This window comes from Acidovorax sp. 56, from assembly GCF_002749705.1.
Taxonomy (GTDB): Bacteria; Pseudomonadota; Gammaproteobacteria; order Burkholderiales; family Burkholderiaceae_C; genus Acidovorax.
In genome coordinates this window covers 1,083,945-1,139,367 of record NZ_PEEV01000001.1, presented here as the reverse complement: position 1 = coordinate 1,139,367, position 55,423 = coordinate 1,083,945, and the positions used below count along the sequence as shown (strand labels likewise).

General features: G+C 64.1%; 55 protein-coding genes (1 of these 55 running past the window's edge). 17 read left to right on the top strand and 38 right to left on the bottom strand.

Annotated elements, in window-relative coordinates:
* On the top strand, positions 1-68 hold the 3' end of the coding sequence (rng, locus tag CLU88_RS04945) for a ribonuclease G (protein ID WP_099658662.1). 1,423 nt of this gene lie to the left of the window's left edge; the window shows 68 of its 1,491 coding nt (coding positions 1,424-1,491); its start codon lies off the left edge, out of view; its stop codon occupies positions 66-68.
* A 25-nt stretch (positions 69-93) separates the two neighbouring features.
* Here rng and CLU88_RS04940 read toward each other — a convergent pair whose 3' ends face one another.
* Complete coding sequence (locus tag CLU88_RS04940) at positions 94-702, bottom strand: glutathione S-transferase family protein (protein WP_099655635.1); 609 nt, start codon at positions 700-702, stop codon at positions 94-96.
* A 92-nt stretch (positions 703-794) separates the two neighbouring features.
* Between CLU88_RS04940 and CLU88_RS04935 the strand changes: the two genes are divergently transcribed.
* Positions 795-1,748, top strand: coding sequence for a YafY family protein (locus tag CLU88_RS04935; RefSeq protein WP_099655634.1), 954 nt, complete (start codon positions 795-797; stop codon positions 1,746-1,748).
* A gap of 131 nt (positions 1,749-1,879) precedes the next feature.
* On the opposite strand, the gene CLU88_RS04930 is transcribed toward CLU88_RS04935, so the two are convergent.
* The 6 genes from CLU88_RS04930 to kdpF all read right to left on the bottom strand — a co-directional run bounded on the left by CLU88_RS04930 (position 1,880) and on the right by kdpF (position 10,059).
* The gene (locus CLU88_RS04930) at positions 1,880-2,590 is read right to left on the bottom strand and encodes a response regulator (protein ID WP_099655633.1); all 711 of its coding nucleotides are present in this window, start codon (positions 2,588-2,590) and stop codon (positions 1,880-1,882) included.
* 18 nt (positions 2,591-2,608) lie between these two features.
* Complete coding sequence (locus CLU88_RS04925) at positions 2,609-5,338, bottom strand: DUF4118 domain-containing protein (RefSeq protein ID WP_099655632.1); 2,730 nt, start codon at positions 5,336-5,338, stop codon at positions 2,609-2,611.
* Between the two features lie 67 nt (positions 5,339-5,405).
* Entirely contained in the window at positions 5,406-6,023 is a 618-nt protein-coding gene (gene kdpC / locus CLU88_RS04920; protein WP_099655631.1) for a potassium-transporting ATPase subunit KdpC, read from the bottom strand.
* A gap of 51 nt (positions 6,024-6,074) precedes the next feature.
* Complete coding sequence (gene kdpB / locus CLU88_RS04915; RefSeq protein ID WP_099655630.1) at positions 6,075-8,141, bottom strand: potassium-transporting ATPase subunit KdpB; 2,067 nt, start codon at positions 8,139-8,141, stop codon at positions 6,075-6,077.
* Between the two features lie 29 nt (positions 8,142-8,170).
* The gene (gene kdpA / locus CLU88_RS04910) at positions 8,171-9,964 is read right to left on the bottom strand and encodes a potassium-transporting ATPase subunit KdpA (protein ID WP_099655629.1); all 1,794 of its coding nucleotides are present in this window, start codon (positions 9,962-9,964) and stop codon (positions 8,171-8,173) included.
* Positions 9,961-10,059, bottom strand: a complete 99-nt coding sequence (gene kdpF, locus CLU88_RS04905) for a K(+)-transporting ATPase subunit F (protein ID WP_233205375.1) — start codon at positions 10,057-10,059, stop codon at positions 9,961-9,963. Before kdpF ends, kdpA begins: the two co-directional genes overlap by 4 nt.
* A 485-nt stretch (positions 10,060-10,544) precedes the next feature.
* Here kdpF and CLU88_RS04900 point away from each other — a divergent pair, with 485 nt between their 5' ends.
* From CLU88_RS04900 to CLU88_RS04885, 3 genes are all read left to right on the top strand, one after another.
* Positions 10,545-11,519: a quinone oxidoreductase gene (locus CLU88_RS04900; protein WP_199173508.1), complete on the top strand. Its 975-nt coding sequence runs from the start codon at positions 10,545-10,547 to the stop codon at positions 11,517-11,519.
* A 301-nt stretch (positions 11,520-11,820) separates the two neighbouring features.
* The gene (locus CLU88_RS04890) at positions 11,821-12,774 is read left to right on the top strand and encodes a LysR family transcriptional regulator (protein WP_099655628.1); all 954 of its coding nucleotides are present in this window, start codon (positions 11,821-11,823) and stop codon (positions 12,772-12,774) included.
* A 106-nt stretch (positions 12,775-12,880) separates the two neighbouring features.
* Positions 12,881-13,786, top strand: coding sequence for a DMT family transporter (locus CLU88_RS04885; protein ID WP_099658659.1), 906 nt, complete (start codon positions 12,881-12,883; stop codon positions 13,784-13,786).
* Between the two features lie 116 nt (positions 13,787-13,902).
* Here the strand turns inward: CLU88_RS04885 and CLU88_RS04880 are convergent, their stop codons facing one another.
* The 6 genes from CLU88_RS04880 to lptF form a co-directional block, all read right to left on the bottom strand.
* Positions 13,903-14,319: a hypothetical protein gene (locus tag CLU88_RS04880; RefSeq protein ID WP_099655627.1), complete on the bottom strand. Its 417-nt coding sequence runs from the start codon at positions 14,317-14,319 to the stop codon at positions 13,903-13,905.
* Positions 14,320-14,329: 10 nt separating this feature from the next.
* Positions 14,330-15,496 (bottom strand): pyridoxal phosphate-dependent aminotransferase, encoded by a 1,167-nt coding sequence (locus CLU88_RS04875; RefSeq protein WP_099655626.1) that lies wholly within the window; start codon positions 15,494-15,496, stop codon positions 14,330-14,332.
* A gap of 68 nt (positions 15,497-15,564) precedes the next feature.
* A complete protein-coding gene (locus tag CLU88_RS04870) occupies positions 15,565-16,506 on the bottom strand; it encodes a CysB family HTH-type transcriptional regulator (protein WP_099655625.1) in 942 nt (313 codons plus the stop codon).
* A 121-nt stretch (positions 16,507-16,627) separates the two neighbouring features.
* Positions 16,628-17,008: a sirohydrochlorin chelatase gene (locus CLU88_RS04865; RefSeq protein ID WP_099655624.1), complete on the bottom strand. Its 381-nt coding sequence runs from the start codon at positions 17,006-17,008 to the stop codon at positions 16,628-16,630.
* Between the two features lie 23 nt (positions 17,009-17,031).
* Positions 17,032-18,144, bottom strand: coding sequence for an LPS export ABC transporter permease LptG (lptG, locus tag CLU88_RS04860; RefSeq protein ID WP_099658658.1), 1,113 nt, complete (start codon positions 18,142-18,144; stop codon positions 17,032-17,034).
* Positions 18,141-19,235, bottom strand: coding sequence for an LPS export ABC transporter permease LptF (lptF, locus tag CLU88_RS04855; protein ID WP_099655623.1), 1,095 nt, complete (start codon positions 19,233-19,235; stop codon positions 18,141-18,143). Before lptF ends, lptG begins: the two co-directional genes overlap by 4 nt.
* 23 nt (positions 19,236-19,258) lie before the next feature.
* Between lptF and CLU88_RS04850 the strand changes: the two genes are divergently transcribed.
* The 4 genes from CLU88_RS04850 (at position 19,259) to CLU88_RS04830 (ending at position 23,137) form a co-directional block, all read left to right on the top strand.
* A complete protein-coding gene (locus tag CLU88_RS04850; RefSeq protein ID WP_099655622.1) occupies positions 19,259-20,776 on the top strand; it encodes a leucyl aminopeptidase in 1,518 nt (505 codons plus the stop codon).
* 4 nt (positions 20,777-20,780) lie between these two features.
* Entirely contained in the window at positions 20,781-21,215 is a 435-nt protein-coding gene (locus CLU88_RS04845) for a DNA polymerase III subunit chi (protein ID WP_099655621.1), read from the top strand.
* A gap of 459 nt (positions 21,216-21,674) precedes the next feature.
* The gene (locus CLU88_RS04835) at positions 21,675-21,875 is read left to right on the top strand and encodes a hypothetical protein (RefSeq protein ID WP_099655619.1); all 201 of its coding nucleotides are present in this window, start codon (positions 21,675-21,677) and stop codon (positions 21,873-21,875) included.
* A gap of 131 nt (positions 21,876-22,006) precedes the next feature.
* Positions 22,007-23,137 (top strand): branched-chain amino acid ABC transporter substrate-binding protein, encoded by a 1,131-nt coding sequence (locus tag CLU88_RS04830; RefSeq protein ID WP_099655618.1) that lies wholly within the window; start codon positions 22,007-22,009, stop codon positions 23,135-23,137.
* A 126-nt stretch (positions 23,138-23,263) separates the two neighbouring features.
* On the opposite strand, the gene CLU88_RS04825 is transcribed toward CLU88_RS04830, so the two are convergent.
* Entirely contained in the window at positions 23,264-24,271 is a 1,008-nt protein-coding gene (locus tag CLU88_RS04825) for a D-2-hydroxyacid dehydrogenase family protein (RefSeq protein ID WP_099655617.1), read from the bottom strand.
* A 733-nt stretch (positions 24,272-25,004) separates the two neighbouring features.
* Positions 25,005-25,679 carry a transcriptional repressor LexA gene (gene lexA / locus CLU88_RS04820; protein WP_099655616.1) on the bottom strand — a complete coding sequence of 225 codons (675 nt, stop codon included), beginning with the start codon at positions 25,677-25,679 and terminating at the stop codon, positions 25,005-25,007.
* 87 nt (positions 25,680-25,766) lie between these two features.
* Between lexA and CLU88_RS04815 the strand changes: the two genes are divergently transcribed.
* Positions 25,767-26,738 carry an asparaginase gene (locus CLU88_RS04815; RefSeq protein ID WP_233205374.1) on the top strand — a complete coding sequence of 324 codons (972 nt, stop codon included), beginning with the start codon at positions 25,767-25,769 and terminating at the stop codon, positions 26,736-26,738.
* 142 nt (positions 26,739-26,880) lie between these two features.
* On the opposite strand, the gene adk is transcribed toward CLU88_RS04815, so the two are convergent.
* From adk to CLU88_RS04785, 6 genes are all read right to left on the bottom strand, one after another.
* Positions 26,881-27,537, bottom strand: a complete 657-nt coding sequence (gene adk / locus CLU88_RS04810) for an adenylate kinase (RefSeq protein ID WP_099655614.1) — start codon at positions 27,535-27,537, stop codon at positions 26,881-26,883.
* A 163-nt stretch (positions 27,538-27,700) separates the two neighbouring features.
* Positions 27,701-28,558, bottom strand: coding sequence for a 3-deoxy-manno-octulosonate cytidylyltransferase (gene kdsB / locus CLU88_RS04805; RefSeq protein ID WP_369827597.1), 858 nt, complete (start codon positions 28,556-28,558; stop codon positions 27,701-27,703).
* The gene (locus tag CLU88_RS04800) at positions 28,555-28,737 is read right to left on the bottom strand and encodes a Trm112 family protein (protein WP_099655612.1); all 183 of its coding nucleotides are present in this window, start codon (positions 28,735-28,737) and stop codon (positions 28,555-28,557) included. Before CLU88_RS04800 ends, kdsB begins: the two co-directional genes overlap by 4 nt.
* A 32-nt stretch (positions 28,738-28,769) precedes the next feature.
* Positions 28,770-29,885, bottom strand: a complete 1,116-nt coding sequence (lpxK, locus tag CLU88_RS04795; protein WP_099655611.1) for a tetraacyldisaccharide 4'-kinase — start codon at positions 29,883-29,885, stop codon at positions 28,770-28,772.
* A 5-nt stretch (positions 29,886-29,890) separates the two neighbouring features.
* Positions 29,891-30,325, bottom strand: coding sequence for a biopolymer transporter ExbD (locus tag CLU88_RS04790; RefSeq protein WP_099658657.1), 435 nt, complete (start codon positions 30,323-30,325; stop codon positions 29,891-29,893).
* A gap of 26 nt (positions 30,326-30,351) precedes the next feature.
* Positions 30,352-30,984, bottom strand: a complete 633-nt coding sequence (locus CLU88_RS04785) for a MotA/TolQ/ExbB proton channel family protein (protein ID WP_099655610.1) — start codon at positions 30,982-30,984, stop codon at positions 30,352-30,354.
* Positions 30,985-31,336: 352 nt separating this feature from the next.
* Here CLU88_RS04785 and xseA point away from each other — a divergent pair, with 352 nt between their 5' ends.
* Positions 31,337-32,665, top strand: coding sequence for an exodeoxyribonuclease VII large subunit (gene xseA, locus CLU88_RS04780; RefSeq protein WP_099655609.1), 1,329 nt, complete (start codon positions 31,337-31,339; stop codon positions 32,663-32,665).
* 182 nt (positions 32,666-32,847) lie between these two features.
* Positions 32,848-33,429 (top strand): superoxide dismutase, encoded by a 582-nt coding sequence (locus CLU88_RS04775; protein WP_099655608.1) that lies wholly within the window; start codon positions 32,848-32,850, stop codon positions 33,427-33,429.
* Between the two features lie 119 nt (positions 33,430-33,548).
* On the opposite strand, the gene CLU88_RS04770 is transcribed toward CLU88_RS04775, so the two are convergent.
* Positions 33,549-34,025: a DUF192 domain-containing protein gene (locus CLU88_RS04770; RefSeq protein ID WP_099658656.1), complete on the bottom strand. Its 477-nt coding sequence runs from the start codon at positions 34,023-34,025 to the stop codon at positions 33,549-33,551.
* Positions 34,026-34,317: 292 nt separating this feature from the next.
* Between CLU88_RS04770 and icd the strand changes: the two genes are divergently transcribed.
* The gene (gene icd, locus CLU88_RS04765) at positions 34,318-35,577 is read left to right on the top strand and encodes an NADP-dependent isocitrate dehydrogenase (RefSeq protein ID WP_099655607.1); all 1,260 of its coding nucleotides are present in this window, start codon (positions 34,318-34,320) and stop codon (positions 35,575-35,577) included.
* Positions 35,578-35,730: 153 nt separating this feature from the next.
* On the opposite strand, the gene CLU88_RS04760 is transcribed toward icd, so the two are convergent.
* The 14 genes from CLU88_RS04760 to CLU88_RS04700 form a co-directional block, all read right to left on the bottom strand.
* Positions 35,731-37,182 carry an ABC transporter ATP-binding protein gene (locus CLU88_RS04760; RefSeq protein WP_099655606.1) on the bottom strand — a complete coding sequence of 484 codons (1,452 nt, stop codon included), beginning with the start codon at positions 37,180-37,182 and terminating at the stop codon, positions 35,731-35,733.
* Complete coding sequence (locus tag CLU88_RS04755) at positions 37,179-38,057, bottom strand: ABC transporter permease (protein ID WP_369827596.1); 879 nt, start codon at positions 38,055-38,057, stop codon at positions 37,179-37,181. Before CLU88_RS04755 ends, CLU88_RS04760 begins: the two co-directional genes overlap by 4 nt.
* On the bottom strand, positions 38,054-39,022 hold the full coding sequence (locus tag CLU88_RS04750) for an ABC transporter permease (RefSeq protein ID WP_099655604.1): 969 nt from the start codon (positions 39,020-39,022) through the stop codon (positions 38,054-38,056). The genes CLU88_RS04755 and CLU88_RS04750 overlap by 4 nt, the downstream gene beginning before the upstream one ends.
* On the bottom strand, positions 39,019-40,617 hold the full coding sequence (locus CLU88_RS04745; protein WP_233205373.1) for an ABC transporter substrate-binding protein: 1,599 nt from the start codon (positions 40,615-40,617) through the stop codon (positions 39,019-39,021). Before CLU88_RS04745 ends, CLU88_RS04750 begins: the two co-directional genes overlap by 4 nt.
* A gap of 207 nt (positions 40,618-40,824) precedes the next feature.
* Positions 40,825-43,008 (bottom strand): TonB-dependent siderophore receptor, encoded by a 2,184-nt coding sequence (locus CLU88_RS04740; protein ID WP_099658655.1) that lies wholly within the window; start codon positions 43,006-43,008, stop codon positions 40,825-40,827.
* Between the two features lie 245 nt (positions 43,009-43,253).
* Complete coding sequence (locus tag CLU88_RS04735) at positions 43,254-43,661, bottom strand: DUF2946 family protein (RefSeq protein WP_099655602.1); 408 nt, start codon at positions 43,659-43,661, stop codon at positions 43,254-43,256.
* A gap of 111 nt (positions 43,662-43,772) precedes the next feature.
* Positions 43,773-44,198 (bottom strand): hypothetical protein, encoded by a 426-nt coding sequence (locus CLU88_RS22695; RefSeq protein ID WP_143225948.1) that lies wholly within the window; start codon positions 44,196-44,198, stop codon positions 43,773-43,775.
* 135 nt (positions 44,199-44,333) lie between these two features.
* The gene (locus CLU88_RS04730) at positions 44,334-46,001 is read right to left on the bottom strand and encodes a DUF262 domain-containing protein (protein WP_099655601.1); all 1,668 of its coding nucleotides are present in this window, start codon (positions 45,999-46,001) and stop codon (positions 44,334-44,336) included.
* A 224-nt stretch (positions 46,002-46,225) separates the two neighbouring features.
* A complete protein-coding gene (mmsB, locus tag CLU88_RS04725; protein ID WP_304528999.1) occupies positions 46,226-47,185 on the bottom strand; it encodes a 3-hydroxyisobutyrate dehydrogenase in 960 nt (319 codons plus the stop codon).
* 47 nt (positions 47,186-47,232) lie between these two features.
* The gene (locus CLU88_RS04720; protein ID WP_099655599.1) at positions 47,233-47,634 is read right to left on the bottom strand and encodes a DUF488 domain-containing protein; all 402 of its coding nucleotides are present in this window, start codon (positions 47,632-47,634) and stop codon (positions 47,233-47,235) included.
* A 44-nt stretch (positions 47,635-47,678) separates the two neighbouring features.
* Positions 47,679-48,155 (bottom strand): TfoX/Sxy family protein, encoded by a 477-nt coding sequence (locus CLU88_RS04715; RefSeq protein WP_099655598.1) that lies wholly within the window; start codon positions 48,153-48,155, stop codon positions 47,679-47,681.
* 83 nt (positions 48,156-48,238) lie between these two features.
* Complete coding sequence (locus CLU88_RS04710) at positions 48,239-49,405, bottom strand: acyl-CoA dehydrogenase family protein (protein ID WP_099655597.1); 1,167 nt, start codon at positions 49,403-49,405, stop codon at positions 48,239-48,241.
* Between the two features lie 67 nt (positions 49,406-49,472).
* Positions 49,473-49,895 carry a lysozyme inhibitor LprI family protein gene (locus CLU88_RS04705; RefSeq protein WP_099655596.1) on the bottom strand — a complete coding sequence of 141 codons (423 nt, stop codon included), beginning with the start codon at positions 49,893-49,895 and terminating at the stop codon, positions 49,473-49,475.
* Between the two features lie 193 nt (positions 49,896-50,088).
* On the bottom strand, positions 50,089-51,612 hold the full coding sequence (locus CLU88_RS04700) for a CoA-acylating methylmalonate-semialdehyde dehydrogenase (RefSeq protein ID WP_099655595.1): 1,524 nt from the start codon (positions 51,610-51,612) through the stop codon (positions 50,089-50,091).
* Positions 51,613-51,833: 221 nt separating this feature from the next.
* On the opposite strand from CLU88_RS04700, the gene CLU88_RS04695 reads away from it, so the two are divergent.
* Positions 51,834-52,739 carry a LysR family transcriptional regulator gene (locus CLU88_RS04695; protein WP_099655594.1) on the top strand — a complete coding sequence of 302 codons (906 nt, stop codon included), beginning with the start codon at positions 51,834-51,836 and terminating at the stop codon, positions 52,737-52,739.
* 39 nt (positions 52,740-52,778) lie between these two features.
* Here the strand turns inward: CLU88_RS04695 and CLU88_RS04690 are convergent, their stop codons facing one another.
* The gene (locus CLU88_RS04690) at positions 52,779-52,937 is read right to left on the bottom strand and encodes a DUF3309 family protein (RefSeq protein ID WP_099655593.1); all 159 of its coding nucleotides are present in this window, start codon (positions 52,935-52,937) and stop codon (positions 52,779-52,781) included.
* A gap of 205 nt (positions 52,938-53,142) precedes the next feature.
* Between CLU88_RS04690 and map the strand changes: the two genes are divergently transcribed.
* The 3 genes from map (at position 53,143) to CLU88_RS04675 (ending at position 55,069) form a co-directional block, all read left to right on the top strand.
* Entirely contained in the window at positions 53,143-53,910 is a 768-nt protein-coding gene (gene map / locus CLU88_RS04685; RefSeq protein ID WP_369827595.1) for a type I methionyl aminopeptidase, read from the top strand.
* A 71-nt stretch (positions 53,911-53,981) separates the two neighbouring features.
* Entirely contained in the window at positions 53,982-54,359 is a 378-nt protein-coding gene (locus CLU88_RS04680; RefSeq protein ID WP_099655591.1) for a PH domain-containing protein, read from the top strand.
* Positions 54,360-54,487: 128 nt separating this feature from the next.
* Entirely contained in the window at positions 54,488-55,069 is a 582-nt protein-coding gene (locus CLU88_RS04675; protein WP_099655590.1) for an EF-hand domain-containing protein, read from the top strand.
* Positions 55,070-55,113: 44 nt separating this feature from the next.
* Here CLU88_RS04675 and CLU88_RS04670 read toward each other — a convergent pair whose 3' ends face one another.
* Positions 55,114-55,317 (bottom strand): hypothetical protein, encoded by a 204-nt coding sequence (locus tag CLU88_RS04670; RefSeq protein WP_099655589.1) that lies wholly within the window; start codon positions 55,315-55,317, stop codon positions 55,114-55,116.
* Between the last annotated feature and the right edge of the window lie 106 nt (positions 55,318-55,423).

Sequence of the window (55,423 nt, the reverse complement as noted above, 5' to 3'; positions counted from 1 at the left end):
AGAAGCCCATCTCGCTGCAGGCCGAGAGCGCGGTGGGGCAGGAGCAGTACGACATCGTGCTGCTGTAGCAGCCACGTTGTTCGACTGCTTGCCTCAGGCCTCGATCTGCATCGCAGGGCGCGCCTGCACCTGGGCCAGCCAGGTCTGCACATGCGGGTGCGCATTGACCGGCGCTCCCAGGTACACGCTGTAGCCCAGCACCGAGCCCACAACCAAGTCCACCAGCGAATAGTCTGCGCCGAGCATCCAGGGCTGCTTTGCCAGCCGTGCGTCCAGCAGCGCCAGCAGATCGTTCAGCCCCGCAGTGGCTGCCTTCGCATAGGCAGGGCTGCGCAGTGCCTCGTCGCCCTGCGTCGCCACATGCAGGTGCTTGAGGACCGTGCCGTAGGTCACATACGCCCAGGTGCACCATGACAAGGCCTGCAGCGCCTCGGGCGTGCCCGCAGTGGGCCACAGCCCGCGCTCGACGCCGTAGCGGTGGCTCAGCCACAGGTGGATGGCCAGGGCCTCGAACATGGGGGCGCCGTCCACCGTCAGCGTGGGCACCTTGCCGTTGGGGTTGAGGGCCAGGTACTCCGGGCGGTGCTGTTCGCCAGCGCGGATGTCGATCTTCACGCGCTCGTGGGGCACGCCCAGCTCGGTAAGTGCGCAGGCGATGGGGGTGGCACTCGACATGGGGTGCCAGTACAGGACGATGGACATCGAAAACTCCTTGGGGTGGTGGGTAAAAGGTGGCGCCACTGTAGAAGCCATTGCGGACAATTTCGGTCCGCAATCCACCGTACAGTCGCACCATGCTGACTTCATCGACCCGGCTGCTGCGCCTGCTGTCCCTGTTGCAAACCCGTAGCCACTGGTTGGGGTCCGAACTGGCCGAGCGCCTGGAAGTGCACCCGCGCACCTTGCGGCGCGATGTGGACCGCTTGCGCCAGCTCGGCTACCCGGTGCAGGCCAGCAGTGGCGTGGCGGGCGGCTATGCCTTTCGCGCGGGGCAGGCGCTGCCCCCGTTGCTGCTCGACGACGAAGAAGCCCTGGCCGTATCGATTGCGCTGCGCACCGCCACCGCGGGCGCCGTGGTCGGCATTGAAGAGCCCGCCTTGCGCGCCCTGGTCAAGCTGGAGCAGGCCATGCCCCTGCGGCTGCGCGAACAGGTGGACGCTTTGCGCTCCACCATCCTGCCCCTGGACCGCGTCGGGCCGGTGGTGGAGGCCTCGCTGCTGGCCACGCTCGCGTCGGCCTGCCGCGACCAGTTGCGGCTCGGGTTCTCGTACGAAGACGGCAAGGGGCGTGCCACCCAGCGCGCCGTGGAGCCGCAGGGCATGGTGCACACCGGCATGCGCTGGTACTTGGTGGCGTGGGACTGCGACCGTGGCGATTGGCGCACCTTCCGCATCGACCGCATGGTGGCAAAGCCCGAAGTCGGCGCGCATTTTTCACCGCGCCCCGGGCCGGACGGCGGCGACCTCAAGGCGTATGTGTCGCGCTCCATCACTGAAGCGCCGCACCCCGACCAGGCGCGGGTGGTGCTGCACGCACCTTACGCAGACATGGCGCGGCGCATTCCGCCGTCGGCGGGTGTGGTCACGGCGCTGGCGGATGGGCAGCGGTGCCAGCTGGAATGCGCTGCCAATGACTCACTGGTGTTCTGGCTCATGGCGCTCAACGTGGAATTCGAGGTGCTGGCGCCCGCATCGCTGAAGGAGAGGCTGCGCGTGGCGGGGGAGCGGGCTTTGAAGTGCACAGCCTGAGGGCTAGGAACCAGTACTAAGAGCGGCTAACAAAACTCAGCGAAGCGGTTCTGGCTAGGCGCGGCGTACCAGGCAGTACGCGTAGTACGACAAGACGCGGCAACGACGCCAGAAGAGTTTTGTTAGCCGCTCTAAGGCACGAACCGGTACCCAATCCCTGCCTCGGTCACCAAGTGCCGGGGCATGGAGGCGTTGTCCTCCACCTTCTTGCGCAGATTGGCCAGATGCACGCGCACATAGTGCGTGTCCTCCGCGTGGCCCGGCCCCCACACGGCCTTGAGCAACTGCTGGTGGGTGATGACTCGGTCGGGTTGGGATGCGAGGTGGGTGAGCAGCTTGTATTCGATGGGCGTGAGGTGCAGGGCCTCGCTGCCATGCCCTTCCGTGTGGCGCTCCACGGTGCGGCGGGCCAGGTCCACGGTGATGTTGCCGAACTGGATCACGGGTATTGCCTCGGCGCTGGATGCCCGCTGGCTGCGCCGCAACTGGGCGCGCACGCGGGCCATCAGCTCGCCCGAGCCAAAGGGCTTGACCAGGTAATCGTCGGCCCCGGCGTCCAGCGCCGCGATCTTGCTGGCTTCGGCGCTGCGGGCCGAGAGCACGATGATGGGCATGGCCGACCAGGTGCGCAGGTCGCGGATCAAATCGACGCCATCCCCATCGGGCAGGCCCAGGTCCAGCACCACCAGGTCGGGGCGGCGGGTGCCGGCTTCAATCAGGCCGCGCTGCAGCGTGGCGGCCTCGTGCACGGTGTGGCCTTCGGTCTCCAGCGTCAGGCGCACAAAGCGGCGGATATCGGCTTCGTCTTCAACGATGAGGATGTGCGTGGGCAGGTCGGTCATGGCATGGATGCAAGGGTGTCAGGCGTCGGCGTCGTCGCCCAGGTCGGTGGGCGGTGTGCCGCGTGGCAGCAGCAGCGTAAAGCGCGCACCTGCAGGCTGGCCCTGTGCGTTGTGGATCGTATCGCCCCGGATGCTGCCGCCATGCGCCTGCACGATGGCGCGGCAAATCGCCAGCCCCAGGCCTACACCGGGCGTCGCGCTCTCGCGGGCGCCGCGCTCGAACTTTTCAAACAGCAACTCTTCGCGCCCTTTGGGCAGGCCAGGACCTTCGTCGGTGAGGGTCAGTGCCACCGCGTCGCTTTGCGGCTGCGCGCTGATGTGGATGGTGGTGTCTGCGGGTGTGTATTTGGCGGCGTTTTCCAGCAGGTTGACCAGCACACGCTCCATCAGCACGGCATCGATCTGCAGCAGCGGCAGGTCGTCGGGCAGAGTCACTTCGACCCGGTGCGCAGCGATGGCCGGGGCGCTGGCGGCGAGGGCGCTGCCCACCACTTCTTCCAGCGGCTGCCAGGCCTTGTTGAGCTGCACGGCCCCGGCCTCCAGGCGGGCCATGTCCAGCAGGTTGTTGACCAGTGCACTCATGCGCTGGGCGGATTGCTGGATCGCGCCGGTCAGCTCTTGTTGATGGGCAGGCAGGGGCGGCTGCACCATGGCCAGTGATTCGGCCAGGCCGACCAGCGAGGCCAGCGGCGTGCGCAGATCGTGCGAGATGGCCGACAGCAGCGAGTTGCGCAGCCGCTCGGACTCGATCTGTACCGTGCTTTTTTGCGCCACGTCGATGTAGTGGATGCGTTCGAGCGAAATGGCGAGCAGCGAGGCGCAGGTCTGCAGCAGGCGGCGCGGTTCTACGCCCGGCACCTGGCCTTGCGGCATCGCCACCACCAGCACGCCACGGATGCGCATCGGCGCCTTGAGCGGCAGCACCAGCGTGGGGCTGGAGTGCAAGGTGTCCGTGCCCCGTCCCGCAGGTTCGCCGCGCTCAAAAGCCCATTGCGCCACGGCCAGGTCCACAGGGGCGGTGCCGCCGGGCAGCACTTGCAGGCGGTTGTCGTCGTCGGCCACCACCAAGGTGCTGCCTGCGTTGAATTCGCCCGTCATGAAGCGGGCGCCAATCTCGGCCACCTGGTCGGGCAGCAGCGCGGCAGACAGGTCCCGTGCCATGTCGTACAGGCTGCGCACGCGGTGTTCGCGGTCGGTGGCGGCCTCGGCCTGCACCTTGAGCCCGGCGGTGAGCTGGCCCACCACCAGGGCCACCACCAGCATCACGGCGAAGGTGACGACGTACTGCGCGTCGCTCACCGCAAAGTTGAAGCGGGGCGGCACAAAGAAGAAATCAAAGAACCCCACGCCCAGGAACGCGGCCATGATGGCCGGGCCGCGCCCGAATCTGAGAGCCACCCCCACCACCACCAGCAAAAACAGCATGACGATGTTGGTCAGCTCCAGCACATTGGCCAGCGGTGTGGCAATGACGGCGGCAATGCAGCAGGCCAGGGCGGCGGCGATGTAGCCGGGCCAGAAGGGCGGGCGCGTGGCGGACGGGGTGGTGCTAGCGATGGGCTTGGCGTTGTCTGCCGGGGTTGTGCTGCCTGTTCGGCCCACCAGCGTGCCGACCTGCAGCAGGTCGAGGTCGCTCGCCAGTTGGCCGACCTGCTCCGCCAGTGTGGCTTGCCACGGCCAGCGGCGCGTGCTGCGCCCCATCACCACGCGCACCAGGTTGTGTTCGCGCGCATAGCGCACCAGGGCCTGGGCGGGCTGCGCGGCAGGCAGCACGGCGCAGGCGGCGGCGCCCAGTTGCTGGGCGATTTTCAGCGTGCGCTCCACCTGCGGGTGCAGGGTGGCCGACTGGCCTTGCTGCTCGGGCGTTTCCACATGCACGGCGTGCCAGGGCAGGTCGAGCTGGGCGGCCAGGCGGGCGCAGCTGCGCACCACTTTTTCGGCGTTGTCGCCCGTGCCCACGCAGGCCAGCAGGGCCTCGCGGTTGGGCCACACGGCCTCGGCGGTGGTGGTGCTGGCGCGGCGGTAGGCGCGCATTTCGTCGTCCACCCGGTCGGCGGTGCGGCGTAGGGCCAGCTCACGCAGGGCCAGTAGGTTGCCTTTGCGGAAAAAGTGGGTGGCAGCACGCTCGGCCTGCTGGGGAAGGTAGACCTTGCCGGCTTTGAGGCGCGCCAGCAGCTCGTCGGGCGGCAGGTCGACCACCACCACTTCATCGGCCGCGTCAAAGAACTGGTCGGGCACCGTCTCCCACACGCGGATGCCGGTGATGCCGCTCACGATGTCGTTCAGGCTCTCCAGGTGCTGCACGTTCATGGTGGACCACACGTCGATGCCTGCAGCCAGCAGCTCTTCAGCGTCTTGCCAGCGCTTGGGGTGGCGCGATCCGGCCACGTTGCTGTGGGCCAGTTCGTCCAGCAGCACCAGGCCCTCTGGGTGCGCAGCGCCCCAGGCCAGGGCGGCGTCCAGGTCAAACTCGGGCAGGGTGCGGTCTTTGTAGGGCAGGGCGCGCAGCGGCAGGCGCGGCAGGTGCGCGGTCAGCGCCTCGGTGTCGGCGCGGCCATGCGTCTCGACCACGCCAATGGTGACGGGCAGGCCCTGCACTTGCGCTGCCCGGGCGGCAGACAGCATGGCAAAGGTCTTGCCCACCCCCGCACAGGCGCCAAAAAACACCTTGAGCCGCCCGCGCTGCTGCTGGGCCTGCTCTTGCTGGATGCGCTGCAGCAGCGCGTCGGGGTCGGGGCGATCCTGCATGGGCACAGTGTATCCACCAAATATGAATCAAATCGGCATCTGGCGCTTGTACATAGAGCGTAAGCAGCTATTTATTTGATAGCGAATCGAGTGCCAGGTTCAGCGCCAGCACATTCACGCGCGGCTCGCCCAGCAGGCCCAGCCAGGGGGTGTCGGTGTGCTGCTGCACCAGGGCCTGCACCTTTGCCAGCGGCAGGCCATGGGCCTTTGCCACGCGTTCGGCCTGGTAGTCGGCCGCAGCGGGGCTGATGTGCGGGTCCAGCCCGCTGGCCGAGGCCGTGACCAGGTCCACGGGCACGGGGCGGGTGTTGCCGGGGTCGGCGGCGCGCAGGGCGTTGATGCGTGCCTTCACGGCTTCGGCCAGCGCCGGGTTGGTGGGGCCCAGGTTGGAGCCACCCGAGGCCGATGCGTTGTACGGCATGGGTGCCGTGGCCGAAGGGCGGCCCCAGAAGTGGCCGGGCTCGGTGAACGACTGGCCGATCAGCTCCGAGCCCACCGCCTTGCCACCTTGCGTGATGAGGCTGCCGTTGGCTTGGTGCGGGAAGGCCGTTTGTGCCACGCCGGTCACGGCCAGCGGGTACAGCAGGCCGGTGACGATGGACAGCACGACAAACAGCGTGAGGGCAGGGCGCAGCAGGCCGCCTGGGCTGGCGGGCACGTCGTCGCGGGGGATACGGATAGGCATACTTTTTCCTTTCAATGACTCTGTGATCTGTGTCTTCGGAGGGGGCAGGGCTCAGACTAGGCCGACGGCCGCCAGCACCATGTCAATCGCCTTGATGCCGATGAAGGGCACGACCACGCCGCCCAGTCCGTACAGGGCCAGGTTGCGGCGCAGCAGCGCGGCGGCGCCCACGGCGCGGTAGCGCACGCCCTTCAGGGCCAGCGGGATCAGGAAAACGATGACCAGGGCGTTGAAGACCACTGCCGACAGGATGGCCGAGCTGGGGCTCGCCAACTGCATGAAGTTGAGCGCCGACAGCTGCGGGTAGGTGGTGACGAAGGCCGCCGGGATGATGGCGAAGTACTTGGCGATGTCGTTGGCGATGCTGAAGGTGGTCAGCGAGCCGCGCGTCATCAGCATCTGCTTGCCGGTCTCCACGATCTCGATGAGCTTGGTGGGGTTGCTGTCCAGGTCCACCATGTTGCCGGCCTCCTTGGCGGCCTGGGTGCCGGTGTTCATCGCCACGGCCACGTCGGCCTGGGCCAGGGCGGGCGCGTCGTTGGTGCCGTCGCCGGTCATGGCCACCAGCTGCCCGGCGGCCTGGTAGCTGCGGATGAGCTGCAGTTTCGCTTCGGGCGTGGCCTCGGCCAGGAAGTCGTCCACGCCGGCCTCTGCGGCAATGGCGGCGGCCGTCAGGCGGTTGTCGCCGGTCACCATCACGGTCTTGATGCCCATGCGGCGCAGTTCGGCAAAGCGCTCCTTGATGCCGCCCTTGACCACGTCCTTGAGCTCCACCACGCCCAGCACGTGGGCGCCGTCGGCCACCACCAGGGGCGTGCTGCCGCGGCGCGAGACGTCGTCCACCGCAGTCTGCACGGCGGTGGGGAAACGCCCGCCCAGGGCCTCCACATGCTGGCGGATGGCGTCGGCCGCGCCCTTGCGCAGCAGGCGCGGGCCGGGCAGATCCACCCCGCTCATGCGGGTCTGGGCGGTGAAGTGCACGAACTGCGCACCCAGGGCTTCGATGTCGCGTTCGCGCAGGTTGAACTTCTGCTTGGCCAGCACCACGATGCTGCGGCCCTCGGGCGTTTCGTCGGCCAGCGAGGCGAGCTGGGCGGCGTCGGCCAGGCCTGCATCGGTCACGCCGGGGGCCGAGATGAACTGGCTGGCCTGGCGGTTGCCCAGGGTGATGGTGCCGGTCTTGTCCAGCAGCAGCACGTCCACGTCGCCCGCGGCCTCCACCGCGCGACCCGAGGTGGCGATCACGTTGGCCTGCATCATGCGGCTCATGCCCGCCACGCCGATGGCGCTGAGCAGGCCGGCGATGGTCGTGGGGATCAGGCACACCAGCAGCGCCACCAGCACCACCAGGCCCACGGGCTGGCCCTGGCCGGTGGCCGCCACGCCGAAGATGGAGAACGGGAGCAGCGTGGCCACCACGCCCAGGAACACGATGGTCAGCGCCACCAGCAGGATGGTCAGCGCGATCTCGTTGGGCGTCTTCTGGCGCTTGGCGTTCTCGACCATGGCGATCATGCGGTCGACAAAGGTCTCGCCCGGGTTCACGGCCACGCGCACCACGATCCAGTCGGACAGCACGCGGGTGCCGCCGGTCACGGCGCTGAAGTCGCCGCCCGATTCGCGGATCACCGGGGCGGATTCGCCGGTGATGGCGCTTTCGTCCACCGAGGCCACGCCGTCGATCACCTCGCCGTCGGCCGGCACGGTGTCGCCGGCCTCCACCAGCACGATGTCGCCCTTGCGCAGGTTGTCGGCTTCGAGCGGCAGCCACGTCATGTCGGTGCGCGGGGTGGTGCGGTCGAAGTGGCCCTCAAGCTTCTTGGCCCAGGTCTGCTTCTTCAGGCCGCGCAGCGACGCGGCCTGGGCCTTGCTGCGGCCCTCGGCCATGGCCTCTGCGAAGTTGGCGAACAGCACCGTGACCCACAGCCACAGGGCCACGGCGGCGGTGAAGGCCTGCGGCTGGCTGGCCGCCAGCGCGGTGGTGAAGGCGCTGCCCACATACACCACGAACATCACCGGATTGCGCCATTGCACGCGCGGGTCCAGCTTCTTGAAAGCCTCCAGCAGCGCGGGGCGTACCAGGGCGGGGTCGAACAGGGTCAATGTTGTGCGGCTCATGGCAATTTCCTTTTTTTCTTGTTGTCCGTTCAGCGAACCCACAGCGCCAGGTGCTCGGCCACGGGCCCCAGCGCCAGCGATGGCACGTAGTTCAAGAGGCCCACCAGCAGTACCACACCGGCCAGCAGCGCCACGAAGAGCGGGCCGTGGGTGGGCAGGGTGCCGTCGGTGGCGGGGGTGCGCTTCTTGGCTGCCAGCGAGCCAGCCAGCGCCAGCACCGGTACGATCACGCCAAAGCGCCCGAGCCACATGGCCACGCCCAGCAGCGTGTTGTAGAACGGCGTGTTGGCAGACAGCCCGGCAAACGCGCTGCCGTTGTTGTTGGCGGCGGACGACAGGGCGTACAGCACCTCGGAGAAGCCGTGGGCGCCAGGGTTGGGGATGCCTGCGCGGCCGGCCTCGGTCATCACTGCCACGGCGGTGCCTAGCAGCACCAGCAGCGGGGTGACGAGGATGGCGATGGACACGAGCTTCATCTCGTGCGACTCGATCTTCTTGCCCAGGTATTCGGGCGTGCGGCCGATCATGAGCCCGGCGATGAACACCGCCATGATGGCGAACACCAGCATGCCGTACAGGCCCGAGCCCACACCGCCGAACACCACCTCGCCCATCTGCATCAGTGCCAGCGGCACCATACCGCCCAGGGGCGTGAAGCTGTCGTGCATGGCGATCACCGCGCCGCAGCTGGCCGCCGTGGTGATGACGGCGAACAGCGCCGAGGCGGCGACGCCAAAGCGCGTCTCCTTGCCCTCCATGTTGCCGCCGGCCTGCAGGCTGCTGGCTGCCTGGTCCACGCCCAGCGATGCCAGCAGCGGGTTGCCCTGCTGCTCGAACGTGGTGGTGGCGATCACGGCCACGACGAACAGCAGGCTCATGGTGGCCAGGATGGTCCAGCCCTGGCGCTCGTCGCCGACCATGCGGCCGAACACCAGGCACAGTGCGGCGGGGATCAGGAAGATCGCCAGCATCTGCAGCAGGTTGCTCGCGGCCGTGGGGTTCTCGAAGGGATGTGCCGAGTTGGCGTTGAAGAAGCCGCCACCGTTGGTGCCCAGCATCTTGATCGCCAGCTGCGATGCCACGGGGCCCATGGCCAGCGTCTGCGTGGCCTGGGTGGCGGGCTCCGTCACGGCCGCACCCTGGGCGTCCAGCAGGGGCTGGCCTGCGGCATCGACCTTGGGCGCCTCGTAGTTCACGGGCTCGAGCGTGTGCACCTCGGTGTAGGGCGACAGGTTCTGGATCACCCCCTGGCCGGCAAACACGACGGCCAGCACCAGCGACAGGGGCAGCAGCACCCACAGCGTGGCGCGGGTCAGGTCCACCCAGACGTTGCCGATGCCTTGGGCTGAATGCCGCGCGAAGCCGCGCACCAGCGCCACCACCACCGCGATGCCGGTGGCGGCCGACAAAAAGTTCTGCACCGTGAGCGCGAGCATCTGCGTGAGGTAGCTCATGGTGCTCTCGCCGCCGTAGCCCTGCCAGTTGGTGTTGCTGACAAAGCTGATGGCGGTGTTGAAGGCTGAGTCCGGCGTGATCGCGCCCATGCCCTGGGGGTTGAGCGGCAGCACGCCCTGCAGGCGCTGCAGCGCATACACCGCCAGCAGGCCCAGGCCGTTGAACAGCAGCAGGCCGAGCGCATAGCGCAGCCAGCCGCTGTCCTCCGCAGGGTTCACGCCCGCCAGTTTGAACAGCGGCGATTCCAGCCTGCGCCCGAGCGCGAAGCGGCCGCTCATCACCGCATCGATGGCACGGGCCAGCGGCCATGCCAGTGCGAGCAGCAGTGCCATGAACACTGCCAGTTGAAGCCAGGCACCGGTGCTCATGAAAAGTCCTCCGGGCGCAGCAGCACTGCGACCAGGTACACCAGCAGCGCCACGGCCAGCACGGCCGCGAGGATCATCCAGCCGCTCGTCATCATGACCGCCCCCCCTGACCGCGCGCCTGCAGCCGGGCACAGCCCCGGGCAAGCCCGTAGACCGCGAGCCACAGCAGGCCGCCAGCCACCATAAAAATCCAGTCCATGTCCTTCTCCTTGAAAGCCTTGCGGCATGCCACCGATGCTAGGAATCGGCGCATCAAGATGCCCGCAAGAGTGCAGGGCGGGGTATCAAGAACGTATCAAGACGGAGGGTGCGGCGGCTGGTCGGGCCTACAGGTTGTTCTGAGTGTTTGCTATTAAAAATGTAGCTGCTGGCACTTGCTGATCCAGCGGTAGGGGCATTTTTTATGCACAAATGGTGCCCGGCGCGAGAGTGGCAGGCGCCGCAGACCACGCGCTCGCCCCGGCAGCCGTTGCTGCACCGCATGCACGGGTCAAATGCACCCGCCCGGATTGTTCAGCCCGGCACCGGAAATTACGCTTGCGGCATGGAACCCAACGACAAGGAACAACCCATGCAGCCCATGTACCAAAGAGTGCGGATCGATGCCGCCGGCGGGCCCGACGCGCTGCAGCTGGAGGTGGCGGAGCCCGCAGTGCCCGGCCCCGGCCAGGTGTGGCTCGCGCAGGCGGCCATCGGGGTGAATCCGCTGGACGTGAGCCAGCGCAAGGGCGCGGTGCCCATTGCGTTCCCGACCGGCCTGGGGCTGGAGGGCGCAGGGCATGTGATGGCCGTAGGGCCGGGGGTAGTGAATGTGGCGGTGGGCGACCGGGTGGGTTACGCCACCGGGCCGCTGGGCGCCTATGCCAGCGCGCGCCTGTTCCCGGCCGAGCGGCTGGTCCGGCTGCCCGATGCGCTGGGGTTGGACGAGGCGGCGGCGGTGCTCTTCAAGGGCATCACGGCGCAGTACCTGCTCAGGACGACGTATCCCGTCGTCCCGGGCTCGAAGGTACTGATCTACGGGGCAGGCGGCGCGCTGGGCCAGCTGATGTGCGCCTGGGCGCGGCACCTGGGCGCCTTTGTGATGGGCGTGGTGTCCAAGCCCGAAAGCGTGGAGCGCGCCCGGGCGGCAGGCTGCGACGCGGTGTTCGTGTTCGACCCCGCCACGCTGGCGGGCCAGGTGCGCGAGGCCACGCACGGCAGCGGGGCCGACGTGGTGTACGACCCCATCGGTCGGGCCACGCTGGAGGCATCGCTCGACAGCCTGCGCCCGCGCGGCCTGCTGGTGTCCTTCGGCGCGACCTCGGGCGTGCCTGCGCCCATCGCGGTGGGCACGCTCAATGCCAAGGGCTCGCTGTTTCTCACGCGCCCCTCGCTGGCCGCGCACACGGCCACCGCGGCGGAGTACCAGGTGCGCGCCCAGGATGTGCTGCAGGCCGTGGCGGCCGGCATCATCACGCCGCGCATCTGGCGCCGCTACGCGCTGGCCGATGTGGGCACCGCGCACGCCGACCTGGAGCAGGGGCGCTCGCAAGGTGCGATCATCCTGGCTCCTTAGAACCTGTTCAAAATCTTTTCGGGGATCGCATTGGCGTGCAATCGGGATGAGTGGATGCTTCGGATGTGCCGCATGGGCTTGTGCCCATGCAAGCAGCCTAGGCATTCAATCGCCCGATTTCACTCCAACCCTTCGGGCAAGTGTCTTGCCGGGTCTGCGTTGTTGCACCGCTTGCCAATAGCACGGGCTATTGGCCGCGCGCTGCGCCTAGCACCTCATCCCGGCAAGGCACTTGTGCGACCCTGAAAAGATCTTGAACAGGTTCTTAACCCTTTGCTCCCTATGGCGCTTTTGACACCCGATGGACCTGCCCGACAGCCAGCACGCCGATGAACTGGCCACCCTTCTTGCCCTGAGCGACGCGGGTTCGTTTGCGGCGGCGGGCCGCGCGCTGCAGCGCCACCCCTCGGTGCTGTCCAAGCGTGTGAACGCGCTGGAGCGCCGCCTGGGTGTGAGGCTGGTCGAGCGCACCACCCGACAGCTGCACCTGACGCACGAAGGCCTGCGCCTGGTCGAGAAGGTGCGCGAGGCGACGGACCTGATCGCACAGGCCCAGAAGGAAGCGGCCGACGGTGCAGCGCAGGTGCGCGGGCGGCTGCGCGTCTCGGTGCCTGCCGCCATGGGGCGGCGCCTGCTCAGCCCGATGGTGGCCGAATTTGCGCTGGCCCATCCACAGGTCACGCTGGAGCTGGAGTACGCGGACCGGCTGGTGGACATCGTCGGCGAACGCTTCGACGCCGCGATCCGCATCGGCCAACTGGCCGACAGCCGGCTGGTGGCCACGCGGCTGTGCAGCCACCGCCGCATCATGGCGGCGGCACCGGCCTACCTGGCAAAGAACGGCACCCCGCAGCTGCCCGCAGACCTGGCGCAGCACAACTGCCTGGGCTTCACCGGCCTGCAGTCGTATCCCGAGTGGCAGCTCACGCAGCCGGGTGGGAGCCACAGCGTGGTGGTGCGTGGGTCCCTGGTCAGCAACGACAATGAGGCGCTGCTGGCGGCCGCCCTGATGGGCGTGGGCATCCTGGCGGGTGGCGACTGGTTGATCAACCCCGGCATCGCATCGGGCCAGCTGGTGCAGGTGCTGCCGCAGTGGCAGCTCAATGCCGACGCGGGGATCTACCTGGTGCGGCCCTCGGCCCGGTTCAGCACGGCGGCCATGGCGGCCTTTCGCACCTGGGTGGTGGACTGGTTTGCGGCGCGGGCGGGCAAGGCCCTGGCTGAGGCGGACGCTGCCGTGGATGCGCTGCGGTGAACGGCGGTGCTGCTTTGCGGCGTTGCGTTATCGACTTTTTCTTCTTCCCTCGGGCGCAGACGCCGCCCTGTGCTTTTTCTTTCATTGACATTCCATGACCCAGGCAATGCCCCAGCCCCAGCAGCACCCCACCGCCACGCCGGGCACGCTCGACGCGTTCATGCCCTTGCTCTTCGTCGCGCTGTGGAGCACTGGCTTCATCGGCGCCAAGCTGGGGCTGCCGTATGTGGAGCCGCTCACCTTTCTGGCCATTCGTTTCGCAATCGTCGCCGTGCTGATGCTGGCGGTGGTGACGCTGGTGCGGGCTCCGTGGCCGCCGTCGGGCAGGGCGTGGCTGCACATCGGTGTGTCGGGCCTCTTGGTGCACGGGGTGTATCTGGGCGGGGTGTTCATCGCCATCGGCCACGGGCTGCCGTCGGGCATCACGGCGCTGGTGGTGGGGCTGCAGCCGCTCCTGACCGCGCTGGTGGCGGGGGCCTTGCTGGGCGAGAAGGTGCGGCCCGCGCAGTGGGCGGGCCTGGCCCTGGGGTTTACCGGCGTGGCGCTGGTCGTGGCCGGCAAGGTGGCCACGGTGCCGGGCGGCGCGCTGGTGGGTATGCTGCTGCCGGCGGTGGTGGCGCTGCTGGGCATCACGGCGGGCACGCTGTACCAAAAGCGCTTTTGCCCTGCGTTCGACCTGCGCACCGGCTCGGTCATTCAGTACTTGCCGTGCGTGGTGGCCATGGCGGTGCTGGCGTACGCGACCGAAACGATGGCGGTGCAGTGGAGCGGCGAGTTTCTCTTTGCGCTGGGCTGGCTGGTGCTGGTGCTGTCCCTGGGTGCCGTCAGTTTGCTGAACCTGCTGATCCGCCGCGGCGGCGCAGTGAACGTGGCCAGCCTGTTCTACCTGACCCCGCCCATGACCGCATTGGTGGCCTGGGCTGTGTTTGGCGAGACGCTCAGCGGCTGGGCGCTGGCGGGCATGGCGCTGGCGGCCACCGGGGTGTGGATGGCAAGGCAGACCAGCCGGTGATGGGGGCGGAGGTAGGAGAACCTGCGGGGTTGTGCAGATGTTTGCTATCTATTTGGTAGCTGGTAGCGCGCGGTGGGAGCGCGGTACAGCCATTTTTTATCAAAGATAAGGGGTTTTTAACTGCCCGGATCTACCGCCAGGATGCTCAGCGGCCCGGCGATGGACAGGCCGCTCAGGCCCGTGGAGGCGCTGAGCGCAGACACATGGCCATCCACGGCCCAGACCTCGACGTGCGCGTCTTTGACGCCGAACCGGCACGACACGGTGGCAAGTCGAAACTTCTCCTTGCGGGCAAACAGCACGCCCGCGGGCCACCGGTGCCACAGCCAGCGCTTGCTGTAGAGCTCGATCTGTTTCCAGTCCGACACGCGGCGGATGTTGTTGATGCAGAGCACTTGCTGCGGCAAAAGGCGGGCCTCGGCGGCGGGCAGTGCGTCAGCCGTGGCGTCGAGCAGCGTTTTTTCAAACGGCAACAGCTTGTTGGTGGGCGTCGGCGCGACGATGCGCGGGGCCGAAAAATTCAGTGCAGCCACGGCCAGTGCCTCACAACTTGCGCAGCCGCTCCAGCGCGGCGCGCAGCGTGTCGTCTTTCTTGGCGAAACAGAAACGCACCACGCGCTGGTCGAACCCGTCGCCATAGAAAGCCGACAACGGAATCGCCGCCACGCCCACTTCGCGGGTGAGCCACTGGCAAAAGTCCGATTCGTTCAAATCGCTCACCGCGGAAATGTCCACGCACTGGAAGTAGCTGCCGGTGCTGGGCAGCAGCTTCAGGCGCGAGTCCGCCAGGCCCTGGCGGAACAAGTCGCGCTTGGCCTGGTAGAACGCGGGCAGTTGCAGGTAGGGCGCCGGGTCCTGCAGGTAGGCGGCCAGGCCGTGCTGCATGGGCGTGTTCACGGTGAACACGTTGAACTGGTGCACCTTGCGGAACTCGGCCGTCAGCGCTGCAGGGGCCGCCACGGTGCCGACCTTCCAGCCGGTGACATGGAAGGTCTTGCCGAAGCTCGACACGATGAAGGCGCGCGCCGCCAGGCCCGGAAAGCGCGCGGCGCTTTCGTGCTCGGCGCCGTCGAACACCATGTGCTCGTACACCTCGTCGCTGATGAGCAGGATGTCGGTGGGCGCGAGCAGGTCTTCGAGCTGGCGCATCTCCTCGGCCGTCCAGATCGTGGCGCTGGGGTTGTGCGGGCTGTTGATGAGGATGGCGCGGGTGCGCGGCGTGATGGCCGCGCTGATCTTGCCGAAGTCGGGGCGGAAGGTGCCGGGCGTGAGCGGCACGCGCACTGCCTTGCCGCCCGCCAGTTCGATGTTGGGCACATAGCTGTCGTAGCAGGGGTCGAGCACGATGACTTCGTCGCCCGGGTGCACGACGGCCAGGATGGCGGTGATGATGGCCTGCGTGGCGCCGGCCGTGATGGTGATCTCGGTGTGGGGGTGGTAGGCCCGGCCATGCAGCGCTTCGATCTTGCGGGCCACGGCTTCGCGCAGTACCGGCACGCCGGGCATGGGCGGGTACTGGTTGTGGCCGGCCTGCATGGCCGCCGTGACGGCGTTCACCAGCTCGGGGGCGCATTCAAAGTCGGGAAAGCCCTGGCCCAGGTTGACAGCCTGGTGTTCTGCGGCCAGTGCCGACATCACGGTGAAGATGGTGGTGCCCACGTTGGGCAGCTTGCTGGGGACGGCGGGTGTGCGGGCGGTGGCTTGGGTCATGGCGCAGCGGCGTGGAAGGCGTGAAAAGCTTGGATTGGCTCAGGGACGTTTCTGGGGTTGGCTCGGAGTCACAGCTCGTAGTCGTTGACATGGCCCGTCATTGCGCGGGCGATGAGTTCGCGGCTCAGGCGGTCGCTGAGCAGCTCGGCAAACTTGTAGACGAAGTTGCGCAGGTAGGCGCCGCGCTTGAAGGCCACGCGCGCCACGCTCTGGCCGAACAGGTGGCCCACGGGGCGCACCACCAAGTCGCCCATCGGGTCATCGCGCATGGCCATCTCGGCCACGATGCCGATGCCCAGGCCCAGGCGCACATAGGTCTTGATCACGTCCGAGTCGATGGCTTCGAGCACGATGCGCGGCTGCAGCTTGCGGGCGGCAAAGGCGTGGTCGATCTTGCCGCGGCCGGTGAAGGAGGGGTGGTAGGTGATGAGTGCTTCGTGCGCCAGGTCATCGAGGCCGATGCGTTCCTTTTGCGCCAGCGGGTGGTCGGTGGGCACGACCAGCACGTGCTGCCATTCGTAGCAGGGCAGGGTGACGAGCTCTGGGTAGTCCGCCAGGGACTCCGTAGCCATGCCGATCTCGGCCACCTCGTCGATGATCATGCGGGCCACTTCATGCGGCGTGGCCTGGTGCAGGCTGATGTTGACCTTGGGGTAGGCCTCGCGCAGGCGGGCCACCGGCACCGGCAGCACGTAGCGGGCCTGGGTGTGGGTGGTGGCGATGCTGAGCGTGCCGCTGTCCTGCGCGCTGAACTGCTCGCCGATGCGCTTCAAGTTACCCACCTCACGCATGATGACTTCGATGCTCTTGAGCACGTGCTGGCCGGGCTCGGTGATGCGCTTGAGGCGCTTGCCGTGGCGGGCAAAGATGTCCACGCCCAGTTCTTCTTCCAGCTCGATGATGGCTTTGGAGACGCCGGGCTGAGAGGTGTGCAGGGCCTTGGCGGCTTCGGTCAGATTGAGGTTACGGCGTGCAGCCTCTTGAACGAAGCGGAATTGGTGCAGGTTCATATCTGATGAAGACTAAAGATTTTCATCATTATGCTGCATTCGTCTAAAGAATAGGCTTTGCCACCGTATCAGCCCGTTTGCAGAACCCGCCTGGAGTGGTCGGGCGGGCTGGCTTGCTGGTTCAGGTGGCCGGGGTTTCGCATGCAATGTGGGCCATCAGCGCGGTCATGCGGGTGTCTTCGCCGATGGCTTGTTGCACATGAAAGGTGATGCCGGGGTGCTGGGTGCGAAGTTCGCCTACCAACAGGGGCAAGTCCTCACGGGCGTGTTTGCCAGTGCCTAAAAACATGGGGACCACGGTGATGGCGGCGGCACCTTTGTCCACCAGGGTTTGCACCACTTGGCCGAGGTCGGGCTCGCAAAGCTCCAAGTAGGCGCACGCCACAGGGCGGTGGGGCTGTGCGGCCTGGATGTGGGCAGCAACGGCCTCCAGGGGGGCGCGCCACAGAGGATCGCGAGAGCCGTGTGAGAAAAGCACGACGGCGGATGAGGAGGTTGTCATGGCTGCCAAAGAGATAAGCCGCGCTAACGCCGGAGCACCAGCCACCCAAAAGCGGCAAGTGACAGCAATGAGTAAATGAGGCCGGGCGCCGCAGCAGTGAGCCAGGGCGACCAGTTTTGCAGGTTGCCCGCATAGCCGAACACGTTGTTGAGCAGAAAAAAGCTGATGCCGGCCATCACCCCGCCAAACACATAGCCCGCAATACCGCCGGAGCGAAAGTGCAAATAGGCGAAAGGCAGGGCCAGCACCACCATGACCAGGCAGCTGAGGGGGTAAAAAACTTTGCGCCAGAACTCGATCTCGTACCGCTGCGCAGATTGCCCGTTGCTGTCGAGATGGCGGATGTACTGGAACAGGTCGAACGTGGCCATGCGGTCTGGCTTGAGCAGGGAGGCTGCCACCATGTCTGCGCTGATATGGGTGTTCCATTGCCACTCGGGCAATTTCTGGTGTTCTACACGGGCTTCGGTGTCGCCGCGCTGGAAGAAAACACTGCGTTGTACATCGCTCAGGTTCCAGGCGCCGGATTGGCTGGCGCTGACCTGCCCGGTCGCTGCGTGGGTTTGCGAGGCAATGCGGCCTTGTTCGTCGAACTCAAAGATCCGCACATCGACCAAGCCACTGTCTGGGCCAATGGCGCGCACATTGACGGCGTAGGAGTGGTTGTCCTGCTTTTCCTTGAGCCAGGCCCCTGTGGCGCCAGCGCTGAGCTTGCCCAGGTGGCGTACCTTGATCAGTTGGGCGGCCTTGTCGGTCAGTGGTGCCAGGTAGTCGCCCACAGCAAAGGTGACCAGCACAAAAAAACCACCCAAGGTGAGCAGGGTGCGCAGGGCCAGCCAAGGGCCCATGCCGCTGGTGCGCATGATGGTGAACTCAGAGCTTTGCGCCAGGCGCGCCATCACAAAGATGGTGCCAATGAGCACCGTGATGGGCAGCAGCTCGTAGAGATGGCTGGGGATGCTGAGCGTCACAAACAGCAGGGCGTGCGACAGCTGGTAGCCGTTTTCCCCCGTGCGCCCAATCCAGCGCAGTTCGTCCACTAGGTCAAAGAAGAAGAACAGCGCCAAAAAGCCAATGGTCACGAAGGTGACCGCAAAAACAGCTTCGCGGTGAATGAGGCGGCGTAAGGTGTTCACGCAGGGCTCCTTGGTGCCCACAGGCGGCTAGGCGTCCACTGGTTGTGCCGGATGGCCAGCAGCAGCAGGCCCACAGCCAGCGTGCCACCGTGCAGCAGCACCATGAACCCGACCAGCCCCATGCGGCCGGAGCCAATCCAGCTTTGACCCAATGTCATGAGGTTGTAGTAGATGATGAAAGCAAAGAGCGCCAGCACCATGCTGGTGCTGCGCGCGGCTCGGGGGTTAGCGCTGGCCAGCGCCAGGCCAAGCACCACAAAATTGAGCGCAGCCAGCGCCAGGCCTGCGCGCCATCCCAGTTCTGCCAAGTTGGCGGGCACCGGCTGGGCTAACAAGGCGGGGGTGGAGCGGGTCTTGACGGAGAACTCTTCCACAGCGCCCGACGGTGCAGAGCCAATGCGGGTGGAATACTCTTCAAATTCGCTGACTTTGAGGCCTGCCTTGTCTCGGGTGGATTCCAGCCGTTGGCCGTTGATCAAGATGGCGATACGGTCCTCGCCCTTGATTTCCATGCGCGCACTGTGTGCGCTGGTCACGGATTCCTTGTCGCCTACCGACGTAGCGATGAAGATGTTGTTGCCCGCCTGGGTGTCGGGTGCGTCTTTGTCAATGAAGAACACCCTGCTGCCGTTGGCCGACTCCTGGAATTCGCCGGGGGCAATGCGGTCAATGTCGCTGCGCTGTTCGTAGCGGGTTTTCAGTTCCTGGATCTGGGTGTTGGACCAGGGCCAGACTGCCAGCGATAGCACGGCGATGACGGCCATGACAGGCCAGGCAAAGCGCAGCAGAGGCGGCAGCAGGCTGACCAGCCCACGGCCACTGGCAAACCAGATGACCATCTCGCTCTCACGGTACATTCTGGAGAGTGTGCTGACCACCGCAACAAACAGGCTCAGGCTGAGAATGATGGGCAGTTGACCGAGCACGGTAAACCCCATCACGAGCATGACGTCAGAGGGATTGACGCTGCCACGTGAGGCTTGTCCCAGGGTGCGGATCAGCATCATGGTCATGACCACGGTGACCAGCACCACCAGCGTCGCGCCGAAGCTGCGCGCCAGCTCCTTGCGAATAGATGAATCGAATAACATTGGCTCGAAGGAAAACACCGATTATGAACTTTGATCTGAAGAAACTGGATTTGGATGCCGCCGCAAGCGAAAAATGCGACTTGTTGGCTGTTTTGGTGACTGAGGAGTTCAAGGCTGGCAAGGACCCGCTGTCGGCCTTGGCAGGGCAAGCCATCAAGCAAGGTGACTTCAGTGCCAAGCTGGGCAAGGTGCTGCAGTGCTACAACGCGCCTGCAGCCGTTGCCCGGCGTGTGGTGTTGCTGGGGGCGGGTGATGGGTCTGCGCGTGCTGTCCGCCAAGCGGTGCTGTCGCTGTCTTCCTTGCTCAAGGGGCCGCAGGTCAAGCGCATGGTTGTGGCGTCTTCCGCTGCATTGTCGGGTCCCGCTGTCAGCGCCTTGGTCCAGGCCGTGGCCGAGGCCAGCTATGTTTACACCACCACGAAGTCCAAAGCAGAAGCGCGGGCTTTGGTGCGTTGCGTGGTGGGGGTGTTTGATGTCATCAAGGTCCGGTCAGAGTTTGATGAAGGAGTGGCATTGGTTGCCGGCGTTGAGTTTGCCCGTGAATGGGGCAACAGGCCCGCAAACCATGCCACGCCGACGATGTTGGCCGAGGCCGCCAAATCTCTGGCTAAGCAGCCTCGCATCCAATGCAAGGTGCATGGCCCTGCCGAAGTGGCAAAGCTGGGCATGGGCGCGTTCATGGCCGTGGCCCAGGGGGCGGAGCAGCCCCTGCGGTTCATTGAATTGCACTACCGTGGTGCAGCCAAAGACGCCCCGGCCGTGGTGCTGGTGGGCAAAGGGATTACCTTCGACACCGGCGGCATCTCCATCAAGCCTGCAGGCGAGATGGACGAGATGAAGTTCGATATGTGTGGCGCTGCCAGTGTGCTGGGCGTATTCAAGGCCCTGGCTGAGCTGCAGCCCGCATTGAATGTGGTGGGCTTGATCCCTGCGTGCGAGAACATGCCCGACGGCCGCGCCGTAAAACCGGGCGATGTGGTCACCAGCATGAGCGGCCAGACCATCGAGATCTTGAACACCGACGCCGAAGGGCGCTTGGTGTTGTGTGATGCGCTGACGTACGCGGCGCGCTTTAAGCCCGCGGCGCTGATTGACATTGCCACCCTGACTGGCGCCTGCGTGATTGCCCTGGGTGGCGTCCGCAGCGGCCTGTATGCCAACCGCGATGACCTGGCCCTGGCTTTGCAGCAGGCGGGTGATGTGTCGCTGGACCTGTGCTGGCGCATGCCCCTGGACGATGACTATGCCGATGGACTCAAGAGCAATTTTGCTGACATGGGCAATGTGGCTGGGCGGGCTGGTGGCTCTATTACGGCTGCCAAGTTCTTGCAAAAATTTGTGGGGGACATCCCCTGGGCGCACCTGGACATTGCGGGCACCGCTTGGAAGGGGGGTGCGGCCAAGGGCTCTACCGGGCGTCCTGTGGGCTTGTTGTTTCAGTACCTGCTGACGCAGGCCGCAGCAGCTGCTAAAGAAGTCGCAAAAAAACCTGCAGCCAAACCCCGCGCCAAGCCTGTAAAGCGTGCATCGGCCGCCAGCTGAGCCAATGACAGAGATCGCCTTTCACTTCAATGCGCCAGACAAACTGGCCTATGCGTGCCGCTTTGCGCGCAAGGCCCAGCGGGCGGGGGCCCAGCTGGTGATCTTGGCACCCAAACCTGTTTTGGTGGACCTGGATCGCATGCTTTGGTCGGTGTCGCCGCAGGACTTTGTTGCGCACTGCTTCGACGATGCCGACGAAGACCAGTTGGCGGTATCGCCAGTCGTGTTGTCTGCTGAGTTGGGTGCAACACCTCATCAGGACGTGTTGCTCAATTTGGGAGCTCAAGTGCCTGCTGCGTTTGAGCGGTTTTCTCGGCTCATTGAGGTGGTGAGTTCCACGGACGAACAAGACCGGGGCCAAGCGCGGCTGCGATGGAAGCACTACGCGGCGCGTGGCTACGCGATTGTTCGGCACGATTTGGTGTTGAAGGGGGGGTGAAGAATGTCTACGGCACCTCCCAGAGTCCCACCACGCTTTGTTCCGACACTCACCGAAGTGGTGCAAGCCCCATCAGGGCAAAGTGTCGCAGCCCCTACATCGGTGCCGAAACCTCCGCCTGCTTCGGTGGCTCCCTCCACTCCAGGGATTACGGAGAAGGTTTCGGGCACTCCGTTGGTGAGAGGGGGGGCTACAGGTGCTGTTTCTGCTCAGGCGCTCCCTGTGCAGCCAAGCCCGGCTGCTCGGGGTATTTCGGGGGACGGAAAAGGAGGCGCTGTAGGCGCTGTGCGTTCTGCTGCGACGGCCCCGGCCCAGGTATCTGCTGCAGGAGTGGGCGCGCGTGCCTTAGGCTCCTCCAGTCCAGCGGTGGCTTCCCCAGCCCCAATGGCCTTTGCCAAAGAAGCCCGCGCTGATGCTGGTCCGCCCGCCAGATCGTTGCCTGAAGGAACCGAGGAGTACATGGTTCATAGGGTGATGCAGCGCGTGGATGTGGTGCTGGACCAGCGGTTGCGTGAGGCCATCGCCACGGTGGTGCAGGAGCAAACCAGATCGGTGCTGCCACGCTTGCGCGAAGAGATTGAGTCCGTGGTGCGCCACGCGGTGTATGAGGCTGTGGCCGACGAGCTGGCCAGCGGACACTCTGACTTACCTCAAGGATGACAGGGTATACCCCTGTGGTTTCCCCTGCATTTAATCGTGTTCCCTAATGAGCTGGCCTGTAAATTGCGATATGTTCCACTGCGTTGAGACACAAGAAAAATTCTCAGCGTTTATCTTTACTGGAGATTGATATGCAATTGAAGTTGAAACTGACCGTGGTTGCTGCTATCGCAGCGATTTCGAGCCTGGCCGCCGCACAAGAACAAGTGGTCAAGATCGGTCACGTTGCCCCTATGTCTGGTCCTCAGGCTTCCTACGGTAAGGACAATGAGAACGGTGCTCGCATGGCTGTCGAGGATCTCAATGCTCAAGGTATTACCATCGGTGGCAAGAAGATCAAGTTTGAACTGATGGCTGAAGATGACGCTGCTGATCCGAAGCAAGGTACGGCTGCTGCACAAAAACTGTGCGATGCCAAGGTTGCTGGCGTTGTGGGCCATTTGAACTCCGGTACGACCATTCCCGCGTCCAAGGTGTACAACGACTGCGGTATCCCCCACGTCACAGGCGCTGCGACCAATCCCAACCTGACAAAGCCTGGCTACAAGACGACCTTCCGCATCATCGCCAACGACAACGCTCTGGGTGCTGGCTTGGCTTTCTATGCTGTTGACACACTGAAGCTGAAGACTGTTGCGATTGTGGACGACCGCACTGCTTACGGCCAAGGCGTGGCTGATGTGTTCAAGAAGACAGCGGCAGCCAAGGGCATGAAGGTTGTGGACGAACAGTTCACTACCGACAAAGCGACCGACTTCATGGCGATCCTGACGGCCATCAAGTCCAAGAACCCTGATGCTATCTTCTTCGGTGGTATGCACCCTCAGGCTGCTCCTATGCTTCGCCAAATGGAGCAATTGGGGATGGCAAATGTGAAGTATTTCGGTGGCGATGGTATCTGCACCCAAGAAATCATTCAACTCGCAGCTGGCGCTAAAACGCTGGCCAACGTTATTTGTGCAGAAGGTGGCTCATCTATCGCGAAGATGCCAGGTGGTATCGAGTGGAAGAAGCGCTATGACGCCAAGTATCCAGGTCAGTTCCAGATCTACAGCCCCTACACGTACGATGCGACGTTCCTGCTGGTCGATGCAATGAAGCGTGCCAATTCGGTTGATCCTAAGGTCTATACCCCTGAATTGTTGAAGGCGAATTTCAAGGGTGTTACCGCGAACATTTCTTTTGAGCCCAATGGCGAAATCAAGAATCCATCTATGACACTCAGCGTGTACAAGGATGGCAAAAAAGTCGCTTTGAACTAATTCTGTTCAGTAGCCATTAAAACAAAGGCCTTCTGCTGTGTTTCAGCAGAAGGCCTTTACGTTTTCTTGCCCAAGAAGAAATGCAAGATGGCGTTGCGTCGCAGGTCGTAGGGGTTGTTTCAATCCTTAGCGGCGCACTTGCAGTGAACCTGGATTCACGATGTTGGTGGGGGTGCCTTTGATGAAGTTCACTACGTTGTCAAACGCGGCGCCGAAGTACAGCTCATAGCTGTCCTGTTCCACGTACCCAATGTGGGGCGTGCAGATACAGTTTTCCAGCCGCAAAAGGGCATGCCCTTGCAGGATGGGCTCGCTTTCGAAAACGTCCACCGCGGCCATGCCGGGGCGTCCGCGATTGAGCGCAGCAATCAGTGCGTCGGGTTCAACCAACTCGGCTCGGGACGTGTTGACCAGCAGTGCCGTCGGCTTCATGCAGGACAAATCTTCCAAAGAAACAATACTGCGTGTCTCTTCATTCAGCCGCAAGTGCAGGGAGATGACATCGCACTGAGAGAAGAACTCCTCGCGGGTGGTTGCGATCTGGTAGCCATCGGTTAGCGCCTGGGCTCTTGAGGCCTCTCTGCCCCAGATGCGCACATTCATGCCAAATGCGCGGCCATATCCCGCCACCAATTGCCCTATGCGTCCATAGCCCCAAATGCCCAGCGTTTTACCCCTCAGCACCGTTCCAATGCCAAAGTTGGGGGGCATGGACGCGTTTTTGAGTCCTGACTGCTGCCAAGCGCCATGCTTGAGGTTGGCGATGTATTGAGGAAGGCGGCGAGAGGCTGCCATCACCAGTGCCCAAGTCAACTCGGCGGGGGCTACTGGAGAGCCAACGCCTTCTGCCACTGCAATTCCGCGCTCCGTACAGGCCGCCACATCGATATGGCTACCCACTTTGCCAGTTTGCGCAATCAGTTTGAGTCGAGGCAGCTTTTCAACCAACTGGCGGGTGATTTGCGTTCGCTCGCGCACCAGCACGATGATGTCTGCATCACGCAGACGCACCGACAACTGGCCTAACCCCTTGATAGTGTTGGTGTAGACCTTGGCGGTGTAGGCGTCGAGCCGGGTGGCGCAATGGAGCTTGCGCACTGCGTCTTGGTAATCGTCCAAAATCACAATATTCATCCCGATATTGTGCCTTGCCCGCGCGGCCCTCAGGTAGCGCGGTGAACAAACGATGGCGCAGTTAAATGCAACGCGATGTGTGGTGCGGCAGTTTGATCTCTTGGATTTACCAAGGACCGTTTACGGTACCCTGCGAGATCGGAAACAGGCTTGCAGTTGTCAGGCCAAAGTCTCTCGCGCTGCAAGTCTGTCCAGCTCTGCACACACATCGGCCATTCTGCCCGAAATAAACAACTTGTCGAAGCCGTTGTTGCAAGATGAGTGCACAACCCGCAGCACCTGCCGCGCAGGGGGGCGACGCATCGAATGGGTGCTATGGGGCAGTGGGCGATGCGCCAGCTTTGTCTCGGCTGCCGAGCATGCACTTCGGGCTGGAGCATGGGTCTTGGGGTGGTCTGGGCGCTGAGCCTGCGGCGCAGGCGTTTCAAGCACCAAGCCTTGGGCAAACTTGCACGGGTTGGCCCGCTCGCTGCCCAAGGCTGCGTTGCCAATGGCTACTTCACCACCGAGTGGCGCCTGGCCAAGTGCCCTGGGGGCGAGCCAGCGCGACAGCACTTGCAGGGGCGAGGCGAACGAGGAGAGAGTCAAAGATCCAATTCCCATGTGAATACTCCGAAGATCGGTGGATGAACATAGGCAGGATTTCAAAAACACAGCGTCCCCCAGGGCTGACAAGGTGTGGCTACCTCGTCAAACGCCCGCCACCTGAGGGGTTGCGCATCTGGTGTTGGGTTTACATCAGCATCGTGTTTCTGATGAGGCCCACAGCCAATCCCTCGATTTCAAAGGCCTCCCCAGGCTGCACGGTAATGACAGGGTAGTCGGGGTTCTCGGGCAAAAGCTCAACCCCCTTGGCGGTGCGTTTGAGCCGTTTGACGGTGACTTCGTCGCCCAGGCGGGCCACCACAATTTGGCCATTGCGTGCCTCTTTGGTGGCCTGCACTGCCAGCAGGTCGCCGTCCATGATGCCTGCGTCGCGCATGGACATGCCTCGCACCTTGAGGAGGTAATCTGGCTTGTGCTGAAAGAGGCTGTTTTCCACGCAGTAGGTTTGGTCCACATGTTCCTGCGCGAGAATGGGGGAGCCAGCAGCCACGCGCCCAATCAGCGGCAGGAAGAGCTGAGACACTTGCTGCAGCGGTGCCGCAAAGTGCTGCCCTCTGGCGGCATTGATGGCACGAACCGTGTCGCTGCGCAGCCGAATGCCACGCGACGTGCCGCTGACCAACTCGATGACGCCTTTGCGCGCAAGGGCCTGCAGGTGTTCTTCTGCCGCGTTGGCCGACTTGAAACCCAGCTCTGTGGCGATCTCTGCACGGGTAGGGGGGGCCCCTGTGCGTGCGATGGCGGTCTGGATCAAGTCCAGAATCTGTTGTTGCCGGGCCGTGAGTTTGGGGTTGTCGAACATGACTGTGTCTGCGGCTTGCTGAGGGTTTAGGGTTACTGTTTTTTAATCCAGTACCTGTATTTTTCACCAGTTTTTTGGAGTGCGCAAGTGAGTACGCAAAAAATCGTCGTTTTGGGGACGGGCGGCACGATTGCCGGGAAGGCCGCGAGTGCGGAGGACAACGTGGGTTACAAAGCAGCGGAGGTGGGTGTCGCGGACTTGCTGCAAGGCGTGCCGGGGCTGGGCAAGGCGCTGCAAGGGCATGTTTTGGAATCTGAGCAAATTGCCCAGATCGACAGCAAAGACATGGACTGGGACGTGTGGCGTGCGTTGGCGCTGCGCTGCCAGGAGGTGTTGTCAGACCCCCAGGTGAAAGGGGTGGTGATCACCCACGGCACCGACACACTGGAAGAGACGGCGTGGTTTTTGAGTGCGGTGTTGGACACCTCCAAGCCCGTTGTTCTGGTCAGTGCGATGCGGCCGGCCAGTTCCTTGACGCCTGACGGGCCACAGAACTTGCTGGATGCTGTCGCCGTGGTGATCCATCCCGGCGTTGGTGGTGTGTTGGCGGTGGCTGCGGGCGTCGTGCATTCCGCAAAGCAGGTTCACAAGGCATTTCCTTACCGTGTGGACGCTTTCACGTCCGGCGAGGCGGGGCCGTGCGGGTGGGTGGAGGAGGGGCAAGTGCGTTGGGCGCGGGAGCCCGGTGCAGGGTGTCGGGGCGCCCATGCTGCATTGCTGCACAGGATGCCTGCCGCTGCAGACTGGCCCTGGGTGGAGGTGGTGTGCAGTGGGGCGGGCGCCAATGGGCGCGTAGTGGATGCCTTGGTGCAGGCGCGTGTGCAGGGCCTGGTGATCGCCGCTACGGGCAATGGCTCCATCCACCATGCGCTGAAGAAGGCTTTGCTGCGCGCGCAGCAGCAGGGCGTTTGCGTGGTGACCGCTACCCGGTGCGGGCAAGGGCACACGTTGGTGGGGCCCGCAGGCGACTTTGCCGGAGCAGCGGGGCTGTCGCCCATCAAGGCGCGGATTCAACTGATGTTGGACCTGATGTCACGCAATGTGGCGCAGGCTGTGTGATCTGGCACTGCTGCCCCCGTTCGGGCGGGTCTGCGAACGGGGCTGCTGGGCATAGAAAAACCCCTTGCTGCAGCGCTGCGGCAAGGGGTTTTTTCTTGGCGGTTTGCCACCGGGATGGATCGGGGCAGGCGCCCCTCCAAGGTCAGTGGCTCAGCGCTTCAAATGCGCGGGCGGTGATCTCATCCACCGTGCCCGTGCCGCTGATGGCGCGGTACTTGGGGGCCTGCGTGGGCTCTTGTTGTGCCCAGTTGCTGTAGTAGTCCACCAAGGGGCGTGTCTGGTCGCTGTAGACCTGCAGGCGCTTCTTGACGGTTTCTTCCTTGTCGTCGTCGCGCTGGATCAGGTCTTCACCCGTCACATCGTCCTTGCCTTCCACCTTGGGTGGGTTGAACTTGACGTGGTAGGTGCGGCCACTGGCAGGGTGCGAGCGGCGGCCGCTCATGCGCTCCACGATGGCTTCAAAAGGTACGTCGATTTCGAGCACGTAATCCAGCTTGACGCCAGCAGCCTTCATGGCATCGGCTTGGGGAATGGTGCGGGGGAATCCATCGAACAGGAACCCCTTGGCGCAGTCGGGCTGGGCGATGCGCTCTTTGACCAGATTGATGATCAGCTCGTCGCTGACCAGTGCGCCGGCCTTCATCACTGCATCGGCTTGCAGACCCAGGGGCGTGCCGGCCTTGACGGCGGCGCGCAGCATGTCTCCGGTGGAGATTTGAGGAATGCCGTACTTCTGGCAGATGAAGGTGGCTTGCGTGCCCTTTCCGGCGCCAGGCGCGCCCAACAGAATCAGTCTCATGGAGGTCCTCAAGGTTAGAAATCGTGCGGCAGGGCTGGCGGGGGCGTGAAAGTCCGCCCGGGATGCCGTGCTCTCGTTGCGGGCAAGGATAGCATGTGACAGCTTGGTACAGCCTTACGCTGCCGCTGCTTTGGCGACTGTGTTTTCCCGGTGTGCAGCCTGCTCAGTGATGGGGGGCGGCGGGGGCCAGCAAGGCGCGAACTTTTGCCAAATCTTCCGGTGTGTCCACCCCTGGGCCGGGCGCTGTGGCCGCAATGTGTACGGCGATGCGGTGCCCATGCCACAGCGCGCGCAGTTGCTCCAGGGCCTCCACGGTCTCGGTGGGGGCGACGGGCAATTGGGGAAACTGCCGCAGAAAGCCTGCACGGTAGCTGTAGATGCCGACATGGCGCAGCGGCGAAAAGCCTGCGGCGCTGTGGGCCACGGGGCTTGGGGTGGCTGCATCCCACCAGGCGATGTCCGAATGGTCTCGCGACCACGGAATGGGCGCGCGGCTGAAATAGTGGGCCAAGCCCTGGGCATCGAGCACGACCTTGACCACGTTGGGGTTCAGGTAGTCGTCCCTCGATGCGATGGGGTGGGCTGCTGTGCCCATGCTGGCCTGGGCTTGTGTGGCCAGCAGGCCCGCCACGGCGTTGATCAGGGCCGGGTCTATCAAAGGCTCATCGCCCTGCACGTTGACGACGATGTCGTCGCCTTGCAAACCCAGTTGCTCGCAGGCCTGTGCCAAGCGGTCGCTGCCGCTGGCATGGTGTTTGTCGGTCAGCACGGCCTCAATGCCATGCTGTTGGCAGGCTTGCAGAATGAGGGCGTCGTCCGCCGCCACCACCACGCGCTGGGCCTGGCTTTGCTGGGCGCGCTGGGCCACGCGAACCACCATGGGTGTCCCGGCAATGTCGGCCAGCGGCTTGTTGGGCAGCCGTGAGGATGCCAGTCGGGCGGGGATCAGCACGGTGAATGGGGCGCTGCTGATCGCAGCGGAGCTGGGCGAGAGGCCTGGCATCGCTGGCCCGTCGCTCATGCCTCCAGCTCCTCGTCGCTCAGGGGGCGGGCTTCGTTTTCCAGCAACACCGGAATGCCATCGCGCACGGGGTAGGCCAAGCGGGCGCTGCGAGAAACCAGCTCTTGGTTCTCCCGATCAAACGTCAGGGGGCCTTTGGTAACGGGGCATACCAGCAGTTCAAGCAGTTTGGGGTCCATGGCGGTGTGTTCAATCTGAAAAAGCGGCGCGCTCAGCGCGCGAAAGGGTCGGGGGATGATAGCGGCGAAGCCAGGCTGGCCAGCCGTTCCTTCAATTGGCGAAGGAAGCCATCGTCCAGCGTGATCTGCAAGGGCACGGCCAGGGCGTCGGGGTGCTGTTTCCACAGTTTGACAGCGTCTTTTTCAGTGCAAACAAGCACCTCGGGCTGATCAGATATGCGCTGCCAGCTATCAAAATCATAGTGATCTGGCAGAGCTTCCTGGGTGGCCAATGTCAGTCCTGCGGATCTCAGCATGCCAAAGAACAGGCCCGGCTGGCCGATGGCAGCCACTGCGTGCACAGGTTGGCCCTGCAGCGTGCTCAAAGGTACCTGGCGCCCATCTGCCGCCACGGCGTAACTGGCAAGGTGGCGTTGAAGCCCAAAAGTGCTGCCGCTGGCTGGTGCCGTGGCGAGGCTGGGTGGCGGAGCATCACCCGTGTAAAGCACCCAGTCCACCCGCCGGGGCCAAGGCTCGCGCAGGGGGCCTGCGGGCAGCAAAAAGCCGTTGCCTGTGCCGTGGGGGTTAAAGACGCAAATTTCCAGATCGCGCTGCAGCGCCAAGTGCTGCAGGCCATCGTCACAAACCAGTACGTCCACCTCGGGGTGCTGTGCCAGCATAGTGCGGGCCGCCAGGGTGCGCTTGCTGGCGACGTACACCGGCACGCGGCACTGCTGCGCGATCAGCAAGGGCTCATCACCCACCTCGCAGGCCGTCGAGGCGGGTAAAACCGCCAGGCAACCCTGGGTGGTGCGGCCATAGCCGCGAGAGACAACGCCAGGGCGCAGGCCCAGGCTTTGCAGGTGTTGGACCAGCGCCATCACCACCGGCGTTTTGCCGGAGCCCCCGGCCACCACATTGCCCACGACGATCACAGGCCGCCCTGGGTGCTCGGAGTGCAGCAGGCCGGTTTGGTACAGCGCGGCACGGGTCGCCATGAGCGCACGGTACAGCTGAGACACAGGCCACAGGGCCCAACTCAGCGCACTGCGGCGCTGCCACAGGGCGGGCCAGCCCTGGGTGCCACTGATTTTTGGTGGGGATGCGTTTGGCTGCACACCCCCGGGCCGCGAGGCCGAGGAAGGCGGCTGCGGCGTGGGGGTTGCCATGCCGCTCAGCGGTTGCTTGCGCGCGCGCCAGCGGTGGATTGGGTCGCGAAGGTGATTTGTGTCAGGCCCACGCGCCGGGCCGCTTCCATCACGGTCACCACCGACTGGTGGGGCGCCATGGCATCGGCGCTGATGATGACGACGCTGTCTTTGCCTGCGCTGGCGGCGCCGCGCAGGGCCTGGGCCACTGCGTCCACGCTCTTGCCCTCCACGCCGCCCTTGTTGACGGCGTAGCGGCCATCGGCTGCCACGGCAACGATGACCTCCTTGGGGTGGTCGCGTTGCTGCTCGGCATCGGCCACCGGCAGGGTGAGCTTGAGTTCGGTGAACTTGCTGTAGGTGGTGGTCAGCATCAAAAAGATGAGGATCACCAGCAGCACGTCGATGAACGGAATCAGGTTGATTTCCGGCTCATCCTTCGCTCGGGGGCGGAAGTTCATGGGCATACGCTGGGCCGCCTGTTTGCTTACTTGCGGTGGCGCAGAATGTGGCGCACAAACTGCTCAGACGCCAATTCGAGCGTGAGCAGGTAGGCATCGACCCGGCCACGGAAGTAGCGCCAGAAGATCAGCGCCGGGATGGCCACGATCAGGCCAAACGCGGTGTTGTACAGGGCAATGGAAATACCCTGCGCCAGTTGGGCGGGGTTGCCGCCTCCCAGTGCGCCCGTGTTGCCGCCTTGCGAGCCAAAGATCTCGATCATGCCGATCACGGTGCCCAGCAGGCCCAGCAGCGGGGCGGCCGAGGCAATGGTGGCCAGCGCGCTCAGGTACTTCTCCAGGCGGTGGGCCACGGCCCGGCCGCTGCCCTCCATGGTGGCGCGCAGGTCGGTTTCGCTGCACTGGGGGTTGGCGTTGAGCGCACGCAGGCCCGAGGCCAGCACCTCACCCAGGGCCGAGCTTTGGGCCAACTGGTTGACGACGTCCGGGGTGGGCAGCGAGCGGGAGGACACGGTGATGGCCTCGTCCAGCAGTTTGGGGGGGGCGATGCGAGCTGTTTTCAAGGAAACAAAGCGCTCGCAAATCAAGGCCAGAGCCAGGACAGAACAGGCAATGAGGGGCCAAATGGGCCAGCCTGCGGCTTGTATGATGGACAGCAATTCTCTCTCCGCTCAGGTGAAGTCAGTCGGCAATTATGGCCCAGGCAGCTGGCGCTTTGAGGTCACAAACCGTTACGAGAAATCGCCGCCTTCGGTGCGCAGGCCTCGCCCACAAAATCTGTGGATAACTTTGTGGGTAAGCGGGTGGGTATCCCCGCCAAAGCGGCGCCAAATGGGCGTTGCAACAGATTGATGAAAAATTGCACAGCAAAAAATCCATATAAAACAATGACTTGTACGTGTTTGCGTCTTTTGCAGGGTGTTGGCTTGGCCGGGGTGTGTGGCGCTGGTGCGTCGCCCGCGCTGTGGAGTACTTGGGGCCACGCGGCTGCGCCAAGGCCCGTGGTGGCCCATGTTTGAGGCGTCCACCCCCGCAGCCACGCCGCGTGTGTGGGAAGTCGGCGCGCTGTGCCGCGCCATTGCTGATGCGCTGGAGGCGCGCTTCAACCCTGTCGCGGTGCGGGGCGAGATAACCGGCTTCTCGCGCGCATCCAGCGGGCATTGCTATTTCTCGATCAAGGACGCCGCGGGCCAGTTGCGTTGCGCCATGTTCCGCCGTGCGGCCGGGCTGCTTGACTTTTCTCCCAGAGATGGTGAATTGGTCGAGGTGCGTGGTCGTCTGGGGGTCTACGAGGCCCGGGGCGACTTGCAGTTCATTGTGGAGAGCATGCAGCGCGCAGGGCAGGGCGCCCTGTTTGAGCAGTTCTTGCGCCTCAAGGCTCAGCTCGAATCCGAAGGCCTGTTCGACGCGCGGCGCAAGCGCCCCTTGCCGCTGCAGCCGCGCGGCATTGGCTTGGTCACCTCGCTGGGGGCTGCTGCCTTGCACGATGTGGTCACGGCGCTGCGCCGCCGGGTGCCGCACATCCCGGTGGCGTTGATCCCGGCGCAGGTGCAGGGCGCGGCGGCCCCGCAGTCCATGGTGGCTGCGCTGCGGCAGATGTACGCCTGGGCCGAGGGCGCGGGTGCGCCTTGGGGCCCCGAGCCAGGGGGCACCGTCCCTATCGACGTCATCCTGCTGGTGCGGGGCGGCGGGTCGATGGAGGACCTGTGGGCCTTCAATGATGAGCAACTGGCGCGCACCGTGGTGCAAAGCCCTGTGCCCCTGGTCAGCGGTGTGGGGCACGAGACCGACTTCACCATTGCCGACTTCTGCGCCGATTTGCGTGCGCCCACGCCCACGGCGGCGGCCGAGCTGGTGGCGCAGCCGCGCGAGGTGTGGCTGGGCGCGCTGGACCTGCTCGCCGACCGCCTGGACACCGCCGTGCAGCGCCAGCTGGACGCACGCCACCAGCGGCTGGACCAAGCCGCGCAGCGGCTGGGGCGCCCGTCGGGCCTGGCTGCGCGCGAGCAACTGCGCCTGGCCCGCTGCGCACAGCGCATGCGCCATGGCATGCTATTGAATTTAGAGCGGCTAGCGCTTAAACACAAAGCGCTAGAGGCCGATTTGCCTATCAAAGTGACCCGCCAGCTCGCGCAGCAGTCTGACCGGCTGGAGCGCGCACGTATGCAGCTGGAGCTGCTGAACCCGCAACTGGTGCTGCAGCGCGGCTACGCCTTGCTGACCGACAGCGATGGCCACACCGTCACAGGTGTGGGCCAGGCCCGCCCGGGCGATGCGCTGCGGGCCACGCTGGCCGATGGGGTGCTGGACTTGACGGTGGGGCAGCCGCGCCTGTTGTGAGGGTTGTGGGCGCGCAGCGCTTGCGGCCATGCGGTGTTGCGATGTATCTCCACTTCTCTGCACAAGGCTATTGATCTTCCTACAATGCCACGTCGCGTCAAATTGCGCGCCAGGCGTGGGGCGGCTTGCCTGCCAAGCCGCCGCCCACCTTCCAGCATTGCAAACCACGAGGAAACACCACCATGGAACATACCCTTCCCCCGCTGCCTTACGCCATCGACGCCCTGGCCCCCCACTACAGCAAGGAAACGCTGGAGTTTCACCATGGCAAGCACCACAACGCCTATGTGGTGAACCTGAACAACCTGCAAAAGGGCACTGAGTTCGAGTCGCTGTCGCTCGAAGAGATCATCAAGAAGTCGTCCGGCGGCATCTACAACAACGCAGCCCAGATCTGGAACCACACCTTCTTCTGGAACTGCATGGCCCCGAACGGTGGCGGCGAACCCACAGGCGCCCTGGCCGACGCCATCAACGCCAAGTTCGGCTCCTACGCTGCTTTCAAGGAAGCCTTCGTCAAGAGCGCCGTGGGCAACTTTGGCTCCGGCTGGACCTGGCTGGTGAAGAAGGCCGACGGCAGCGTTGACATCGTCAACACCGGCGCCGCTGGCACGCCCCTGACGACCGCCGACAAGGCTCTGCTGACGGTGGACGTGTGGGAACACGCCTACTACATCGACTACCGCAACCTGCGTCCCAAGTTTGTGGAAACCTTCCTGGACAAGCTGGTCAACTGGAAGTTTGCCGAAGCCAACTTCGCCTGATTTCGCTTGATGCCTGGTTTCATCCGGGCATAAAAAAACGGCCGCAAGGCCGTTTTTTTATGGGCAAAGCCTGCGCAGCCATGGGCTGGCGGCTTGTTTGCCGTTTGTGGATTGGCCGGTTATTTCTTGGTGCTGAACACCGCAGCGCTCACCAGCTTGCTGCCTGGCTTGATGCCTTTTTGGGCAAACCAGCCCTGGTTCATTTCCAGCACGTAGCGCACCGGCTTGGCCGAGCAGTGCGAGTCCTCGGTCTGTGGCTTCATGTCGGCCAGGTTCACGATGGTGCCGTCATCGGCCACAAAGGCCGCCGTCAGCGGCAGCAGCGTGTTCTTCATCCAGAAGCACTGCGTGGCGGGCTGCTCAAAGACAAACAGCATGCCCTCGTGCACTGGCATTTCCTTGCGGTGCATCAGGCCGGTTTGGCGCTCCTGCGGGGCTGCAGCCACCTGGGCATCGATGCGGTGCATGCCTGCGGTGATTTCCACGCGCTGCAGATTCATCTGGGGCTGGTTTTGGGCGCTGGCTGGCAGCGCAGCAGCCAAGGTGATCAGGCCTGCGATCAGCAGCCGGGGGGAAGAGAGCAAAGGACTTGGCATGGGGTCTTTGGATTCAGGCAGTTGGCGGGGTGAGGGCGCAAAGATGGCTCGTTGCGCAGCATGCTGGGCATTTTGATCCAAGTTGGGGAGGCTTCGATGAAACGGCTTGGCAACACACTGTGCTGGCGCTTGGAGGCGGCTGCGCGCCACAGGTTCCGCAAGGCGACACAGGGTGCACGTGGCCTGACAAGGGGTGCTGAGAACGGGCCTAAAATGAAAAATGGGCCGCGCAGGTGGCACCCTCTCAATCCTTGGCTGAGCCCGACTCAGTCCTCACCGGAGACCTCCGTACATGACCGCTTTCCAGCACATCCAGGTTCCTGCCGAGGGGCAGAAGATCACCGTCAACGCCGACATGTCGCTGAACGTGCCCGACCAGCCCATCATCCCTTTCATTGAAGGCGATGGCGTGGGCCGTGACATCACGCCCGTGATGATCAAGGTGGTGGATGCAGCTGTGGCCAAGTCGTACGGCGGCCAGCGCAAGATCCAGTGGATGGAAGTGTTCGCGGGCGAAAAAGCCACCCGCATCTATGGCCCCGACGTGTGGCTGCCCGACGAGACTCTGCAGGCGGTGCGCGACTATGTGGTGTCCATCAAGGGCCCGCTCACCACGCCCGTGGGCGGCGGCATCCGTTCACTGAACGTGGCCCTGCGCCAAGAGCTGGACTTGTACGTGTGCCTGCGCCCCGTGCAGTACTTCAAGGGCGTGCCGTCGCCCCTCAAAGAGCCCGAGAAGACCAACATGGTCATCTTCCGCGAGAACTCGGAAGACATCTACGCAGGCATTGAATTTCCCGCCGAATCCGACAAGGCCAAGAAGCTCATCGCGTTCTTGCAGAACGAGCTGGGCGCCACCAAAATCCGCTTCCCCAACACCTCGGGCATCGGCATCAAGCCCGTCTCGCGCGAGGGCACGGAGCGCCTGGTGCGCAAGGCCATCCAGTACGCCATCGACCACAACAAGCCCAACGTGACCATCGTGCACAAGGGCAACATCATGAAGTACACCGAAGGGGGCTTCCGCGACTGGGCCTACGCCCTGGCGCAGAAGGAGTTCGGTGCCGAGCTGATCGACGGCGGCCCATGGTGCAAGTTTGCCAACCCCAACACGGGCAAGGAAATCACCATCAAGGACAGCATTGCCGATGCCTTCCTGCAGCAGATTTTGCTGCGCCCTGCCGAGTACTCGGTGGTGGCCACGCTCAACTTGAACGGCGACTACATCTCTGACGCGCTGGCCGCGCAGGTGGGCGGCATCGGCATTGCGCCGGGCGCCAACATGTCCGACTCGGTCGCCTGCTTTGAAGCCACCCATGGCACCGCGCCCAAATACGCGGGCAAGGACTATGTGAACCCCGGCTCCGAAATCCTCTCGGCCGAGATGATGCTGCGCCACATGGGCTGGAAGGAAGCGGCCGACCTGATCCTGAAGTCGCTGGAAAAAGCCATTGGCAGCAAGAAAGTGACGTATGACTTTGCCCGCCTGATGGATGGCGCCACGCAGGTGAGCTGCTCGGGCTTTGGTCAGGTGATGATCGACCAGATGTGAGGTGCATGCGGGCTGGCTTTGGCAAATCCCGCCGCCTGCAGAACAGGCTTCACAGCAAAAGCCCCCTGCAGTCCATGACTGCAGGGGGCTTTTATTATTTTTGGCCTCCAGCGCTTGATGGACAAGCGCAAGCAGCTATTTTATTGATAGCAATCAGTGGCCAGCCTGTGTCTCCGCTTTGAGCCCAATTCTCCGTGTCGCCACCGCAGCCGCCAAGTGTTCGTCATGGGTCACCAGCATCAGCGCGGCACCGGTCTCTTGGGTGGCGCTCAGCAGGATGTGCATGGCCTCTTGCTGCGTGATCGGGTCCAGGCGCGAGGTGGGCTCGTCGGCAAACAACAGCGCAGGCTGCGCCACCAGCACGCGGGCCAGGGCAATGCGCTGCAGCTCGCCGCCCGACACTTGCTCGGGCTTGCGCTCCAGCAGGCTCTCAGGCACGCGCAGTTGCTCCAGCCGCCGCTGCACCGCTTTCCACTCGCAGCGGTGCAGCCGGGCGGCATCGCGCAGTGACTGGGCCAGGCTGATGTGCGGGGCAAACGAACCCACCGGGTCCTGGTACAGCTTCTGGAACGCATGCGGGCGCAGGCCTGCATTGCGGGCCACGCGGCCCGTGTCGGGCCGCAGCAGGCCCAGCAGCACATTGCCCAGCGTGCTCTTGCCTGTGCCGCTGGGGCCTTGCACGGCCACGCGCTCGCCGCTGTGAATGTGCAGGTCCATGGGCGCAAACAGCTGCTGCGCGCCATAGGCTTTGGAAATACCCTGCGCCTGCACCACGCGCTCGCCCACCTGCGGCGCGGCAAACGGCAGCCAGCGGGCCGGGTCGGCGTCCATCAACTGGCGGGTGAAGGGGTGCGCGGGCTGCGCCACCACCTCGTCGATGCGGCCTTGTTCCACCGCCTGCCCGTGCCGCAGCACGATGACCTGGCCGCCCAGCGCCTGCGCCACGGCCATGTCGTGGGTGATGGCCAGCAGGCAGCCGCCCGCTTGCAGCACGCCACGGAACAGCGCCACCGTGCGGTCACGCCAGTGGTTGTCCAGCCCCTTGGTGGGCTCGTCCACCATCAGCACCGGTGCACCGCCTGCCAGGGTGATGGCAGCCACCGCCCGCTGCGCCATGCCGCCCGACAGTTGCCAGGGGTAGTGCCCTGTGGCCTGGCCCAGGCCAGCGCGGGCCAGCTCTTGCTGCGCACGTTCAGCGGCATCGGCAGGCGGCTGCGCGTGCAGCAGGGCATAGACCTCGGCCAGTTGCGGCGCCACGCGCTGAAAGGGGTTGAGGGCCACCGACGGCTCCTGCGGCAGCAGGGCCAGCTTGCGGCCCCACAGGGCGCGGCGGGCGCTGGCGTCTTCGGCAAGGGTCGTCACGCCGTCGATGGTGATGGCGCCCGATGCCCGCAGTGCAGGCGGCAGGTTGCCCATGATGGCCTGGGCCAGCAGCGACTTGCCCGCGCCGCTTTCACCCACCAGGCTCAGCGCCTCGCCGGCATGCAGCCGGAACGAAATGCCCTGCAGCAGGGCGCGGTCGCCCACATGGATGGCCAGGTTGTCCACCACCAGCAGGGCGGTGGTGGCATGGGTTGGTTGGGTTGCGTGGATTGCTTGGGTCATGCGGCCTCCCGCTCGGGTTGGATGAGCATCATGGCGGCTACCAGCCACAGCAGCACGGCAGTGGGGGCGGCGATCAGCCACGGGGCTTCTTCGTAATAAGGCATGGCCTCGGTGATCATCAGGCCCAGCTCGGCCGTAGGGGCCTGTGCGCCCACGCCCACAAAGCCCAGCGCCGCCAGCGCCAGCACCGCCTGCGCGGTGGTGAAGGCCAGCAGCGTGCCCAGTGTGGGCGCCAGCGCGGGCAGCAGGTGGCGGCGCAGCACATACGCCCGGCCAAAGCCCAGCAGGCGCGATGCCTGCACCGCATCGCCCGCCAGCACGGGCCGCGCCATGGCGCGGCACACGCGAAAGTATTCGACCCACAGCGCAGTCGCCATGCCCACATACAGCGCCCACAGCTGGCCGGGGGCCAGCGCCGCAATCAGCAGCACCAGCAGCAGGCCAGGAATGGCCAGCACCGCGTCGGCCAGCATGAGCAGCATCCGCTCGGTGCGCCCGCCGCGCCACGCGGCCAGTACGCCCAGCAGGGTGCCGGGCACGGCCGCACTCAAGGCCGCCAGCAGCGCCATACCTAATGAGAGCTGCGTGGCATGCGCCAGCCGCGCCAGCCACGAGCGGCCTAGCACATCCGTGCCCAGCCAGTGCGCTGCGCCGGGGTGGGCCAGCTGGTTGCGCAGGTTCTGCTCAATGGGGCTGGCGCCCACCAGCCAGGGGCCCAGCAGCGCCCACAGGGCCAGCAGCCCCATCAGCACCAGGCCCGTGCGTTGCTGCCACGAAGCAGCGGGTTTTGCTGTGCCCATGGAGGGCCGTGACAGTGGCGGTGTGGCCGCAGCCACCTCCGCAGGGGTGGTCGTCATCGTATGCGGTGCGGTCATGCGGCCACCCCCCGTTGTTGGCGTGGGTCCAGCGCCACGCAGGCTGCATCGAGCAGCAGATTGAACACCACAAACAGCAGCGCCATCGCCAGCGCCGCGCCTTGCACCACGGGGATGTCGCGCCCAAAGATGGCGTGCACCAGCGCATGGCCAATACCGGGCCAGGCAAACAGCGTCTCTACCACCAGCGCGCCTTCCACCAAAAACAGCGTCTGCACGCCCAGGTAGGCCACCACGGGCACCGCGGCGGCGCGCAGGCCGTGGCGCAGCACGGCTTGCAGGTCGCTCAGCCCCTTGGTGCGGGCAAATTCAAACGCGGGCGATTGGGCCACCTCTTGCATGGCACTGCGCGTGACGCGGGCAAGGCCTGCACCCAGGCCCAGGCCCAGCGCCATCGCAGGCAGCACCAGGCTGGCGCTGTCGTCGTCGCCCGCCACGGGCAAAAAGCCCCAGTGCACTGCCACCAGCAGCATCAGCAGCACCGACAGCAAAAACGGCGGCGTGCCACGCAGCACCACGGCCAGCGCCCAACTGGCGCGGTCGGCCACACCCCCGGGACGCAGGCCTGCCCACAGGCCCAGGGGCACCCCCACGGCCAGGGCCACCGCCAGCGCGGCGGCAGACAGGCGCAGCGTGGCGCCCAGGTGGTGGGCCACCTCCACCCACACCGGCCGCTGGGTGATGAGCGACTGGCCCAGGTTCAGCGTGGCCATGTCGCGCCACCAGCCCAGCAGGCCTTGCAGGGCGCTCTGGTTCAGCCCCAGCTCGGCGCGCACCGTGTCGGCTGCCGCGCCGCTGACCAGGTCCAGCCCATAGCGGCTGGCGGCCACGCGCATGGCCAGGTCGCCCGGCAGCGCGCGCACCATAAAAAAGCACAGCGTGCCGATGATGAGCGCCAGCGCCACCACCTGCAGACCGCGCCGCCCCAGCATGTGCAGCCAGGGGTTGCGAAGGGAAAGATTCATGCGTTGCTCCAATGCATCTCAGTGAGCCGGTAGTTGCGCTCCAGCGGGTCCAGCGACACGCCTTGCAGGCGGCGGTTCACGGCCACGTGCTGGCGGTACCAGGCGATGGGGATGACGGGTAGTTCGTCTTGCAGCGTTTGCGTGACGGTGGCGCGCAGCGCCTGCGCACGGCGCGCATCGGGCGTGCTGCGCATCAGCTCGGCCAGGGCTTGCACCACGGCATCGCTGTGCCAGCCCATGGCGCCCCAGTCGCCGCCTTGGGCAGAAAAATCGCCCGCCAGCGTGCCCGCCGGGTCGGGCACATTGGTGTAGTTGCGTGCAGCCAGGGCCAGCTGCAGCGTGCCGTCGCGGTGGCCCATGGGGATGTCGCCCGAGTTGCCGATCTGCACCTTCACGGCAATGCCCGCCAGGCGCCACTGCTCTTGTAGGGCGGTGGCCACCAGCGGCAGTTCGGGGCGGTCTAAAAAGGTGCGTATCGCCAAGGTCAGCGGCTGCCCGTCTGGCCCGCGCAGGCCGTCGGCGTGGCGCTGCCAGCCCGCTTCGCGCAGCAGGCGCTGGGCGGTTTCGGGGTCGTGCCGCAGCGGGGGCAGGGTCGGGTGGTGCCAGTCGGCCAGCGTGGGGGGCAGCAGCTGCGTGGCGGCCAGGGCTTCGTCGCCCATCAGGGCCTGGGCAATGCCTGCACGGTCAATGCTCAGGCTCAGCGCCTGGCGCACGCGCACGTCTTGCAGGCCGGGCAGCGTGGCATTGAGCTTGACGATGACGGTGCGCGGCAGCGTGACCGACGAAATGCCCACCTTGGCATGGCGCTTGAGCCGCCGCAGGCTGGCCGGGTCCAGCCCATAGGCCAGGTGGGCCTGGCCGCCTTCCACCATCAGCGCCCGCGTTTCGGCGCGGCCAGCGGCCAGGTAGGCCACGCTGCGTATCGCAGGGGCGGGCGTGGAGGCGGGGCGGTCATAGTCGTCAAACGCCTCGGTCTCCACCTGCTGGGGCGGCACCAGCTTGGCGATGCGATAGGGGCCGCTGCCAATGATGCGCTGCACCTTGCCGTCTGCGCCATAGCTCTCGGGCGCCAGCACCAGCGTGCTGTAGTGCGCCAACTGGGCGGCCAGGGCGTTGTGCGGGCGGGCCAGGCGAATGCGCAGTGCGCCATCCCCCTCGGCGGTGATGGCGGTGATGGGCGCGTTGCTGAGCAAGGCGGGCGCCTTTTGGGCGCGCTGCAGGCTTTGCACCACGGCCTGCGCGGTGACCCGGTTGCCGTTGTGAAAGCGCGCACCGGGCCGCAGCGTGAACTGCCAGGCCAGCCCATCGGCAGACACCTGCCAGCGCTCGGCCAGCGCGGGCTGCGGGCGGCCGTTGTCGCTGGCGCCCAGCAGGGTTTCGCACACCTGCAGGTTCAGCAGCATGAAGCCGCTGCTGGCGGGTGAGAGGCTGGTGAACTCCCACGGGCCCACGATTTGCAAGGTGGCCGGGACTGCGCCGCCCTGGGCCAGCGCCCAGGGGGCCGCGCCTGCGGTAATGCAGGCGCTGGCCGTTTGCAGCGCAGCGCGGCGTGTGCAGCCCTGCGGTGGCGGGGCGGGCTTGAAGCCGTGTTTCAAAAAAATCTCCTGGTTTGTGTTTGAGAGAGGTTGGGCGGCGTGCGAAGGCAACTTGCCCATGCCCGCCCATTCCCTGCCCGTTCACGCTGAGCCTGTCGAGGGGCCTGAACGGCCTCTGTGCCCTGGCTTTGACGGGCTCAGCCCGAACGGACGATGGAACGCGAGCGGGCATGGCGTAGCTGCAGTGCTTGATGGCCAGAGCCAGTGTCAGAACTTGGCCTGCAGCCCCACCGTCACGGTGCGCAGCGCCCCAGGCGTCACCCACACGCGGCTGTACGAGCTGGTGTAGTGCACCTTGTCGAACAGGTTGTCCACGTCCAGCGTCAGGTTCACCGTGGGGCTCAGGCGCCAATAGGCCAGCAACTTGGCCGTGGTGTAGCTGGGCAGGTCGAACGCGGCAGTGCCTGCATTGGCCTCGGCCTGCGTGCGGGCCTGGCCTAGGCGCTTGCCCATGTAGGTCACGCCACCGCCCAGGCCCCAGCGCTGGCCGTTGGCCAAGGCGTCTTCGTACACGGCCAGCACGCTGCCGTTCACCTTGGGCACGTTCAGCAGGCGCCCGCCCACCTCCAGCGTGTTGTCGCGGCTCACTTCCACGTCGTTGAAGACCAGGCTGGCGTTCAGGCGCCAGTGGGCACTCAGGCGGCCCGCCACGTCCAGCTCCAGCCCCCGGCTGCGCACCTCGCCTGCAGCGGCCGAGAAGCCCGCGTTCAGCGGGTCGCTGGTCAGCACGTTGCGCTTGGTGATGTCAAACAGCGCCGCCGTGGCGCCCAGGCGCTGGTCGGCGCTTTCCCACTTGGCGCCCAGTTCCAGGGCGCGGGCCTTTTCGGGGGTAAAGGCATTGCCTGCCGCATCGCTGCCCGTGTTGGGGCGGAAGGACTTGCCCGCGTTGGCATACACCGTAAAGCCCTGCGCGGGCAGCCAGCTCACGCCCAGGCGCGGCGACACGGCCGAGGGGGTTTGCACGGTGGTCGTCGCGTTCAGGCGGTTTTGCAGGCTCTGGTCGTAGTTGTCGGCCCGCAGCCCGGCCATCACGCGCCACTGCTCGCCCAGCTTCACGGTGTCTTGCACATACAGCGCGGTGTTGCGCTGCTTCTCACGCGTATCGGTGTTGCGCCCGGGTGTGGGCTGCGCCTGGCCGTACACGGGGTTGAAGATGTCAATGGCGTAGGGCGCGCTGGCGCTGGGGTTGGCGCGCAGCATCAGCGAATCCATGTGAAAGCGGTAGCTCTCCACGCCCACCAGCACCTCTTGCTCCAGCCCGCCCGCCCGCACGGTGCCCTGCAGTTCGGCCTGCAGCGCTACGTCGTCCGACTGAAAGTCGCGGTAACGGCGCTGGCGCCGCAAGGTGCGGCCGTCGGCCTGCAGCGCGCTGGCCTCGGTCGAAAAGCCCTTCAGCCCTGTTTCGCGGTACGACAGGCCCGTGCGGCTGCGCCAGTCGGCATTCCACTCGTGCGACAGCACCAGCTGGTGCGTCTGGTTGGTCACCGTCACATCGCCATCGGCAGGCTCGCCCAAAAAGCGGCTCACAGGCACCGCGCCCAGTTGGTTGTTCACAGCCACCACGCCCCGGTCCAGCGGCGTGGCGTGGCGCAGGTATTCAGAGGTGTATTCGAGCACCGTGTTGGGCGAGAGCTTCCAGGTAAACGCCGGGGCCACCACCTGGCGCTGCGCGCGCACCTGGTCGCGAAAGCTGCCCTTGTCTTCCACCGCCACGTTCAGGCGGTAGGCCAGGTTGTCAGAGATGGGGCCCGTCGTGTCCAGCGCCGCACGGCCCAGCCCGTGGCTGCCCGCGTAGGCTTCGACCGAATGCGTCGCCTTCCACAGCGGCTTTTTGCTCACGATGTTGAGCGTGCCGCCGGGCTCGCTGCTGCCATACAGCGCGGCGGCGGGGCCTTTCAAAAACTCCACCCGCTCCACCCCCGCCAAGTCGCGCGGCGCGTTGAAACCCCGGTTGGACGAAAACCCGTTGAGCAGCGTCGCCATGCCCGTGTTCTCGTTGCCCGGCAGGCCCCGAATGGCGATGTTGTCCCACAGCCCGCCAAAGTTGTTCTGGCGCGAGACACCGCCCACATAGTCCAGCACATCGTCCAGCCGCGTAGCGCCCAGGTCGTCCAGTGTCTGGCGCGACATCACGCGCACCGACTGCGGCAGCTCGCGCAGCGGCAGGCTGGTCTTGGCCCCCTCGGCCTCGTCGGCGTAATAGGTGCCCGAGGCACTGCGGCCCACCACATCTACGGCAGACATTGTGGGTGGGGTGATCACATCGCCGTCTGCGGCCCAGGCGGCGGGAATGGACGAAAAAAGGGCAGCCACTGCCAAAGCCGTCAGCGTGGGGCGCGGCAGACGGAGTGAAGTAGATGAGCGAGAAAAAGAAACCAAAGAAGAACGCATGGCAAACCAGTCCAAAAGCAATGAATGCAATCGCCAAAGGGCAGCGGGGCAGGGCACCCCTCCGCAACGGAGTGGCGCGCAAACAGCCGCATGCCCGCACGCACCCCGGCGGGGTGAATGCATGGCTGCAAAAAAGGGGGGCGCCCAATGACCTGGTCAAAGGACGCAAGCTGGCTGGGGTATGTACACAAACCGCGCCCCACCGGGCTGGGTTCGTGCACTGGCCCCGTCAGGCCTGAACCGTGTCAGGCCCGCTGGGCTGGCGGTGGGTCTCTGGCAGCAAACGGCCAGCGCATGGGCTGGGCCGTGAAGGTGATCGTTGTGGTGGACAGCGCCGCGCGCGGCGGCTCGGGCACAGGCAGTTGGTAGGCCAGCGGCTGGCCCAGCCCCGCATCCAGCGCATGCGTCAGGCACCAGGCGCAGGTGGCGTGGGTTGCTTCGGTGTCTTGTTCGCCGCTGGCTGCATCCATGCGGGCTTCGGCAGCGGCCAAAGCCTCCGCGCCTTGGGCAGCGGCTGTCGCCACCTGCACGCTGCGCACCGCCTCGCGCATGTGCCGCGCCTCGTGCAGGGGCACACCTGCCAGCGCGTTGAACAACGCGGCCAGCAGAAGCAGGATGTGGAGTTGCAGGGCGGGGATGGTGCGGCGCAGCATGAGGGGATGCGAATCATACTCAAGTGCGGGTGACCGTTTGGAGAGCGACTCTGCGAAAGCACCGTTGACAGACGGGGTGTAGAGGTTTTGGCTCTGAAAATGAATAAAGCGCTAATTGCCACGCTCAGGAAGAGTATGAAGAGCTTTATGACCAAGTGCAGTGATAACAAAGCCTCCATCTTTCCACGGACGCAAAAATTCAGCTTTGATTAGGGAATCAATAGTGCGCTTTTGGTGGAAGTATTCTCCATTAGCACCTTCAGAGTGCGCTCTACCTGGTTCGGCATAAAGAATGCGCAGCCCAGCGTCGGCATGTCTGAGAACTACAGCCTGAACCCAACTAAGAGCACTCATTTTGCTCTTTGGATCACCAATCGAAGGATCGTTTAAGTCAAAATTGTGTTTTACAAGTTTGCTTGAGGCTGAATTTTTTCTTTCTGGCGCCCAGTTTGGCATTCGCTTTGATATGCGCTTACCAAAGATGATAAGCACAACCAACGCGGCGAGAACAACGACTGCGGTAGTTTTCCAGTTCATAAATTTTATAAATAACGCTCAGGTTAAGCGGTGCCAGAGCGCGAAACGCGCGGGGTACCAACATGGGCCATAAAAATGCCGAAGGCATGGCCTATCCTGGCGTCCGCGTTGAGCCGTCAGTTAGAGTGCGAGCTTTTAATCATCCGATTCTTCATCCACAAGATCTACCAATTCCTCTTCCTGATTAATAACATCGAGTTCTGTAAGCACATTTCGCATCTTTTTTGAGAGAGCGTTTGAGACCAACTCTGCTCGCTTCTGAACGAATGTTTCTACGGAGTCATCTGTGATTCCAAAATCCTTTATGTCACCAATAAGATGCGACTCAAGCGCCTGAATTATATTCGGGTTACTTTTTGTGTATTGAGATATGTAATCTGAAGGATTTCTGGCTCTGATTGATCGCTTGTTTAGGAAATCATCAACAATTGTTATGTTGAACACATTGTTGACGATTTGCTCATCCTTGTTCTTGCAGGCCGAAGACTTCCTGGGGAAGAAGTGATGGTAGTTTTTTGAATTTGCTTGCTTTAGCCAGTAATTCGATATATTGACGAGCGCACCATCCGCAAAAGATTTTGGCTGATGGTGGGCATATAGGCACAAGATGGCCTTTACAAATGCCTTGGATGCATTGAATTTTCCGTTGGCAATGAGTGATGACGGTTTTATGCTTACCTGCCACTCATATTGAGGTTCCGCGCCGTTAAGAATTTGATCGATTTTTTTTAGGTCTTGATTTGTTTTTGATTCAAGCGATGATGAGTATCTGGCGCCAATTGCGCATTTCCAAAAAAAGTCTTCCAGCAGCGACTGCTTGGCATCGATGGGTCTGTCGGGGTGATGGTAAAAAAAATAAGAGTAGGGTATTACAAACGCATTGTATGGGAGTAGTTGCGATACAGGAATTCTGTTGTAGCTTTTAAGGTATTCGCAGGCGCGTTCGATTGAGTCTGCAATTTTTGGCCAAAGATCAATGAATTTATTTTTGTTGATTTGCAGTATTGATTTCGATGTTATGTCCCCGGTAATAATTGCTGCGCCGACTTGCAGAAAAGCGGTTTCGGAAATTGTCTCGTAATTTATTGATTCAAGCCTTGCTTTTAGGGATTGACATTTTTTAGATAAGTCAAAATCAAGCGACTCATCGTATGTCTTTGCAACCATAATCTCAAAGACAGTCAATGACTTTCCGCCCAGATTTATTCTGGTGAATATCTCTGTGGCCACATCGATTGTGGCGTCGGATATCTCGATGATCGGAAAGCTATATGAGCTTATTATTGAGTAATAACTCTGAATCTTTGATCTGCGCTCTGGGGTGTACTTTGCAATCAACTCGAAATTGACGGACAAGAGGTCTACGATTTTTATATATCGTTCGTTTGAGGGTGCTTCCGTAAAGTGAGAGGCCACAACTGAACCCTCATCGGCATCAAGGTCTGCATATATGGTGGAGTAGTCACTCTCTTTGCCGATTTCCCTTTGAACCTTCGCTCCAGTTAGGCAGCAATATATGCTAGTGAGTCGCTGCTGCCCATCAAGTACGTAATTTACGTTTTCTCCAGCACGGGTGGGGAAGTTGCCCCGACCCAAACCACGAACTGAGCGAAGTTGGTCATTTGTTTTCCATAGAATAAATGATCCAATAGGGAATCCCTTTAAGATGCTGTCAATCAATTTTGCAGATTTATCTATATCCCAGACGAACTCCCGCTGGAATTGCGGTATTTTAATATCCCCTCGCTCTATGTCTGCAATCAGATGGGGATATTGCTTGTGGGTTGGTTGTACTCGTGGCATTGAGCCTCCTGATCAATATGCTTTAAATTGCGCTCTAACTAGAAATGGACGACACCACAAACGCGGCCGTGGATCTGATTAAAAATTCTGCCATAGTTCGACCAGCCAAATCATTCCGCCGCCTATTAGGCAAACCTAAAAACTCCCGGATGCAAAACACACGGGCGCTGTAACGATATGCCACAGCGCCCGCTCTTGCCCGCAAAGGGCCGTAGCCCTATCGATCAAACATTCTTCTGCACCATCCTAATAATGCTGGAAAAATCCAGCCCCCCATGCCCCGCCAGGCTGTGCACCGCATACAAATTGCGCGCCATGCCCCCCAGCGGCGTGGCAGCCTTCACCGCCATCGCGTTCTCCTGCGCCAGCCCCAAATCCTTGAGCATCAGGTCCGTACCAAACCCCCCCGCATAGCCCTTGCTGGCGGGTGCGGTTTCCATCACGCCGGGGTAGGGGTTGTACTTCTCTAGCGCCCAGTTGCCGCCCGAGCTGCGGCGCATGATTTCGCTCAGCACCTTGGGGTCCAGGCCGTTGGCCACGCCCAGGGCAATGGCTTCGCTGGTGCCTGCCATCAAGATGCCCAGCAGCATGTTGTTGCAGATCTTGGCCGTTTGGCCTGCGCCCACGCTGCCAGCGTGGAAGATGTTGGCGCCCATTTTTTCGAGGATGGGGCGGGCGCGTTCCAGGTCGGCGGTGTCGCCGCCCACCATGAAGGTAAGGGTGCCTGCAATGGCGCCGCCGGTGCCGCCGGAGACGGGGGCGTCGATAAAGGCCACGCCTTTGGCTTGGGCGGCGTCGGCCACTTTGCGGGAGGTGGCGGCGGCTATTGTTGAGCAGTCAATCACCAGCGTGCCTGCGGGCAGCTGGGCCAGCAGGTCGCCCGCGCCCAAAAAGAGGCCTTCGACATGCTGGCTAGCGGGCAGCATGCTGATGACGACTTCGGCCCCCTGCACGGCGGCTTTGGCGTCGGCGGCGATGGGCACGCCGTCTGCGGCCAGCTTGTCGCGGGCGGGTTGGGACAGGTCAAACGCCCGCACTTCGTGGCCTGCCTTGTGCAGGTTGTGTGCCATGGGGCCGCCCATGTTGCCCAGGCCGATGAATGCGATTTTCATGGTGTGTGTCTCCTTGGAGTTGTAGCGGTAGTGAACGGGTTTGGTATCAAATTGATAGCTGCTAGCGCTTATTTATCAAGCCCTAGCGGCCAAAAAGGCTTTAAATTGAGACGTGATGTTCAAGGGCTGATGTCTGCGCCACGGCTGTGTAGCTCGGCGCGTAGCACCGAGCGGTGGCAGCGCGCCTCGTCTTCGCAGTAGCAGCCCAGCGACAGGGCGCTGTGGTGCGAGAGGGCGGCCAGCAAATCCAGTGTGCGGCTGGCTTCGGGCTGGGCCAGCTCTTTGCGAAACTGCTTCACAAAGGCCTCCCACGCCTTGTCGCCATCGGTGCCGCTGGTCACCTGCTGGCCCTGCGCCATCAGGTCAGCACTGGGGGAGAGCAGGGGGTACCACACGTCGTAGTAGTCGCGGCTGGCGAACTCGGCCTTGGGCACGCCACGCGGTGGGCGGCGCACGGTGCCGATGCGCGTGCCTTCGTCGGCGGCGCGTGGGGTGCCAAGGCGGACGATGCGCAGGGGCATGGTGGTGGGGCTCCGATTGGGTGGTGGTTGGGCGGTGGGGCGGATCAGTCGTCGGCTTCGAAGATGCTGTGCTTCTTGGCGGCGGCTGGTTTCTTGGGCTTGGCGTTGGGGCTGCTGCTTTGGCTGGCGGGTGCCTTTTTGGCCGCAGCCGGGGCGGTGCTTGCCTTCTTCTTGCGCGGCGATGCCTTGGCATGCGGGTTGTAGGCCAGGGCTTCGTCCAGCCAGAAGCGCCACTGTGCCCGCGTGGCGTAGCCGTTGGGCTCCACCCAAAAGTAGCCCTGCATGCCTCCGCCGGGCGAGAGTTCGCGGGTGTTCTGCATTTCCTGAAACTCGCCATGCCGCTCGGGCGGCAAGCGCACCAGCAGCTCATCGCCCTTCACGCCCACGCACAGCTTGCCGTCTACAAAGAAGCAGTAGCAGCCGAACATGGTGCGCTCGTCCACATCGCTGCGCTGCGCCAGGGCCGTGCGCAGGGCATCGATCAGGTGCAGGGTTTCGTCGGAGAGGGGGCGGGCGGGCATGGCTTTGAGTGAAATATGCCTCTAGCGCTTAATGCATAAGCGCAAGCAGCTATCAAAAACAGAGCGTTCTGGTGGGGTGTGCATCAGCGAATCACCTCCGTCGCATCCCCATCCAGCATGCGCCGCGCGATGATGACGCGCATGATTTCGTTGGTGCCTTCCAGAATCTGGTGCACGCGGGCGTCGCGCAGCAGGCGCTCCAGCGGGTATTCGCGGATGTAGCCGTAGCCGCCGTGCAGTTGCAGGGCCTCGTTCACCACGGTAAAGCCTGCATCGGTGGCAAAGCGCTTGGCCATGGCGCAGTAGGTGGATGCATCGCGGGCACCGGCGTCGAGCTTGCTGGCAGCCAGCCGCACCATCTGGCGCGCGGCGACCAGCTCGGTCGCCATGTCGGCCAGCTTGAACTGCAGGGCCTGGAAGCTGGCGATGGGCTTGCCGAACTGCTTGCGGTCTTGCATGTACTGCTGGGCGGCGTTGAGTGCGCCTTGCGCGGCGCCCACCGAGCAGGTGGCGATGTTGATGCGCCCGCCGTCCAGGCCTTTCATCGCGATCTTGAAGCCTTCGCCTTCTTGCCCCAGCAGGTGGTCGGCGGGGATGCGCACGTTGTCAAAGCTGATGGTGCGGGTGGGCTGGCTGTTCCAGCCCATCTTGTGTTCTTTTTTGCCATAGGTGATGCCGGGGGCATCGGCGGGCACCACAAAAGCGCTGATGCCGCCTGCGCCGGAAGCCGCGTCGCCAGTGCGTGCCATCAGCACCAGCACATCGGTGGCGCCCGCGCCGCTGATGAAGGCCTTGCTGCCGTTGATGACGTATTCGTTGCCCACCAACTCGGCCCGGGTCTTGAGCGAGGCGGCATCTGAGCCTGCGCCGGGCTCGGTCAGGCAGTAGCTGGCGAGCTTTTGCCCGGTGGTGAGCAGCGGGCCCCAGTGGTCGCGCACGGCGGGTGTGGCCCAGGTGCCCAGCATCCAGGTGGCCATGTTGTGGATGGTGATGAAGGCGGTGGTGCTGGGGTCGATGGCCGCCATTTCTTCAAACACCAGCGTGGCGTCCAGGCGGGGCAGGGCAAGGCCGCCTGCGGCTTCGGGCGTATACAGGCCGCAAAAGCCCAGCTCGCCCGCCTTGGCGATGGCGTCCTTGGGGAAGATGCCCTCGGCGTCCCACTCTGCGGCGTGCGGGGCGAATTCGGCCAGGGCAAAGTCGCGGGCCGTTTGGGCAAAGGCGCGTTGTTCTTCGGTCAGCTCAAAGTCCATGGCGTTGTCTCTTGTTTTGTCGTTTGGCTTTGGGTGAATCGGTGCTTCAAGTCTTTTGAGCAGGTTCTCAGGGCTTGGCCGGGCTGTCGTTGCTCAGCCAGCGCATCAGGCCTTTGCGCCGCTCTTGCGTCTTGCGCGTCAGGCACTGTTGGTACAGGCGCGGGCCTTCGGGCTGGGTTTCGGTGGCTTGGGTCTCGCGCTTGCATTGCACCGTGCGCTCGCGCACCCAGGCGGAATGTTCTTGCCGCAGTTGCGGGCGTTCGTGGGCAGACAGGGCTCGCATCACGTCTTCGTACAGGATTTGCAAGGTGGTGTCTGCCGCTTGAAACTCTTGCACGGCGCAGGCATTGACCTCTGCCACGGTGCCCGTGGGTTTGCAGGCCGCACCGGCCTGGGCATGGGCGTGGGGGCTGGTGAGCAGGGCTGCGCTGAGCAGCAGGGCGGTTGCAGGCCAGGGGGCCGCTTTGATCCATGGGTGATTGCATTGCATGGCCTGGTTTTAACACTGCCAACGCATGGTTTCGCGGGCCTTCGACAAGCTCAGGCTGAACGGCGAATGAACCCCGTGGACACCTCCACCGTTCGGGCTGAGCCTGTCGAAGCCTTGCGCGGCGCTTCGACAGGCTCAGCGTGAACGGGCGGTTTGGCGGGGCCCATCGCACGCACCAAGCCCTTGGCAACCGTTACTTCAAGCTGATCGTGGTGTTGACACCCTGGCTCACGGTGCTGTCGTCAAACCAGCGTGCCGTCACGGTCTTGGTCTGGGTGTAGAACATCACCACCTGCTTGCCGTAGGGGCCCAGGTCGCCCAGCTTGGAGGCGCGTGAGCCGGTGAACGAGAAGATCGGCACGGGCACCGGGATTGGCACATTGATACCGACCTGGCCCACGTCGATCTCTTCCTGGAACTTGCGCGCTGCTGCGCCGCTTTGCGTGAAGATGGCCGTGCCGTTGCCGTTGGGGTTGGCGTTGATGAACTCGATGGCATCGTCCAGCGTATCGGCTGCGGCCAAGCACAGCACAGGGCCAAAAATCTCTTGGTCGTAGATCGACATGCCGGGCTTGACGCCGCTGAAGATGGTGGGGCCCACAAAGTTGCCCTTTTCGTAGCCGGGCACGCTGGGGTTGCGGCCGTCCAGCTCCAGCGTGGCACCGTCTGCAATGCCGCGCTCGATCAGGCTCACCACGCGGTCGCGGGCGGCGCACGAGATGACGGGGCCCACGTCGGTGCCTTTTTCGGTGCCGCCGCTCACCTTCAGTGTCTTGGCCTTGGCCACCAGATCGGGAATCCACTTTTGCGATTCGCCCACCAGAATGACCACCGACAGGGCCATGCAGCGCTGGCCTGCGGCGCCAAAGGCGGCACCGGCCAGGGCGTTCAGGGTTTGTTCCTTGTTGGCATCGGGCACCACGATGGCGTGGTTCTTGGCGCCCATCATGCATTGCACGCGCTTGCCGTTGAGGCTGGCGCGGTTGTACACATGCGTACCCACCTTGGTCGATCCGACGAAGCTGATGGCCTTGATATCGGGGTGGTCGCAAATGGCGTTCACGGCGTCTTCGCCGCCATGCACCACGTTCAGCACACCGGGCGGGATGCCCGCTTCGAGCGCCAGCTCGCACAGGCGCATGGTCACCATGGGGTCTTGCTCAGAGGGCTTGAGCACGAACGTGTTGCCTGTGGCAATGGCCATGGGGAACATCCACAGCGGAATCATGGCCGGAAAGTTGAACGGCGTGATGCCCGCGCACACGCCCAGCGGCTGCATCACGGTGTAGGTGTCCACGCCATTGGCCACGTTGTTGGCCAGCTCACCCAGTTGCAGGTTGCCAATGCCAGCGGCGTGCTCCACCACCTCCAGGCCGCGGAACACATCGCCTTCGGCATCGGGCAGGGTCTTGCCTTGCTCGGCCGTCAGCAGCGCGGCCAGCTCGGCCATGTTTTCGCGGATGAGTTGCTGCAGCTTCAAGAAGATGCGGGCACGCGTGCCGATGGGGGTTTTCTTCCAGGTCTTGAAAGCCTCTTTGCCCGAGGCCACGGCGGCGTTGATTTCTTCAGGCGTGGCAAACGGCACGCGGGCCAGCACCTCTTGCGTGGCGGGGTTCACCACGTTGCGCCACTGCGTGGTTTGGGATTCGACAAACTTGCCGCCAATCAGCAGCTTGACGGTGGGGGCCAGCACGGCCGTGGAAGTGGGGGCGTTCATGGTGTGTCTCCTCAAAGGGTTATCGCGTGGCGCGCTTTCCGGCTCCAGGCGTCCGGTTCCAAGCGCAACGGGTGCATCGTAGCTGTGCAAAATTTGCAAGACAATACGAATGAATGCACTTTTGATCTGCAAATTTGCACATCGATGGCTCCGCAAACAGATGTACCTCGTGCGCTGTGCATTGCAGTACTAGTTCAGCGCTGTGGGTGAAAGGACTGGGGATGGACTGGGACAACCTGCGCTATTTTTTGGAATTGGCCCGCCTGGGCACTTTGGCGGGCGCGGCGCGGCGCCTGTCGGTGGAGCACACCACCGTGTCCCGCCGCATCCAGGCCCTGGAAAAGCAGATGGGCGTGGCCCTGTTTGCCCGTGAAGCGGGCGGCCATCGGCTGACAGAGGCCGGGCGGCAGTTGCTGCCTGCGGTGGAGTCGATGGAATCGGCAGTGCTGGGGGCCGAGCGCGCGGCACCGGCGTCGCACGAAGGCCCCTCGGGCTTGGTGCGGGTGGGGGCCACCGAGGGCTTTGGCACCTTGATTTTGGCGCCGCAGCTCGCACACCTCACCCGCAAGCACCCGCACCTGTCGATCGACCTGCTGGCTTTGCCGCGCATGCTGCATTTGTCGCGGCGCGAGGCGGACATCGTCATATCGCTGGAGCGGCCCACGCGCGGGTCGGTGATCGTGAGCCGTTTGTCGGACTACGCGCTGTACCTCTATGGCCAGCGCGAATACCTGGCGCGCAAGCCTTTGGTGTCGTGCCGCGAAGACCTGCGCCACCATGCGTTTGTGAGCTATGTGGACGACCTGCTGTTCACCAAAGAGCTGCAGTTTTTGGACGCGCTGTACCCGCCTGAGCGGTTTGCCTTTCGCAGCACCAGCATCACTGCGCAGTACGAAGCGGTGCGCGCTGGCGCGGGTTTGGCGGTGCTGCCCGCATTTTTGGCCGACCGTGACCCGGTACTGGCGCGCGTGCTGCCCGAAGAGGCGCGATTCACCCGCACCTTTTGGATGAGCATGCCGTCTGAAGCCAAACACCTGGCGCGCATGCAGGTGACCTGGGCGTTTTTGCGGGAGACGGCTGTTGCAAGCAAACCCCTGTTGCTACCGGGCGTTACACCCCGGTCGTGACGATGGGGTGCTCACGGGTGCACCCCGTGTGTCTATGTCCTAAATCCTGCCCGTCAGCAGCAGCACGACCAGAATCAGCACCACCAGCCCGACGCCTCCGCTGGGCCCGTAGCCCCATGCCCGGCTATGGCCCCAGGTGGGCAATGCCCCCACCAGAATGAGGATGAGGACGATCAAAAGAATGAGTGAGAGTGACATGGCGGCCTGTGCGTTGTGTTGCGGTAAATGGATTGTTGGGGCCGACGCCAGTCGCGCTTGCAGGTGGTGCGCGCGCATGCGGGTCAGGGTTTTCCGACACTGGGGGCGCCCCCGAAATCCAAAAAGCCCTTGGGATGGCCGAGCCAAGCGCATACCATCACCGCTTTTCCACCCACGGCACTGCCGCTGCAGTGCCCAACGCTTTGTGCTGAAGAAACCCCACCTCATCAAATCCCCCGCAGACATTGCCATGGCCCGCGCCGCAGGCCGCATGGCGGCCGATGTGCTGCACATGATTGCCGAGCATGTGCGCCCCGGCGTGAGCACCGAGGCGCTGGACCGGCTGTGCCATGACTACATCGTCAACGTGCAAAAGGCGGTGCCCGCGAATGTGGGCTACCTGGGGTTTCCGAAGACGGTGTGTACCTCGCTCAACCATGTGGTGTGCCACGGCATCCCTGCGCCAGGGCAGGTGCTGCGCGAGGGGGACATCCTGAACATCGACGTGGCCGTGATCAAGGACGGCTGGTATGGCGACACCAGTCGCATGTACCTGGTGGGCGCCGTGAGCCCGCTGGCGCGCCGCCTGGTGGACACGACGCTGGAGGCCATGCAGGCAGGCATTGCCCAGGTCAAGCCCGGGGCCACGCTGGGCGATGTGGGCCACGCCATCCAGACGGTGGCGCACCGCGAGCGCTTTAGCGTGGTGCGCGAGTATTGCGGCCACGGCATTGGCAAGACCTACCACGAAGAGCCGCAGGTGCTGCACTACGGCCAGCGCGGCCAGGGGCTGGTGCTGGAGCCCGGCATGGTCTTCACCATCGAGCCCATGATCAACGCAGGCAAGCGCGACACCCAGGAGCTGGCCGACGGCTGGACCGTGGTGACGCGCGACCGATCGCTTTCTGCCCAGTGGGAGCACATGGTGGCGGTGACCGAAACGGGCCACGAGGTGCTGACTCCCTGGCCTTGACTAGCCCAGGCCATGCAGGCTCCGTTTATGTCCGTCCAACCATTCAAGCAGTTTGACCCAGGAGAAAACACATGGGATTGTTAGACGCCGTCATGGGCAATGCCTCCAAGATCGATGCGCAGCAGATTCAGCAGGAATTTGCCAAGGTGCTGGCACCGGGCGAAGTGGTGGAGCATGCCTATCAGCTCATTCGCGACTACTTTGTGTTCACCAACAAACGGCTGGTGCTGGTGGACAAGCAGGGCATGACGGGCAGCAAGGTGGAGTACCACTCGCTGCCGTACAAAAGCATCACCCATTTCAGCATTGAGACTGGGGGCACTTTTGATCTGGATGCAGAGTTGAAGATCTGGATCTCTGGCAGCGCCACCCCCTTTCAAAAGCAGTTCAACAAACGGCTCAGCATTTACGAAGTGCAGGCGGTGCTGGCCAGCTATGTGCTGAAGTAGGGCGCAAAGCGCGGTGTTTTCGGGCCATTGCCGGGCCTGCCTTTGCGTACGCTCGGGGGCATTGGGCGAAGCTGTGGCCTTGGGGAGAACAAGGCACTGGCGTTGTCGCCCCACAGGAGCACACCGCAATGTCCCCCCTTATTTCTGGCTTGGCCTCCGTGGCCTCCATGATTTTCAACGCATCGTCCAGCAACGCAGGCAAAGCGCCCGCTGCGCGACGGCCTGCGGATACCGCAGAGGCAGGCCCCGCTTCGGTGGTGCACCTGAGCCCACAGGCCCAGGCGTTGGCGGGCGCTGCGGGCAAGGCGCTGACGCAAAGCGCGCAGGCGGTTGCCACGGCTGCCACAGGGGCGGGGGGTACGCAGGGCTCGGGCCAGGGGGGCTCTGTCTCCAAGCAGGATTTTCAGTCGCTGCTCACCCAGTTTGGCGCCACCGAGGCACAGAAAGAACAGCTGGCCACCGGGCTGGATGCGAACAAAGACGGATCCATTTCACGCGATGAATTTTTGCAGGGGCTGGCCAATACGCAGGGCTCTAAAGCGGGCAGTGAACTGTCTCAAGCATTGATGCAGGTGATGGACGGCGCAGGCAGCGGCGGCGTTGCAAGCCCCAGCAATGGCAAAGGTGACGGGGCCGTGAGCGCCAAGGAGTTTGCCGCGCTGACCACAGCGTTTGCTGCGCTGGAGAAGAAGGGCGTGAAAACCGTTTAGCCCATCAACGCCCGTTGCTGCGCACGCGAGCAGCGCAGGGCGCTCTAACGATTGGGCTGTGGCACGGCCGCGTAGTTCATGGCAATGGCCTGCATGACCGCACCGATCAAGGCCCCATCCCCCGCGCTTTGGGGGCGAACGTTCTGAACGATCTGAATCGCGTACTCCAGCTGTTCTTTGGCCAGGGCCGCCGCCATGGCGTTGCCTCGTTTTTCACTGGGCGACGCATCGCGAATCACCAGGCTCATCTCGTTTCCTTGAAGTGGTAAGCCCGAGTATGCGGGGTGTCAGGGCCGGTGCGCCGTGCTTTGGGGGCTTTCGGCGGGCTTTACCCAGAATAAAGAGGCGGCCCCC

Bases quoted from the DNA above. Each gene is read 5' to 3' on its own strand.
- CLU88_RS04940 (WP_099655635.1), bottom strand. From the start codon at position 702: ATGTCCATCGTCCTGTACTGGCACCCCATGTCGAGTGCCACCCCCATC.
- CLU88_RS04935 (WP_099655634.1), top strand. From the start codon at position 795: ATGCTGACTTCATCGACCCGGCTGCTGCGCCTGCTGTCCCTGTTGCAA.
- CLU88_RS04930 (WP_099655633.1), bottom strand. From the start codon at position 2,590: ATGACCGACCTGCCCACGCACATCCTCATCGTTGAAGACGAAGCCGAT.
- CLU88_RS04925 (WP_099655632.1), bottom strand. From the start codon at position 5,338: ATGCAGGATCGCCCCGACCCCGACGCGCTGCTGCAGCGCATCCAGCAA.
- kdpC (WP_099655631.1), bottom strand. From the start codon at position 6,023: ATGCCTATCCGTATCCCCCGCGACGACGTGCCCGCCAGCCCAGGCGGC.
- kdpB (WP_099655630.1), bottom strand. From the start codon at position 8,141: ATGAGCCGCACAACATTGACCCTGTTCGACCCCGCCCTGGTACGCCCC.
- kdpA (WP_099655629.1), bottom strand. From the start codon at position 9,964: ATGAGCACCGGTGCCTGGCTTCAACTGGCAGTGTTCATGGCACTGCTG.
- kdpF (WP_233205375.1), bottom strand. From the start codon at position 10,059: ATGATGACGAGCGGCTGGATGATCCTCGCGGCCGTGCTGGCCGTGGCG.
- CLU88_RS04900 (WP_199173508.1), top strand. From the start codon at position 10,545: ATGTACCAAAGAGTGCGGATCGATGCCGCCGGCGGGCCCGACGCGCTG.
- CLU88_RS04890 (WP_099655628.1), top strand. From the start codon at position 11,821: ATGGACCTGCCCGACAGCCAGCACGCCGATGAACTGGCCACCCTTCTT.
- CLU88_RS04885 (WP_099658659.1), top strand. From the start codon at position 12,881: ATGCCCCAGCCCCAGCAGCACCCCACCGCCACGCCGGGCACGCTCGAC.
- CLU88_RS04875 (WP_099655626.1), bottom strand. From the start codon at position 15,496: ATGACCCAAGCCACCGCCCGCACACCCGCCGTCCCCAGCAAGCTGCCC.
- CLU88_RS04870 (WP_099655625.1), bottom strand. From the start codon at position 16,506: ATGAACCTGCACCAATTCCGCTTCGTTCAAGAGGCTGCACGCCGTAAC.
- CLU88_RS04865 (WP_099655624.1), bottom strand. From the start codon at position 17,008: ATGACAACCTCCTCATCCGCCGTCGTGCTTTTCTCACACGGCTCTCGC.
- lptF (WP_099655623.1), bottom strand. From the start codon at position 19,235: ATGTTATTCGATTCATCTATTCGCAAGGAGCTGGCGCGCAGCTTCGGC.
- CLU88_RS04850 (WP_099655622.1), top strand. From the start codon at position 19,259: ATGAACTTTGATCTGAAGAAACTGGATTTGGATGCCGCCGCAAGCGAA.
- CLU88_RS04845 (WP_099655621.1), top strand. From the start codon at position 20,781: ATGACAGAGATCGCCTTTCACTTCAATGCGCCAGACAAACTGGCCTAT.
- CLU88_RS04835 (WP_099655619.1), top strand. From the start codon at position 21,675: ATGGTTCATAGGGTGATGCAGCGCGTGGATGTGGTGCTGGACCAGCGG.
- CLU88_RS04830 (WP_099655618.1), top strand. From the start codon at position 22,007: ATGCAATTGAAGTTGAAACTGACCGTGGTTGCTGCTATCGCAGCGATT.
- CLU88_RS04825 (WP_099655617.1), bottom strand. From the start codon at position 24,271: ATGAATATTGTGATTTTGGACGATTACCAAGACGCAGTGCGCAAGCTC.
- lexA (WP_099655616.1), bottom strand. From the start codon at position 25,679: ATGTTCGACAACCCCAAACTCACGGCCCGGCAACAACAGATTCTGGAC.
- adk (WP_099655614.1), bottom strand. From the start codon at position 27,537: ATGAGACTGATTCTGTTGGGCGCGCCTGGCGCCGGAAAGGGCACGCAA.
- kdsB (WP_369827597.1), bottom strand. From the start codon at position 28,558: ATGAGCGACGGGCCAGCGATGCCAGGCCTCTCGCCCAGCTCCGCTGCG.
- CLU88_RS04800 (WP_099655612.1), bottom strand. From the start codon at position 28,737: ATGGACCCCAAACTGCTTGAACTGCTGGTATGCCCCGTTACCAAAGGC.
- lpxK (WP_099655611.1), bottom strand. From the start codon at position 29,885: ATGGCAACCCCCACGCCGCAGCCGCCTTCCTCGGCCTCGCGGCCCGGG.
- CLU88_RS04790 (WP_099658657.1), bottom strand. From the start codon at position 30,325: ATGAACTTCCGCCCCCGAGCGAAGGATGAGCCGGAAATCAACCTGATT.
- xseA (WP_099655609.1), top strand. From the start codon at position 31,337: ATGTTTGAGGCGTCCACCCCCGCAGCCACGCCGCGTGTGTGGGAAGTC.
- CLU88_RS04775 (WP_099655608.1), top strand. From the start codon at position 32,848: ATGGAACATACCCTTCCCCCGCTGCCTTACGCCATCGACGCCCTGGCC.
- CLU88_RS04770 (WP_099658656.1), bottom strand. From the start codon at position 34,025: ATGCCAAGTCCTTTGCTCTCTTCCCCCCGGCTGCTGATCGCAGGCCTG.
- icd (WP_099655607.1), top strand. From the start codon at position 34,318: ATGACCGCTTTCCAGCACATCCAGGTTCCTGCCGAGGGGCAGAAGATC.
- CLU88_RS04760 (WP_099655606.1), bottom strand. From the start codon at position 37,182: ATGACCCAAGCAATCCACGCAACCCAACCAACCCATGCCACCACCGCC.
- CLU88_RS04755 (WP_369827596.1), bottom strand. From the start codon at position 38,057: ATGACCGCACCGCATACGATGACGACCACCCCTGCGGAGGTGGCTGCG.
- CLU88_RS04750 (WP_099655604.1), bottom strand. From the start codon at position 39,022: ATGAATCTTTCCCTTCGCAACCCCTGGCTGCACATGCTGGGGCGGCGC.
- CLU88_RS04740 (WP_099658655.1), bottom strand. From the start codon at position 43,008: ATGCGTTCTTCTTTGGTTTCTTTTTCTCGCTCATCTACTTCACTCCGT.
- CLU88_RS04735 (WP_099655602.1), bottom strand. From the start codon at position 43,661: ATGCTGCGCCGCACCATCCCCGCCCTGCAACTCCACATCCTGCTTCTG.
- CLU88_RS22695 (WP_143225948.1), bottom strand. From the start codon at position 44,198: ATGAACTGGAAAACTACCGCAGTCGTTGTTCTCGCCGCGTTGGTTGTG.
- CLU88_RS04730 (WP_099655601.1), bottom strand. From the start codon at position 46,001: ATGCCACGAGTACAACCAACCCACAAGCAATATCCCCATCTGATTGCA.
- CLU88_RS04720 (WP_099655599.1), bottom strand. From the start codon at position 47,634: ATGCCCCTGCGCATCGTCCGCCTTGGCACCCCACGCGCCGCCGACGAA.
- CLU88_RS04715 (WP_099655598.1), bottom strand. From the start codon at position 48,155: ATGCCCGCCCGCCCCCTCTCCGACGAAACCCTGCACCTGATCGATGCC.
- CLU88_RS04710 (WP_099655597.1), bottom strand. From the start codon at position 49,405: ATGGACTTTGAGCTGACCGAAGAACAACGCGCCTTTGCCCAAACGGCC.
- CLU88_RS04705 (WP_099655596.1), bottom strand. From the start codon at position 49,895: ATGCAATGCAATCACCCATGGATCAAAGCGGCCCCCTGGCCTGCAACC.
- CLU88_RS04700 (WP_099655595.1), bottom strand. From the start codon at position 51,612: ATGAACGCCCCCACTTCCACGGCCGTGCTGGCCCCCACCGTCAAGCTG.
- CLU88_RS04695 (WP_099655594.1), top strand. From the start codon at position 51,834: ATGGACTGGGACAACCTGCGCTATTTTTTGGAATTGGCCCGCCTGGGC.
- CLU88_RS04690 (WP_099655593.1), bottom strand. From the start codon at position 52,937: ATGTCACTCTCACTCATTCTTTTGATCGTCCTCATCCTCATTCTGGTG.
- CLU88_RS04680 (WP_099655591.1), top strand. From the start codon at position 53,982: ATGGGATTGTTAGACGCCGTCATGGGCAATGCCTCCAAGATCGATGCG.
- CLU88_RS04675 (WP_099655590.1), top strand. From the start codon at position 54,488: ATGTCCCCCCTTATTTCTGGCTTGGCCTCCGTGGCCTCCATGATTTTC.
- CLU88_RS04670 (WP_099655589.1), bottom strand. From the start codon at position 55,317: ATGAGCCTGGTGATTCGCGATGCGTCGCCCAGTGAAAAACGAGGCAAC.